This window comes from Sphingomonas sp. Root241 (assembly GCF_001428865.1).
GTDB lineage: Bacteria > Pseudomonadota > Alphaproteobacteria > Sphingomonadales > Sphingomonadaceae > Sphingomonas.
On sequence record NZ_LMIV01000001.1, the window covers coordinates 366,191 to 421,121 of the forward strand.

Sequence of the window (54,931 nt, forward strand, 5' to 3'; positions counted from 1 at the left end):
CAGACCAATCTGCTTGCACTCAACGCCACGATCGAGGCCGCCCGTGCCGGCGATGCCGGCCGCGGCTTCGCCGTCGTCGCGCAGGAAGTGAAGAGCCTCGCCAACCAGACGGCGCGGGCGACCGACGACATCGCCGCCAAGATCGCGTCGATCCAGTCGGCGACGCGCAGCACGGTCGAGACCAATGCCTCGATCCGCGAGACGGTGAGCGAAGTGCAGGAAAGCGCCAACCGCATCCGCACCGCGATGGAAGTGCAGGCGCAGACCGTGACCGCGATCACCGCCGCGGTCGACGAGACCGCGCTCGCGGCCGATTCGATGTCGGCGACGATCGGCGCGATCCGCGAGGATACCGAGGCGGTCGCTTCCGAAATCGATCGGGTGGGCCAGGGCTTTGCTGCCCTCGATAGCCAGCTCGGCAGCCTGAAGGGCAGTGCCAGCGACTTCGTTTCGAAAGTCGCGGCCTAGGAGAGAATCGAATGGTGGGACGGCGCGAACCGGGACGTTGGAGCGGGGGAACCCGCTCGGTCGAGGAGCATCGGCAGGTCTATGACTGGGATGGGGCGGTGCTGCCGGGCTGTGCCGAGATCAGCGAACTGCTCGAGGGACATCACGAGGATATCGCGCGCGCCTTCTGGAAGCATTTTCTCGAAATGCCCGCCAGCACGCCGATGCGCAGCGTCTTCGAGGAGCCACGGGCTTTCGAGGAGCAGGTCCAGCTCGGCGCTCGCTATGCGAAGCTGAAGTTCGGCAGACCCTTCACCGAGGAATGGGTGGAGATGGCGTGCGGCTATGCCGCGCAGACCTATCAGGGCGGCGTGCCGCTTCCGGCCGTGCTCGCCGCCTTCGCTTATGCGCACAGCGCGACGATGGCGGTGCTGCGCGACAAGGTCACTGACGCGGAGCGGCTCGGCCGATTCTGCGACGTGGTCCAGCGCCTCGCAATGGCAGAGGCCGACCTGATGGCAGGCCATCTCGGCGCGACGGATGCCGCCCATGTCAGCGAAGAGCGGCGCGACAGCTCGGCACGATTCCGTGCCAGCATCAGCGAATCGATCGAAGGCGCGACCGCGCTCGGCAACCGCATCCGCATCCAGGCGCAGGGTGCGTCGAACTCGGCGCGCGGCATGCTCGGCAAGGCGAGCGAAGTCGCCGCGGCGGCCGAGCAGTCGGCGGTGGCGATGCGCGAAGCCGCGCAGACCGCCGCGGGCCTGATCCGNTCGGCGCGCGGCATGCTCGGCAAGGCGAGCGAAGTCGCCGCGGCGGCCGAGCAGTCGGCGGTGGCGATGCGCGAAGCCGCGCAGACCGCCGCGGGCCTGATCCGTGCGATCGAGGATGCCCGTATGGAAGTCGAGGCCGCCGCGGACATCGCGACGCGCGCTTCGAGCCAGGCGGGTGCCGCGGTCGGCATGTCCGAGATGCTTTCGGACCACGCCAAGTCGATCGAATCGATCCTGGGTCTCATCCGCGACATCGCGGGTCAGACCAATCTGCTTGCACTCAACGCCACGATCGAGGCCGCCCGTGCCGGCGATGCCGGCCGCGGCTTCGCCGTCGTCGCGCAGGAAGTGAAGAGCCTCGCCANAGACCAATCTGCTTGCACTCAACGCCACGATCGAGGCCGCCCGTGCCGGCGATGCCGGCCGCGGCTTCGCCGTCGTCGCGCAGGAAGTGAAGAGCCTCGCCAGCCAGACCGCGCGCGCCACCGACGACATCGCCGCCAAGATCGCGTCGATCCAGTCGGCGACCAAATCGACCGTGGAGACCAACGCCTCGATCCGATCGACGGTCAACGAGGTTCAGGAAAGCGCCAACCGCATCCGCACCGCGATGGAGGTTCAGGCGCAGACCGTGACGGCGATCACCGCCGCGGTCGACGAGACCGCGCTCGCCGCCGATTCGATGTCGGCGACGATCGGTGTGATCCGCGAGGACACCAAGACGGTGACCAGCGAGATCGACACGCTCCAGCACGATGTCGCTGAAGTCGACGACCGCCTCAACCAGCTCCGCGCCGCCGCGGAGACCTTCTCGAGCTCGGTCGCCGCCTGAGCCTTGGCGCCGCCCGGGCCTTCGGGCTAGGGCGGCGGCATGACCCACATCCTTCTCACCGGCGCCAGCCGCGGGATCGGCGCCGCCATTGCCGACTCGCTGACGGGCGAGGGGCTGCGCCTCGTCGGGCAGAGCACCCGCGGCGACATGCCCGCCGACTTCACCGATCCTGCCGCGCCGCAGGCATTGTGGCAGCAGGCGCTCGACGCACTCGACGGCCGCATCGACGTGCTGATCAACAATGCCGGCATCTTCGAGAGCAACCCGCTCGATCTCGATCACGACGATTGGGTGGCGGGCTGGGAACGGACGATGCGCGTGAACCTGACCGCGTCCGCAGAGCTGTGCCGGCTGGCGGTGCGCCACTGGCAGGCGGAGGGCCGCCCGGGCCGGATCGTCAACGTGGCCAGCCGCGCCGCCTATCGCGGCGACAGCCCGGCGCACTGGCATTATGCCGCGTCCAAGGCCGGCATGGTCGGGATGACCAAGAGCATCGCCCGGGGCTATGCGCGCGACGGCATCCTCGCTCTTGCGATCTGTCCGGGCTTCACCATGACCGGAATGGCCGAGGACTATCTGGCCAGCCGCGGCGGCGACAAACTGCTCGCCGACATTCCGCTCGGCCGCGTCGCCGATCCCGAGGAAGTCGCAAAGCTCGCGCGGTTCTGCGCACTGGAAGCGCCGCCCTCGATGACCGGCGCGGTGCTCGACATCAACGGGGCGAGCTATGTCCGCTGAGCCGGTCGACAGCTGGAAAGTGACCTTGCCATGCACCCGCGCCGAGGCCGAGGCGATCGACGCCGGCGAATTCGCGCTCGATGCGGTGCTGATGACTACCGAAGAGGTCGAGGACGATGTCGAGCGCTGGCGGCTCGACGCCTATATGGAGGACGAACCCGACGCTGCGATGCTCCACGCCTTGCGCGCGCTCGTGCCGAGTGCGGCCCAGGTCGAGCCGGTGATCGAGGCGCTGACCGCCGAGGATTGGGTGGCGATGAGCCAGGAGGGGCTCGAACCGATCCGCGAGGGGCGGTTCGTCGTCCACACCAGCGCGCACCCGGTCGAGGCGCCGGCGGGCGGCCGCGCCTTCCTGATCGATGCCGGCCGCGCCTTCGGCACCGGGCATCATGCGACGACCTCAGGGTGCCTCAGGATGCTCGATGCGATGGCGGACCGGACGTTCGCCAACATCATCGATGTCGGCACGGGCACCGGCCTACTCGCCTTCGCCGCGGCGCATCTCTGGCCGGACGCCAGGGTTGTCGCCACCGACATCGATCCTGCGGCGATCGACGTGACGCGTATCAACGCTGCCGACAATGATATCGCGGGGCTGGAGCTGATCGTCGCCGACGGCGCGCTGAGCGACGCGATCACTGCGCATGCGTCCTATGACCTGCTGATCGCCAACATCCTTGCCGGGCCCTTGGTGTCGATGGCGCCCGAGCTGGCGGCGATCGCCGATGCGCGTGCGACGATCGTGCTCGCGGGGCTGCTCGAGACGCAGCGCGAGCAGGTCGTCGCGGCGTTCGAGGCATGCGGCTGCCGACTGGAGGAGTTCGACCGCCGCGGCGACTGGACGATCCTGCGGCTCACCGCGGGTGCTGCGCGCTACATCCCCGCTTCGCCGCCCGATCCAAAGGGCCGCGACGGCTGGGCGCTGGATATTTAAGCCGAGGGCGTCCATCCAAAGCTCGTCACCCCCGCTTTCGCGGGGGTGACGGACGATTAGCCAGCAGCTTTCGATGTCGCATATTCCTGCGTGCCGCGCGTGATCACGTCATCCTCGGGCAAGATCTCGCCCACCGGAATGTCCGGCAGCGGCAAGATCTCCTCGTAAAGCGGGGCGAAATCGGTCTCGATCGTCACGCGCAGCAGTTCGTCGAAGCTGGGGATGACGAAATAATTCTGCTGGAAATCGTCGATCCGATATTCGGTACGCATCACGCGGCGGAGATCGAAGCCGATGCGATTGGGGCTCGGATCGTCGAGCGCGAAACGGCTCTCCGCCGAGCTCGATACGATTCCCGCGCCGTAGATGCGCAGCCCTTCGGCTTCCTGCACCAGCCCGAATTCGACGGTGTACCAATAGAGCCGGCCGAGCTGCTTGAGTGCGCCCAATTCCATCGCGCGGACGCCGCCGCGGCCATAGGCTGCGAGGTAATCGGCAAAGACGGGATCGGCGAGCATCGGCACATGGCCGAACACGTCGTGGAAGACGTCGGGCTCCTGCAGGTAATCGAGCTGATCGGGACGGCGGATGAAATTGCCCGCGACGAAGCGCCGGTTCGCCATGTGATCGAAGAACACCTCGTCGGGGACGAGTCCCGGCACTGCGACGACCTGCCAGCCGGTGAGCTTCATCAGCCGCTCGGACAGTTCCTCGAAATTGGGGATGCCCGATTCGGAGAGTCGTAGTGCTTCGAGGCCCTTGAGATAGGCTTGGGATGCGCGGCCGGGGAGGAGCTTTGCCTGACGCTCGAACAGCGTGTCCCAGGTGGCGTGCTCCTCGGCAGTGTACGCCCGCCAGTTCTGCGGTATCGTCCAGTCGGACGCGGCGCCTTCGGGGGGGCGCTCCAGCACATGGGTATCCTTTGTCATCGGAACCGGTCTAGCATTGTTGCAAATGATACGAAACGGCCTCGTACGGGCGGCGCACTGGACAAAGAGGGCGTTGCTCGCCTTTGGCGCGGTGGTCCTGTGCTATCTCGCGGCGGCGCTGGTGGGAAGCGCCATCCCCGCCAATCGCGACTGGAAGCCTCCGGCACAGGGCATGACGATCTATGTCGCCGATAACGGCGTGCACACCGATCTGGTGCTGCCGGCGCGGGACTTCGCCGATCTGGTGCACCCCGAGCATTTCGCCGACCCGGCGCAGGCGGCGCAGCCGATGTTGATGTTCGGCTGGGGCGACCGCGATTTCTATCTCAACACGCCGACCTGGTGGGACATGAACCCGTTCCGCGTTGCGCGTGCGCTGGCCGGGATGGGGCCGACGGTAGTGCATGTCTCGGCGGTGCCCGAGCCGCGGTCGGCTGCGAAGACACGCATGCTCGTGCTGCGAGCGGAGGAATATACCCGGCTCGTCACTTATGTCCGCGGCACCTTCGCGGCCGGACCGCCGATAAGGGGCTATGGCGGGCATGACGCTTTCTATGCAGCCCGTGGCGGCTACAGTGCGTTGAGGACCTGCAACGAATGGAGCGCGGCCGGCCTGCGGGTCGCCGGCGTGCGGATGGGGGTATGGACGCCCTTCGCCTTTGGAGTGATGCAATGGCTTTGAAGCTGGCGGTACCGACCTCGAACAGCGTTCCGCCGCCCGCATTGGCGCTGCTTTCCGAAGGACCGCGCGCGGCATGGGGACTGGGCCGGCTGATCCGCGAATGGAAGACGCTGGAAGACGTGCCGCCCGGCGACGGCCGCCCGGTGATAGTGCTCCCCGGGCTGACCAATTCGGACCGCTCGACCTTCGTGATGCGGCGCTATCTCAACCGGCTCGGCTATCGTGCCGAAGGCTGGGATCTCGGCCGCAATCTGGGCGTGCGCGCGATCGGGCCCGAGGGCGAGCGGCTGATGGAGCGGATCGCCGCGGTGCATGCCGAGACCGGCGAAAAGGTGACGTTGGTCGGTATATCGCTCGGCGGGATCATGGCGCGGGTCGCGGCGCAGCGGCATCCCGAGCTGGTGCGCGAAGTGATCACGATCAGCTCGCCCTTCGCCGGCCCGCCGACCTGCACCAATGTCTGGCGCCCCTTCGAGTGGCTGACCGGTGAGAAGATCGACGATCCGGCGCTGAACGCGCGGCTGGAGGAGGCGGCGCGGCCGCTGCCGGTGCCGTCGACTTCGATCTGGAGCCATAGCGACGGGCTGGTGAACGGGCTGATCTGCCGCGAGCCCGAGGGTTCGGGCGGTCGTGCGATTGAAGTCAGCAGCAGCCACTTATGGGTGCAGATGAAGCCCGAAGTGCTGCGCGCGGTGGCCGAAGTGCTGGGTGGTCAGTTGGGGTCCGACGCGCGGTAGCCGTCATAGGCCTGGCAATTGTCGGGGTTCTTCCTGCATTCCTTCTCGCGCTTGCGGCGTTCCTTGCCCTCCCGGGCTTCCTTTTCGCGCATCTTCTTGCCGTAGTTTCGGTCCGATTCTTCCTGGCTGGTCGTGGTCCAGTCGACAGCCTGGCTGCCTGCCTTGACCGGCAGCGTGGCGACGTCCCACGCGGTCTTGGCGATGCAGCCGCCCGAGAGCAGGGGCAGCAGGGCGATGAGCGGAACGAGCAACTTGCGCATGGGTCTTACCTTCGATGGGCGGGCGAAGCGGAAGCGGACGCACGCGCTGACACAGCTATATATGGGTAATCGCTGAATAATCCGTCGACGCCAAGTCCGATGAAATACGCGATTTCCTCGGCAAGCCGACCATGTTCGGCGGGACCGCCCGTCGTCCGATACGCGGGGAGCAGGAAGAAATTCTCGGCGCGGAAGGTCCAGGGATGGACCTTGAGCCCCGCGGCGTGCGCATCGGCGACCAGGCGGGTGGTGGCGCCCGATGGGGACAAGATCATCGTCCGTTCGGGTCCGATCCCCGCAGCATATTTTGCGACGCGGGCAAGCCCCTCGGGCGTCGCCATCGCGGCATAGCTGGGTTCGGCACCGTCGGCAGGACCGCCGCTCGCGCTCATCAGCTGGATGAGCGGCACGCGAGTCATGCCCTTCAATTTCCTGAGATTGGCGACTTCGAACGACTGGATGAAGACCGGCGCGTCGGCGCGATCCCATCCTGCTTCGTGCAGCTTCGCCACCAGCCGTTCCTCGAGCGGGAGGCCGATCGAGGCGAAATAGCTCGGATGCTTGGTTTCGGGATAGATGCCGATCGTGCGGCCGGATTCGCGCGATGCCTTTTTGGCGAGCGCGATGATCTCGTCGAGCGTCGGGATCTCGGCCTGGCCGTCATAGCGCGTGTTGCCGGGACGGAGCTGGGGCAGGCGCTCCTTCGCGCGGAGCGTCTTCAATTCGGCGAGCGTGAAATCCTCGGTGAACCAGCCGGTCACCGGCGCGCCGTCGATCGTCTTGGTCGCCTTGCGTGCCGCGAATTCCGGGTGCGCGGCCACATCCGTCGTGCCCGAAATCTCGTTCTCGTGCCGCGCGACGAGCACCCCGTCCTTGGTGGGCACGAGGTCGGGCTCGATGAAATCGGCACCCTGCTCGATCGCCAACTGGTACGAAAGGAGCGTGTGCTCGGGGCGTTCGCCGCTGGCGCCGCGATGCGCGATGACGATGGGCCGGTTTGCCATGCTGCTTTCCTGCACGCCGACACAGCCCTGCGCCAGCAGCAAGGCCGCGACTGCCAGCGATCTTGCCACGAAACTTTCCACAGGCCAGGCGTTATCGGACGGTTGTGACGGAAGCGAGGCGAAGCGTGGCGGAAAACGACAGCGTGCTGGCAGCCGCACGTGCCTGGGCGGGAAGCCGGATGGCGATCGCCACGGTGGTCTCGACCTGGGGCTCGGCACCGCGGCCGCGCGGGAGCCACATGCTGGTGCGCGACGATGGCCGTTTCGAAGGCTCGGTCTCGGGCGGCTGCGTCGAGAACGACATATTGGCGACCGCCGAGGACGTCCTCGCCGGTGCGCCCGCCACAGTGAAGAGCTACGGCGTCGCCGATCCCGCGGCATGGGAAGTCGGGCTGCCGTGCGGCGGCGAGATTTCGGTGCTCGTCCAGCCGGTATCGGCCGAAGGATTTCATCCGCAGCTGTTCGAGGCGATCGAGAGCGCCCGCGCCAACGGCACCAGTTTCGACGTGGCCACCGATTTCGCCACGGGGCGCAGCATGCCCGGATCGGCGGGCGATTTCGTCAATCGCTACGATCCGCCGCGCCGTCTGGTGATCGTCGGTGCCGTCCAGATCGCGCAGCGGCTGGCGGGGCTGGCGCGCGAACTCGGAATCGTCACCCATGTGATCGATCCGCGCGGGAGATTTCTGACGGCCGAGCGTTTTCCCGGCGTGATCCTCGACGACCGCTGGCCCGACGAGGCCGTGACCGCATTGAAGCCCGATCCCGCCACAGCAGTGGTGACGCTCAGCCATGACCCCAAGATCGACGATCCGGCACTGATCGCCGCGCTCGCCCATCCGACCGGCTATGTCGCCGCGCTCGGCTCGCGCCGGAGCCATGCGGCGCGGCTGGAACGGCTGGCGGCTGCGGGAGTGGTGGAGGCCGATCTCACTCGGATCGACGGCCCCGCCGGGATCGATATCGGCAGCATCGGGCCCGCCGAGATCGCGCTGTCGATCGCCGCCGCGATGGTGAGGAGCTTCCATGCTGACGCCTGAACGAACCGCCCTGGTGCTGCTCGCCGCGGGGCGCTCGCGCCGCTTCGACGGCGACAAGCTCGCCGAGCCGTTCCTCGACAAGCCGCTCGCATATCATGTCGTGACTGCGCTCGAGAATGTGCCCTTCCTGGCGCGGGTCGCAGTGGTCTCCGGCACCAGCCTCGATTTCGCGGCCTTGGGCTATCGCGTGGAGGAGAATCCCGATCCGTCGCTCGGACAGGCGCGCTCGCTGTGCCACGGAGTCATGGTCGCGAAAGCGGCGGGGGCCGACGCGGTGCTGGTGGCGCTGGCGGACATGCCGCGCGTGACCGCGGCGCACATCTACCGGATGTTCGACGCGGCCGACGGGCTCGACACCGTCGTCGCGTCGAGCAACGGGGCGCAACCCTGCCCTCCGGCATTGTTCGGCAGCCATTTGTTCGATGACCTGCTCGATCTGGAAGGGGACGAGGGCGCGCGGGAGCTGATCCGGCGCGGGCACCATGTCGTGACCAGCCCGGCCGAGCTGGTCGACGTCGATACTCGCGCCGATCTCGAGGAGCTGCGCCAGCTCTACGGCCTGGAGACCGACGGCAAATAGCCCGGCTTATTCGTGCCGCAGCGCGTCGATCGGGTTGAGACTCGCGGCGCGGCGTGCGGGGAAATAGCCGAACACCACGCCGATCAGCGCCGATACCAGGAAGGCGATGACGTTGATCTGCGGCTCGAACATCCATTCGACCTGCATCAGCGGCGCGAGGCCGAGCACGACCAATTGGGCGACGACCAGCCCGACCAGCCCGCCGAGGCACGACAGCACCACGGCCTCCATCAGGAATTGCATCAGCACTTCGCTGGCGACGGCGCCGATGGCGAGGCGGATGCCGATCTCGCGGGTGCGCTCAGTGACCGAGACGAGCATGATGTTCATGATGCCGATGCCGCCCACCACGAGGCTGATCGCGGCCACCGCAGTGACGATCTGGGTGAGCAAGGTGGTGATGCCGGTCAGCGTCTGGCTGATCTGCGCGGTGTCGAAGATGTTGAAATCGTCGTCCTTGCCGGCGGTGATGCTGCGGCGTTCGCGCAGCACCTGCTTGATCGATTCCTGGACCTGCGCGCCGTCATAGGCCGGATCGACGCCGACCAGCATCAGCCGGATGTCGCGATTGCCGGTGAAGCGGCGCTGGACCTGCTTGATCGGCATGATGATCACGTCGTCCTGATCGCCGAACCCGCCCTGGCCGCGGGTCGAGAGCACGCCGATCACGTCGCACGAGATGCCGTTGACCCGCAGCCGATCGCCCACCGCCTCGCCGCCGCGGAACAGGTTGGTGCGGATCGTGTTGCCGATGATGCAGACGGCCTTGCCGGCCTGTTCCTCGGCGCGCGTGAAGATACGGCCGGAGACCAGCGGCCAAGGCTGGACCTGGAAGAAGGCGTTGGTGGTGCCGTTGATCGTCGTCGACCAATTGGCGCCCTGATAGATCACCGTCGCAGTCGATTGTGCCTGCGGGGCGACTGCGTTGACGCCGGCGACCTGCCGCGCGACCGCCTCGACATCCTCTTCCTTGAAGTCCGGAGGACGCGGCCCGCCGCCGCCGCGGCCGAAGCCCTGGCCCGGGCGGATCTGGAGGACATTGGTGCCCAGGCTCGCGACCTGCTGCTGCGCGGCCTTGGTGGTCGCCTTGCCGAGCGTGACCATCGCCACCACCGCGGCGACGCCGATGATGATGCCGAGCGTCGTGAGGAACGAGCGGAGCTTGTGACGAAAGATCGAGCGGATCGCGAGGATGAAGGTGGTGCCGAACATCAGGCGGGCTCATGCGCGTGGTTGTCGATGCGCTCGACCAGCCCGTCCTTGAAGTGGATGATCGTGCGGGCGAACGCGGCCATGTCGGGCTCGTGCGTCACCATCAGCACCGTGATCCCGCTGGTCGCGTTCAGTTCGGTGAGCAGCTTCATGATCTCGATCGAGCGCTCCGAATCGAGATTGCCGGTCGGCTCGTCGGCGAGGAGCACGGCGGGATTGGTGACGATCGCGCGGGCGATCGCGACCCGCTGCTGCTGGCCGCCCGAAAGTTCGGCGGGGGTATGGTCCCACCATTGCTTGAGCCCGACCTTGTCGAGCGCCGCCATCGCCGCCTCGCGCCGCTCCTTCTTGGGATCGCCGCGATAGAGCAAGGGGAGTTCGACATTCTCGAGCGCCGAAGTCCGCGCGAGCAGATTGAAGCCCTGGAAGACGAAGCCGAGATATTTCCGGCGCAGCAACGCGCGCTGATCGCGGCCGAGCCGCTCGACATGCACGCCCTTGAACAGGAATTGCCCGGCACTCGGCACGTCGAGGCAGCCGAGGATGTTCATCGTCGTCGACTTGCCCGATCCCGACGGGCCCATCACCGCGACGAAGTCGCCGCTCGTGATGTCGATGTCGATGCCCTTCAGCGCCTGGAACGCCGTCGGCCCCTCGCCATAGACCTTGGTGACGCCGCGGAGCTGGATGATCGGCGCGTCACTGGCCGCCACTTTGGCCTCCCGCGCCACCGCCTTGCCCGCCGCTGCGCCCGCCCTGGCGCCGCTGGCCGGATCCCTGGCGCCGCTGGCTGGCACCGCCTTCGGCGAGCTGGCCGGTGATCACCTTCATCCCCGGCTTCAACTCGCCGCCAGTCACTTCGGTGACGGTGCCGTCGGTGTCGCCGGTGGTAACTTGCACCGGCTGGGGCTGGTCGTCCGCGCCGAGGATATAGACGGTCTGCTGCGCCCCGCGGCTCATCGTCGCGGATTTCTGCGCGCCGCCGGCACCCCCGCGGCGGCCGCGCGGCACGAGCGCACCGGCGATACCGCCCTGTCCGCCGCTCGCGCCCTGACCGCCGCCCGCGCCCGGCCGGAAGCGCAGTGCCGCATTGGGAACGAGCAGCACGTTGGGCCTGGCCTTGGTGATGATCTCGGCGGTAGCGGTCATGCCGGGGCGAAGCTGCTGGTCGGCATTGGCCACGCTCAGCGTCGCGGCATAGGAGACGACCTGCGACTGGGTAGTCGAGCTGCTCGTGCTCGAGCTCGTCGCCGCCTGGGCCGAGAGGTTCGAGCCGAGATCGACGCGGGTGATCGTCGCGGGGAAGGTCTTGCCCGGAAAGGCATCGACCGTGAAGCTCGCCAGCTGGCCCTGCTTGACCGAGCCGACATCGGCCTCGTCGATCGCTACCTGTAATTCCATTGCCGAGAGATCCTCGGCGATCACGAACAGGGTCGGCGTGTTGAACGAGGCGGCGACGGTCTGGCCCGCGTCGATCTGGCGGGCGAGCACGACGCCATTCACCGGCGAGCGGATCACCGCCTTGAAGCGCTGCGTCTGGTTCGACGACAGCGCCGCGCGGGCGGAGACGACATTGGCCTGGGCTACCTTGAGCGCGGCCACTGCGCGGGCGGCGGCGGCGCGCGCCTGCTCCATCTCGACCTTGGCGGGAACGCGCCCGCCCGAAAGGCGGCTGACCTCCTCGAGCCGCTGGAGCTGCGCGCGCGATTCGGCGACGGTGGCCTGCGCCTGCGCCACTTGCGCGACATTGGCATTCAGCGCCGCCTGGCTCTGGGCGATCGAATCGTCGAGGCGCGACGTGTCGAGCACGGCGAGCGGCTGGCCCTTGATGACGCGATCGTTGACGTCGACGCTGACCGTTTCGACCAGGCCCGAAAGCTCGGAGCCGACTTGAACCTGATTGGTCGGGGCGAGCTTGCCGGTAGCGGAGACGGTGACGGTCAGATTGCCGCGCGCCGCCTCCTCGGTCGAGTATTGGGTGGCGGTCGCACCACCGAAGAAGAAGCGCGACAGCGCCAGCACGGCGAGGAGGACGACGGCGCCCACGATGATCCATTTGAGCCAGCGCCGCCACCACGGCTGGGCGGGCGTGCCGAGGAACTCGTCGAGATTCTTGTTGGGATCAGTTGCCATCCGCGGTGCCGCCTGTGGTCGTCGAGGTCCGCGCCGGAGCCTCGGGTGTGACATTGCTGTCCCAGCCGCCGCCGAGCGACAGATAGAGCTGGATCAGCGCCGTCGATTGATCGGATTGCGCGCCCACCAGGCCGTTCTGCGCCGATAGCAAAGATGCCTCGGCCTGGTTGAGCGTCGTGAAATCGGTGAGGCCCGAGCGATATTGCATCCGTGCGAGGATCGCCTGGTTGTTCGCGGCCTCGAGCGCGATGCGGAACTCGGCCTCGCGCCGCTGCGCCGCCTGCAGCGCGACGATCGAATTCTCGATGTCCTCGAGCGCCGTGAGCACGGTCTGCTTGTACGAAAGGAATGCGCCATCCGCGGCCGCCTGCGCCGATCGCACTTGGCTGCGCGTGCGGCCCGCATCGAAGATCGTCTGGGCGATATTGGCGAAGAGCCGGCCGGTGATCACGTCGAAGATCGAGCTGAGTGCGCTCGATCCGGCATCGATGCTGCCGCCGATGCCGAGCGAGGGATAAAGCTGCGCCGTCGCCACGCCGATCTGCGCCGTCGCCGAGGCGAGGTTGCGCTCGGCCGAGCGCACATCGGGGCGTTGGCGCAGCGTCTCGGCAGGGATTCCGGCGGCGACGCTCGCGGGGCCGTGCGGGATCGGCTTCACGGCTTCGAGCTCGGCCTTTAGTGCGCCCGGCGCCTGGCCGGTGAGCACGCCGAGGCGCGAGACGAAGCCGTTATAGCTGGCTTCGAGATTGGGGATCGACGCGGCGGTCTGGGCACGCGACGCGCGCGCCTGTTCCTGATCGATCGTCGAGACAAGCCCGGCCTGCACGCGCCACTGCGCGATCTGGAGATTGTCTTCCTGCAGCGCGAGCGACTGGCGCGCATTGGCCAGCTGCGCCTGTGCGGCGCGCGCAAGGACATAGTTGCGCGCGGTCTCCGCCTCGATCGAGATCAGGACGGTCGCATAATCGAAGCCCGCCGCTTCATAGCCGGCACGCGCCGATTCGACGCCGCGGCGCACGCCGCCGAACAGATCGACCTGATAGTTGGCGTCCGCGCCCAGCGAGAAGCTGTTGCGCCCGCCGGTCGAGAAGGAGGTGACGCTGCCGTCGGGCAGCGTGGTGGTCGTCGTGCCGCCGCGGAGCGATTCGCTGCGCGACGCGCCGGCCGAGGCGCTGACGCTCGGGAACAGCGAGGCACGCTGCTGGATCAGCGATTCGCGTGCCTGACGAAGCCTGGTCACCGACTGGGCGATGTCGAGGTTCGCGGCTTGCGCGCGCTGAACGATCGCGGCGAGCTGCGGATCGTCGAACTTTTCCCACCAGCGGACCAGATCCTCGCGGGCGCGCTGGTCGGCGGGCACGGAGTAGGCGTCGGGCACGCCGAGCTCGGGCGCCGTGCGCGGGCGATAATCGGGGCCCACCGCGCATGCGGCGAGCGGAAGCGCGAAGGCGAGCGTCAAGGCGATTGGGCGTCGTGCCATTCGGGCAAGATGGCTGGCGGCGGCAATCGGTTCCACCGAAATTATGTCGCAGTTTGTCGCAGCCCGGTCAAAACTGCGGCTCGGAGCGGTGTCGTAACGGAATCTGCGGCTTGCGCGGCGGGGTTGCTTGGGGACAAGGAGAGCCGGACATATCAGCCAGGAGCGGCCCCTTGACGAGCGACAGCCTGTACCCCGTATCCGAAGAATGGGCGCGCAAGGCGCGGGTCGATGCCGAGGGATATGCGAAGCTGTACGGCCGCAGTCTCGCCGATCCGGGGAGCTTCTGGCTCGAGCAGGCGAAGCGGCTCGATTGGGTGAAGCGCCCGGAGATCGCCGGCGACTGGTCGTTCGACGAAGAGGACTTCCACATCAGCTGGTTTGCCGACGGCAAGTTGAACGTCGCGGCGAATTGCGTCGACCGGCACCTCGCCAGCCGCGGCGATGCAGTGGCGATCCTGTGGGAACCCGACGATCCCACTGAGGAGCCGCGGCGCTACACCTATCGCCAGCTCCACGAAGAGGTGTGCAGGTTCGCGAACGTGCTGAAGGCCGAGGGAGTCCGCAAGGGCGACCGCGTCACCATCTATATGCCGATGATCCCCGAAGCGGCGTTCGCATTGCTCGCCTGCGCGCGGATAGGCGCGGTGCATTCGGTGGTGTTCGGCGGCTTCTCGCCCGAGGCGCTGGCGGGCCGGATCACCGATTGCGACAGCAAGCTCGTGATCACCGCCGACGAGGGCCGCCGCGGCGGCAAGCGCGTGCCGCTCAAGGCCAATGTCGATGCGGCACAGGCGCATGCCCGGTCGATGGAAAAAGTGATCGTCGTCAAGGCCACGGGCGGCGACGTGGCGATGCAGCCGGGCCGCGACGTCTGGTATCACGAGGCGGCGGCGAAGGTTTCCGCCGAATGCCCGGCCGAGCCGATGGGCGCCGAGGATCCCCTGTTCATCCTCTACACCTCGGGCTCGACCGGCAAGCCCAAGGGCGTGCTGCACACCAGCGCGGGTTACCTGCTCTGGGCGAGCTACACGCACGAGCTGGTGTTCGATTACCGGCCGGGGCAGGTCTATTGGTGCGCTGCCGATATCGGCTGGGTCACCGGGCACAGCTATATCGTCTATGGCCCGCTCGCCAACGGCGGGACGACGTTGATGTTCGAAGGCGTGCCCAACTGGCCCGACGCCTCGCGCATCTGGCAGGTCGTGGACCGCCACCAGGTCGAGATCCTCTACACCGCGCCGACCGCGCTGCGCGCGCTGATGCGCGAGGGCGACGCGTTCGTCGCGAAGACTTCGCGCAAATCGCTCAAGCTGCTCGGCACGGTGGGCGAGCCGATCAATCCCGAGGCGTGGCGCTGGTATCACGAAGTGGTCGGCGAAGGGCGCTGCCCGATCGTCGATACCTGGTGGCAGACCGAGACCGGCGGCCAGATGATCACGCCGCTGCCCGGCGCCACTGCGCTCAAGCCGGGTTCGGCGACCTTGCCGCTGCCGGGTGTCGATCCGCAGATCGTCGATGCCGAGGGCAATGTGCTGCACGGCGCGACCGAAGGGAATCTGTGCATCGCGCGCAGCTGGCCGGGGCAGATGCGCAGCGTGTGGGGCGATCACGAGCGCTTCTTCCAGACCTATTTCACGACCTATCGCGGCAAGTATTTCACCGGCGACGGCTGCCGCCGCGACGAGGACGGCTATTACTGGATCACCGGCCGGGTCGACGACGTGATCAACGTCTCGGGGCACCGCATGGGCACCGCCGAGGTCGAGTCCGCGCTGGTGCTGCACCCCAAGGTCGCCGAGGCCGCGGTCGTCGGCATGCCGCACGACATCAAGGGGCAGGGCATCTATGCCTATGTGACGCTCAACGTGGGCGAGACCGCCTCCGACGCGCTGCGCGACGAACTCTGCAAATGGGTACGGACCGAGATCGGCCCGATCGCCACGCCCGACGCCCTCCAGTTCGCCCCGGGACTGCCCAAGACGCGCTCGGGCAAGATCATGCGGCGGATTCTCCGGAAAATCGCCGAGGGCGACGTGTCGAGCCTGGGCGACACGAGCACGCTCGCGGACCCGTCGGTAGTCGACGATCTCGTGGCGAACCGGGTGCGTTGATGAGGCTCCCCTCCCTTGCAGCGAGGGGAACGGATCGATTGCAATTTCTGCAACTCACTGCCGGAAACATTGCATTTGCGGAAAAGTCCATCGGGATCCAGATGCGTCTATGTTGCATTGCAACACAAATTTCCAAAGGATCACCCGATGTTCTCGTTGATCGCGCTCTTCATTGCGCAGCGCCGCAACGCTGCCTGAAAACGGCATTTGATTGCGTACAGAAAAGGGGGAGCGGCAACGCTCCCCCCTTTCGTATCTAGCCCGCGCCGGTCCGCGGAAAATGCGGGACTTCCGGGTTCGAGCGGATCCAGGACAGCCGCTCGCCCGTCCAGATCTCCTTCTGCGGCGGGAAAAGCTCCGGATCGTCGAGCGTGGCGGTGGTCACGTCGAACAGACCTGGCCGGCTTGCCCGGCGATAGGTGAGCGTGGAGCCGCAGCGCGCGCAGAATCCCCATTCGACGCCCGGCGACGTCTCGTGCGCCGCTAACACTCCCGCGACGATCTCCACCTTGTCCTCGGGGAAGATCGCCCAGGCGAGCGTCGGCGCGCCGGTCATGCGGCGGCAGTCGCTGCAATGGCAGTGCGAGGTCGCGGCGGGTTCGCCGGTGACGCGGTATCGCACCGCGCCGCACCGGCAGCCGCCCCCGGCGATGCGCTCCGCCGTCATGCGATCCAGCGCCAGATGCCGGCGGCGAAAGTGCCGCCGAGCGGCGCGTGCGCCCAGGTCGCGGCGAGCCACAGCAATGTGCCGAGCAGCAGCGCCCGCCCGTCGAAGCTCCACCGCGCCCGCTCGGAAAGGATCGCGGCAAAGGGCCAATAGGAGGTCCGCGCCTGCCAGTCGGCCCAGTTGGGCATGGTGGCCGCCTTCTTCGCGTCCTGCAGCGCCGCGCCCACCAGTGCGAGGATCAGGATCGCGGCGGTGAGCACGGCGTTCGACGCCATCGGATAGACCGCGAAATGAACGAACGCCCAGAGCGCGAAGCCCCACATCATGGGATGGCGCGTGACGGTATAGACGCCCGTGGCCTTTCCGATCGCCGCATGCCCGCCGGTGCCGGTCGGGTCGGGAAAAGCGGGATTGCCGAACAAGGATCCGGTGAACAGGATCGCGCCGACCAGCATCACCGCGCTCGCCACTGCCCAGCCGGCGTCCCCGACGTCCCACCACAGGGGCTCGGGCGGGAGGGCGCGGAAGGCGAGCGCCATCCACGCGAAGGTCGCCAGCGCCGAGAGCACATAGACGCCGAAGAAACCGCGCAGGCTGATCGCGCCGGTCAGGGGCCGGCGCAAGGGATGCGACAGCAGGAAATGGAGCCCAACGAACGTCACGCTTGCGGCGATCAGCGTCTCCATTGCCCCGTCTCCCTATTTGACCCCGTGCATCCACTTCTTGAGCGGCCAGCTGAGCAGCAGCAGGAGCACGCCCAGCCCGATAGCCCAATAAGAGATCAGCGTGAACACGCCGACATAGGTGTCGAGGCTCACCTTTAGGTTGGTCACCTGGCCGCCGACGGTATCGACGCTGGCTATCTGTGCGATCATCCCGGCGAAATATTGCGCCACCGAGATCGACAGGAACCACACGCCCATCATCAGCCCGACCACGCGCGCGATCGACAGCTTGGTGACCATCGAGAGGCCTACCGGCGAGATGCAGAGCTCGGCGAAGCTGTGGACGAAATAGAGGCCCGCGAGCCACCAGATCCCGACGCGGAAACCCGCATCTGCATAAGTGGCGCCCCAAACGAGCAACAGGAAGCCCGCCGCCACGCTGATCAGCGCGATCCCGAACTTGACCGGGATCGAGGGCTCGAGCCCGCGCCTCGCCAGTGCGGTCCACATAATCGACATGAACGGTGCGAGCAGCACGATGAAAGCGGCGTTGAAGAATTGGGTCTGGCCCGCGGTGATGCTGAACAATCCGAATACCGACAGGTCGGTGTTGCGATCGGCGAACAAAGTGAGCGACGAGCCGGCCTGCTCGAACAAGGTCCAGAAGACGACGTTGAAGACGATCAGCGTCATCGCCGCGAGCATCATCTGGAATTCCTGGCGGCTGCCCGCGACGAAGGACCAGATCAGGATGCCGGGGACCGAGAGCAGGAAGGTGCCGAACAGGAATTTTCCCATCAGCGGCAGCGAGGCGACATAGCCGATGATGCCCGATCCCGGCGCCGGCTCGGGCGAGTTCATCAGATTGACGTAGAGGAAGTAGAAGAGCGGCACGATCAGCAGCGCGCCGGCATAGATGAACCATTGTTGCCGCTCGACCTCCGGGCGGGCGGGCGGCTCGCCATAGCCGGCCAGCGTATTCCCGTTGAACTGGATCAGCGCCCAGGAGATCATCATGCCGATCGCGGCGAGGCCGAAGCCCGCCCACCAGTCGAACGCCACGGCGAGCCACGGACACAGGATCTGCGAGAAGAGCGAGCCGATGTTGATGCCCATGTAGAAGATCGTGAAGCCGGCATCGCGTCGTCGGTCGCCGACTTCGTAGAGCTCGCCGACCATCGTCGAGATGTTGGGCTTGAAGAAGCCGTTGCCGGTCGAGACCATCGACAGCCCGATCAGCATGATCATCACGTAGAACGGGCTGCGATCGGCGTCGGATTCGAAGCCATCCTTGGCGATCTTGCGCACCGACGCGCCGTTCTCGAGCAGGTCGACCGAGCCGTCGTCATTGCCCTTGATCTCGAGTTTCCGGGTGCCGTCGACGACGTAGCGGACCTCGCGGTCGCCCGATTTCTCGATCGAGACTTCGTAGCGCTGGCCGTCGATCTTGGCATGCGGCTGCGCGGTGGGGCCGCCGAAGCACAGGATCAGATAGCCGAGCGACATGACGATCGCACCGAACTTCACTGCGCGCTTCGATCCGAGGAACTGGTCGGCGAGATAGCCGCCGACCAGCGGCGTCAGATAGACCAAGGCCGTGAAGCCGCCATAGATGCCGGTCGCCTCGCGGTCGCCGAACATGAAATGCTGGGTGAGGTAGAGCGTCAGCAGCGCGCGCATGCCGTAGAAGCCGAAGCGCTCCCACATCTCGGTGCTGAACATGCGCGCCAGCTGGCGCGGGTGCCCGAACCACGTCTTCTCCGCGGCGGGATTTACGTGGCTGATATCGGGCTCTGCCGGACTATCGGCGGTTGGGGTTTCGACCATGCGGGAATTCGACCTTTTTATTTCGGTTTCCGGGACTTGCCCGGCGCATGGGCGGCCAGACTAGAGCGAATGGCGCGGGTGTAAAGCGCGGCGCTCCGCGCGCCGTCCCGCTGTCGAAAGCCGGAGCGCTTGCCCGAGGCGCTTGCAATGTAGGATTTCGTCTGCTTGCCTCGCCGGGCCGCTAACCCGGCCGCTCTTTGACTCGGTGGATGCCCCCACGCAGATCTGCGGTTTACACGAAAGAAAGTTGCGTGATGAATCGCGTTTCGGCCAACTGAGTCAAGTTAAGCCTCGGAGCGAGGGCTCATTTACAATGGCGTCATCCCCGCGAAAGCGGGGACCCATCTCCCGAGCGAGCAGTAAGATGCACCGGCGCGCTCGTGGATGATGTCGGAGATGGGTCCCCGCTTTCGCGGGGATGACGAAGGGAGGTTCGGCCCATCTTCCGTTCGGAAACGATGCGATCCCGAATCACCGTTGGCGCGCGGCGGATCGATGCCTAGATCGCCGACATGATTTTCAACGACCGCTCCACGCCGTTCCGCCTTCTCCAGACCCGCCGTTCGGGCAAGCCGCGCGACATGGTCGCGCCGGGGCCGAGCCCGGAGCAGCTCCGCGAAATGGTGGCGGTCGCGGCGCGGACGCCCGATCATGGCAAGCTGGCGCCGTGGCGGTTCGTGATCGTGCCCGACGATGCCCGGCAGGCGCTGGCGGAACGGCTGATCGAGATCCAGCGCGCCGAGAAGCCCGATTGCACCGTGCGCGACGAGGAGGCGACGGCGCAGTTCGTGATGCAGGCGCCGGCACTGGTCGTCGTGCTGTCCGCGCCGGTGCACGGACACAAGATCCCCTTATGGGAGCAGGAATTGTCGGCGGGGGCGGCGTGCATGAACCTGCTCCACGCGGCGCATGCTTGTGGGTTCGTCGGCGGGTGGCTGACCGGCTGGGCGGCCTATTCGGACAAGGTGCGCGATCTGTTCGGCGAAGCGCCGCAGCGTATCGCCGGATTCGTCTTCATCGGCACGCCAGGGCGCGATCTCGACGAACGGCCGCGCGGCGAACTGTCCGAAATCGTACACCAGTGGAATCCCGGGTATGGACCCGATCGCTAATTAGTGTATTATGGCAGCATGACAGCGCTCGAGCACGACGACTCACCCGTTTACCTCAAACTTCGCGCCACTATCGCTGCGGCCATCCTGCGCGGCGAGTATCGCGCCGGGGACCAGCTTCCTTCGGTACGCGCTCTCGCCGCCGAGCACGGCGCCAATCCGCTGACCGTCGCCAAGGCCTATCAGAGCTTCCAGGACGACGATTATGTCGAGGTCCGCCGCGGCGTGGGCATGTTCGTGCTGCCCGGCGCGGTCGAGCGGCTGCGCGTCGCCGAGCGCGAGCGCTTCCTGACCGGCCACTGGCCGCGGGTGCGCGATCACATCGCTTTGCTCGGCCTCGACGTGCGCGAGCTGCTGGACAGCGAGCTGGCTTAACCGCCCCTCTATTTCGTCATCCCGGCCTTGTGCCGGGATCCACTCGGCCGCACGCGAAAAGCTGGAGGCTCCAGCTTCTCGCCAAGTTGCATAGTGGACCCCGGCACAAGGCCGGGGTGAAAGGGAAGGGGTTCAGCCCGCCTTCACGCTCGGCGTGTTGACGCCCATCGACTGCAGGTACTTCCGCACGTTGCGCGCCGCCTGACGCAGACGCTGCTCGTTCTCGACCATGGCGATGCGCACGAACCCTTCGCCATTCTCGCCGTAACCGACCCCGGGTGCGACCGCGACCTTGGCGTGGCTGAGCAATTGCTTCGAGAATTCGAGACTACCGAGATGCGCGAGCGCCGGCGGCAGCGGTGCCCAGGCGAACATCGATGCGCGGGGGCTGGGAATGTCCCAGCCGGCGCGGCCGAAGCTCTCGACCAGCACGTCGCGGCGCTTGTGATAGAGCTGGCGGTTCTTCTCGACGATGTCCTGCGGGCCGTTGAGCGCAGCGCACGCCGCGGCCTGGACCGGGGTGAAGGCGCCGTAATCGAGATACGATTTCACCCGCGTCATCGCGGCGATCAGCTCGCGGTTGCCGACTGCGAAGCCGATCCGCCAGCCTGCCATCGAATAGGTCTTGCTGAGCGACGTGAACTCGATCGCGATGTCCTTGGCGCCCTTGACCTGCAGGATCGAGACGGTCGGATTGCCGTCATAATAGAGCTCGGAATAAGCAAGGTCGGAGATGATCCAGACCTTGTTCTCCTTCGCCCATGCGACCAGCCGTTCGTAGAAGGCGAGGTCGACCGTCTCCGCGGTCGGGTTCGACGGATAATTGACGACGAGGATCGAGGGCCGCGGGACGGTGAAGTTCATCGCCCGCTCGAGGCTCTCGAAATAATGCTCGTCCGGCGTGGTGGGCACTGCGCGGATCGTCGCGCCGGCGATGATGAAGCCGAAAGTGTGGATCGGGTAGGAAGGATTGGGCGCGAGGATCACGTCGCCCGGCGCGGTGATCGCCGTGGCGAGGCTTGCGAGCCCTTCCTTCGATCCCATCGTGACGACCACCTCGGTCTCGGGATCGACTTCGACCCCGAAGCGGCGGCCGTAATAGTTCGCCTGGGCGCGGCGCAGGCCGGGAATGCCCTTGGACTGCGAATAGCCGTGCGCGTCGGGTTTCCGCGCTACTTCGCAGAGCTTCTCGATGACATGGTCGGGCGGCGGCAGATCGGGGTTGCCCATGCCGAGATCGATGATGTCCTCGCCCGCCGCCCGCGCCGCTGCCCGCATGCCGTTGACCTCGGCGATGACGTAGGGCGGCAGCCGCTTGATGCGGTAGAACTCTTCGGACATTTCCACTTCTCTCTCGAATTTGGGCGCTGCATTGCGCCGTGAAGCGTTCCTACGCCATTCCTGCGTGTCCGGGAATGACGTCTTGGCTTGTCGGCGCTAAAGGGGCCGTACTCGCCGCTGGAGAGGAACGCATGGCCGATACCACGACCCCACTTCCAAGCCTCGAGGACCTCCAGCATTGGACCTGGGTGCTGGGCAAGGCGCAGCAGATGATGCTCGAGCACGGCTTCGACATGATGGAGCATATCCCGGCGGCACCCGCGATGGATCCGACCAGTGCGCTGCGGGCGGGCGCAAGCTTCTGGGCCGACACCATGCAACTATGGCAGCGCTTTCTCGATCCGGCGCATGCGACGCCGTTCGAGGAGACGCCGGAGCAGGCGAGGGACAAGCGCTTCAAGGCACCGCAATGGCGCGAGGAGCCGGTATTCGACTTCCTCCGGCAGAGCTATTTCGTAATCGCCGACAATCTGCTGAAGGGCGTCGATGCGCTGGAGAATGTGGATCCGAAGCAGAAGGAGCAGATCCGCTTCGCGACCAAGGGCTTCATCGACGCAGTGAGTCCGACCAACTTCCCGGCGACCAATCCGCAGGTGCTCGAGAAGATCGTCGAGACCAAGGGCGAGAGCCTGCTCAAGGGCCTGCAGAACATGCTGTCGGATATCGCCAAGGGGCAGATGACGCAGACCGCCGAGGGCGCGTTCGAGCTGGGCAAGAACCTGGCGATGACCCCGGGCAAGGTCGTCAAGCGCACGCCCTTGTACGAGCTGATCCAATATTCGCCGGTGACCAAGCAGGTCTACGAGACGCCGCTGATCATCTTCCCGCCCTGGATCAACCGCTTCTACATCCTCGATCTGACGCCCGAGAAAAGTTTCATCCGCTGGGCGGTCGAGCAGGGGCTCACCGTCTTCGTCGTCTCGTGGAAGTCCGCCGACGCGACGATGAAGGACGTCGTCTGGGACGATTATGTCGAGCGCGGCCAGATCGACGCGATCGACACGGTGCGCGAGCTGCTCGGCGTCGAGAGCGTGCACGCCATCGGCTATTGCGTGGCGGGGACGACATTGGCGGCGACGCTCGCGGTGCTGGCGGCACGCGGGCAGAGCGAGAAGGTCAGGAGCGCAACCTTCTTCACGGCCCAGGTCGATTTCTCCGAAGCCGGCGATCTGACCATGTTCGTCGACGACGACCAGCTTGCGCTGATCAAGAGCCTCGGTGCCGAGGGATTCCTGGATGGACGCTATATGGCGGCGACCTTCAACCTGCTGCGCGGACGCGACCTGATCTGGAACTATGTCACCAACAATTACCTGATGGGGCAGGATTATGTGCCGTTCGACCTGCTCCATTGGAACTCCGACGTCACCAATCTGCCCGCGACCTGGCATCTGAGCTATCTCACGGATCTGTACCGCGACAACAAACTGGCGGTACCGGGCCTTCTCTCGATCGAAGGCACGCCGGTCGATCTGACGAAGATCACGACCCCGACCTATGTCCAAGCCGGTCGCGAAGATCATATCGCGCCCGCAGCAAGCGTCTGGAAGATCACCCATCATTTCAAGGGGCCATTGAAGTTCGTGCTGGCGGGATCGGGCCATATCGCCGGAGTGGTGAACCCGCCGGCGGCAGGCAAATACCAATATTGGGTCAACGACCAGAAGGTCGAGACGCTCGCCGAATTCATGGCGGGTGCCCGGGAAACCAAGGGGAGTTGGTGGCCCGATTGGGTGGGATGGATCGAAAGCGTCGATGCCGCCAAGGTGGATGCAAAAGGTGCACGCGTGCCCGGAAAGGGCAAGTTCAAGGCACTTGAAGATGCGCCGGGGAGCTATGTACGCACCCGCTAAAGCCTTCATTCCGTGACGTAAACGTCTTTATTGTGCAGTGCACAAAAATGCTCTTGCAACGCGCGCAACAACCCCCTACATGCTGCATTGCAGCAATAGTCAGGGGACGATTCGCATGGCCACCAAGGGACCGAAAGCGCCGGCAAAAACCGTCGCTCCGAAGCCTGCGGCGCGCGCCAGGAAGCCGGCCGCGCCCAAGGCTGAGGCTGTTGTTTCCAAGGCTGAAAAGTCCGCGCCGGTCGTTGTTGCCGAGGCTGTTGCCCCGGTGATTGCTCCCGAGCCGGCACCGGTCGTGGAGGCAGCGTCGCAGGAAGTAGTCGAGACCGTCGAAATCGCGGCAGAGCAGGCCCAAGCCGCCGCCGCGGAAACCGTCAACGTAGCCGAGGCCGTCGTCGAGACCGCCCCGGAAACCATCGTCAAGGAAACCATCAGCATGGCTACCAATTTCGAAACCAATACCGCCAAGGCCCAGGCTCTGTTCGCGGACTTCAACGATCGCACCAAGGCCGCCGTCGAGAAGTCGACCAAGCTCGTCGAAGAGGCCAATGAGTTCGCCAAGGGCAACCTCGAGGCCGTCGTCGAGTCGGGCCGTATCGCCGCCAAGGGCTTCGAGACCCTCGGTCAGGACGCCGCCGAATATGGCCGCAAGTCGTTCGAGAGCGCGACTGCCGCGCTGAAGTCGTTCGCGACCGTCAAGTCGCCGACCGAATTCTTCAAGCTGCAGAGCGACTTCGTCCGTGGCGCGTTCGACTCGTATGTCGCCGAAGCCTCGAAGAACACCGAAGCCGTGCTCAAGCTCGCCGGCGACGCCGCGCAGCCGATTTCGAGCCGCTTCGCGGTCGCCGCCGAGAAGGTGAAGACTGCTGCCTGAGCGCATCGCGCTCCAGTAAACGCGTAAATAGGGCGGCTGCCGAAAGGCGGCCGCCCTTTTCTTTTTGACGATGCGTGCTTTTTTTGGAGCCGTGCGGCATTGTTGCGGCCTTGCCTCCGATCCGGCGAACCCATATTTTCAACGCGACATGGCCGAACCCACCAAATTCATGATCCAGATGGCCGAGAACGGCGACGACGACGACACGGGCACCCGCGACCCGTCGGTCGGGCTCGCGACGCGCACGCGCACGCGGACCAAGAAGCCGACGCCGTACCGCGTGCTGATGCTCAACGACGATTACACACCGATGGAGTTCGTCGTCCTGTGCCTCCAGCGCTTCTTCCGGATGAACATGGAGGAAGCGACACGGGTAATGCTCCACGTCCATCAGCGCGGCGTGGGGGTGTGCGGGGTGTTCAGCTACGAAGTCGCCGAGACCAAGGTGAGCCAGGTGATCGACTTCGCCCGGCAGAACCAGCACCCGCTCCAGTGCACGCTGGAGAAGGCGTGAACCGCTAGCTCCGCGGTTGCGGCAGCCAACTCAGGTCCAGGCCCTGGAAGCGGTTGACGTAATTGGCCGCGCTGGCGAGTGCGCGTTCGTCGATCAGCGTGACCCGGCCCGCTTCGCGGCGGATCAGGCCGTCCTCCTCCAATTGGCGCAGCATGCGGTTGACGTGGACCGCGGTGAGCCCGGTGGCGTCGCCGATCTCCTCCTGCGTCAGGCCGAGCACGAAGGCATTGGCGATGCTCCTGTCGGTCGCGCGCAGGCGGTTGCGCAGCTCGATCAGCAATGCGGCGACCCGCGCCTTGGCGCTGGTGCGGCCGAGGGCGGCGAGCCGGTCGGTCAGCGCCACGCGCTCGATCTGGCAATAAACGAGGATCAGCGCCGAGAGCCGCGGATGATCGCGTATGATCTCCGACAAAGCGGCACGGTCGAACGGGGAGACCACGCAATCGGAAAGCGCCGCCAGGGTCTCGGGCGCTTCCTGATAGACTGCGCTCGACACGCCGAGCATATCGCCGGGGAACAGGAAGCGCAGGATCTGCCGGCTGCCGTCGTCGAGCAGCACATAGCTCATCATCAGCCCCTTGCGGAGGATGAAGAGCTCGTTGCACGCCTCATTCTCACGCTGCAGCACCGCTCCGCGGCGCACGCGCCGCTTGCGTTCCTCCAGTTTTTCGAGCGCGCCCCGTTCGCCTTTGGTCAGGTCGACGAGTTCACCCAGCACATCCGCGAAACAACTACCCGACACGCTTTTGAATTCCCCCCACCCGACGTGCAAAGCAGTGCCGTGGAATCAATGCATTAAAGTCGATCAATCGGTTTCACGGACTGCCGCGCTTGCGCACGCGCCATGAGCGGCTAGAAGCTCGGCCATGGACCGCATCCTCATCCGTGGCGGAAATCGCCTTTCCGGGAAAATCGCCGTTTCGGGGGCGAAAAACGCCGCGCTCACGCTGATGCCCTGCGCATTGCTGACCGACGAGCCCCTCACACTCCGGAACCTGCCACGCCTCGCGGATGTCGACAGCTTCGGACATCTACTGAACGAACTCGGCGCCTCGACGGCGATCGAAGGCACGCGGCCCAATGATTTCGGCCGGGTGATGACCACGCGCGCCGGCAAGCTGACCTCGACCGTCGCGCCCTATGACATCGTCCGGAAGATGCGCGCCTCGATCCTCGTGCTGGGGCCGCTGCTCGGCCGCGCAGGCGAGGCGACGGTGTCGTTGCCCGGCGGCTGCGCGATCGGCAACCGGCCGATCGACCTGCACCTCAAGGCATTGCAGGCGATGGGTGCGGAGATCGAAGTCGCCGCAGGCTATGTGAAGGCCAGCGCGCCGGGCGGGCGCCTCAAGGGCGGGCGCTTCAGTTTCCCGGTGGTGTCGGTCGGGGCGACCGAGAATGCGCTGATGGCGGCGGTGACCTGCAAGGGTACGACCGTGCTCGACAATGCGGCACGCGAGCCCGAGATCGTCGATCTCTGCAATCTGCTCGTCGCGATGGGGGCGCAGATCAACGGCATCGGCACCGAGCAGCTGGAGATCGAAGGCAAGGACCGCCTGCACGGCGCGACCTACGCCGTGATGCCTGACCGGATCGAGGCGGGCAGCTATGCCTGCGCCGCGGCGATCACCGGCGGCGATGTCGAACTGGTCGGTGCCGAGGCGAACGACATGCGCGCAACCCTCGACGCGCTCATCCAGGCCGGCGTGACGGTCGAGGAAAAGAAGAGCGGCATCCGCATCGCGGCAGAGGGCAAGCTCAAGCCGCTGACGCTGTCTACCGCGCCTTTCCCGGGCTTCGCAACCGACATGCAGGCGCAGTTCATGGCGATGCAACTGGTCGCCGAGGGGGCCAGCGTGTTCACCGAGACGATCTTCGAGAACCGCTACATGCACGTGCCCGAGCTGGCGCGCATGGGCGCGCATATCGATGTACGCGGGCGCACCGCCGTCGTGCACGGGCCGACCAAGCTGGTCGGCGCGCCGGTGATGGCGACCGACCTGCGCGCATCGATGAGCCTGATCATTGCCGGCCTCGTTGCCGAGGGCGAGACGCAGGTCAATCGCGTCTATCATCTCGACCGCGGCTACGAACGGCTCGAGGAGAAGCTCCAGGGCGTTGGCGCCGATATCGAGCGCGTCGGCGACGGCTGACGCTCGCCGCTAAATTGACTCTTTTGTCGGAAACGCGATTCATCTCGCAACATTCTTTCGCGAGGAAGAGGCAAGTTGCTGACGAGTCAAAGAGCGGCGGCGCAGTGGCCGACACCGCGAGCCAAGCAGGTGAAATCCTACATTGCAAGCAGGCGGTTGCAGGGTCTGCAATCGATCAATATCAGCCCTTCAGCGCTCCTGCTTTCGCCGGAGCACGAGCTGCTGCGACCGCTAATCACAGTGGCGAACAATGGAACAATGATGAACTCCGGTCAGGCGATTGCCCCACGCGCTTGTTAGCGATACCATCGCAAGAAACAGGAGGGGCTGAATGCGCACGCTTGAACTGGCAGCTATGGCTGCCGCGCTGACCCTTGCGGGTGCAGCGCATGCCCAGGTGTCTGGCAATCCCGCCCCGTCGGCGCCTCCGCCGCCACCCGAAATTCGCAGCCCCGACACGCGCGATTTCGACTTCAACCGGATGCGGGACGAGGTCGCCGGCCGCGCCGCGGGCCCGACCAGATCGCTACGCCCGGTCCCCGTGACTCCGGAAGATGTCACGCCGGGCAGCGACGTGCGGGATTCGAAGGGCGTCGTGATCGGCTCGATCGAGAGGGTGGGCATGGGGTACGCGGTGATCGTCAGCCCGGGCGGCAAGATCGAAGTGGAATTCGCCTCGCTCGCAAAGAACAACAAGGGGCTGCTGATCAACATGCCCAAGGCCAAATTCGACGCGATAGTAGCGGGCAGCCACAAGCCGGCGAACTGAGGCTGACCGCCCTAGCGAAGCCATCAGAAGCGGACCTGCAGCGACCATCTCCGTCTGCAGTCGCGGAGACCGCCTTGCCCCGAAGAACGGAATCGAGGGCTGGTCAGTCCGGCTCAGGGCCCCGGAGCCGGCCCTGTTTCAGGAGCGCGGGGAAGGAATGCAAACCTCAGCCCGCGCGTATAGGATTCGAATGGAGCTCCGCCATGACGCTCGCCTTCTACTATGCGGAAATCATAGTCGAAGCCGGCATGGCGCCGCGAGGCCAGCCGTTGATTGAAGCGAATCACGCCGTTTAAATAGGCAGGTGACTCGTTGCTTCCGACGGACATGTAGAGGCGCCCCTTCAGCGTGGCGCCGGATTGAGCGAAACGCTCTTCATATCGAAAGAGCCAATCATCGCTCACGGTTACGGCAGGCGTCGCGGCGATATATGCCTGGAACAGTTCGGGCCTGCTGAACATGGCGTAAAGTGTGAATAGCCCTCCGAGAGAGGCTCCTGCCAGCACCCGGTAGGACGGGTCAGTGTGATACTCCGCGTCCACCAGCGGAATTATCCTGCTTCGCAGCGTTTCCAGAAAATCTGCCGCGTGTCCGGATTTTTCGCCATTATCGCCAAAGGGGGCTGGCGAAAGTTCCCATCGGCGCAGATCACCGAAATCGAGGCCGGAGCCAGCATATCCCAATCCTATCGTGATGAATTCCGGCACGACCCGATCATAGGCAAGACCCCCTCCCATGTTCGTGATCTTGGGGAAATCCCAATAACCGTCAGTTACATAGACGACCGGATAGCGTCGGGCGGGATCTTTCCCGTAGCTTGCCGGTAAACCCACGTACAACGCATAGTGCCGACCGTTGCTGGTGACCGGCAAAGTCAGTATTCTCGAATTCGGGATCGTATATCCAGGTGCGGCCTCTTGAGCATTTACGGGCCCCAATCCGACAAAAGCCAGGCTGAAAAGCGAAAGAGCGCCGTAGAACATTTGATCGATGCCCCTTGCCAAACGGATATGCGCGCCCGTCGAAACGATGGCTATCAATTTCGGCTATTGCCCTCAAGCCAGGTGGCGGGTTGTGGGAACCTATTACGGCCCGTTTACGGCCGAGATCGGGAGCGTAGCCGCCGCTCGACCTGATCGGCCGGTTCTTGCCGCCTGACGGATTTCAGCGAAATCGTCCGGAAAGCCGGCACCGGGACAGTTCATCCGGAAGCGCGCAGTCATTCTGACACACAAGTTTGCCATGGGCCCCGGATACGCAAAGTCCGGGGGCAAGTCAGATGATCCGCAAGACCATCCGAACCAGTTTGACTGCGCTTTTCCTGGTGTTGCCGAGTCTGTCGGTGTCCGCGGCTCCGGACCAGTTCGACGGAACGATCGAGCATGCCCGCCTGTTGGACACCCTCCAGCTCGAAGGGGAGCTGTTTCATGTCCAGGGGCTCGAGCTCGATAGCCGGCGCATCTGGGTCACGTCGGTCGATCAGGAGAACCGCAAGGGCTATATCCACGAGTTCGATCGGCGCACCGGCAAGCTCCGGCGGCGGCTGGAGCTGACGGACGGAGCAAAATATCATCCGGGCGGGATATCGATTTCCGGCCGTTCGATTTGGGTTCCGGTTGCGGAGATGAAGCCGAAGAGTGCGGCAATACTCGTCGAAATCGATGCGGACAGTCTGCAGATTCGCCGGAAAATCCATGTCGCGGACCATCTGGGGTGCGTGGCGGCATCTGGCCGCAATCTCGTGGCGGGCAATTGGGACAGCGAACTGCTCTACATATTCGATCTGGGCGACAATGCGCGGATGCGCATCGTGCCGAACCCTTCCCCGACGCACTATCAGGACATGAAGTTCGTCGACGGACAGCTTGTGGCGGGCGGATCGCTGACCTTGTGGAGCGGCGCCGTCGACTGGATCGACTGGCCGTCGATGAAGCTCAGGCGAACATTGCGCGCCGGAGCGATCGGACCGGTCAGGCCCTTGGGCCGTGGCGGGCCCTATACCGGCGAGGGAATGGCGATCGAGGGCCGCGAACTGTACGTCGTGCCGGAAGACGGTCCCAGCCGCCTGTTCCGTTTCAAGCTCGATGATCCACATGAAAGCCGGTCGATATAGGCTACCTCGCTTCCGGCCTAACCCCTCGTGCTCCTCGAGAACGGGCGTGCTGCGCGGGAAGTGGCCCAGCTCGTGTTGGGCTTTGCCTGCATCGTGAAGCGCAGCTCGCCGCCGGCGGTGAGTTCCTCATGGGTGATGTAGCTGCGCGTCAGCGGCTTCCCGTTGAGCGTGGCCTGGCCGACATAGGTGTTCGACGCCGACAGTCCGTCCGCGAGCACCGTGAAGCGCTTGCCGTTCGGCAGGTTGAGCGTCGCGCGGTTCACGAAGGGGCGGCCGAGCACGTACTGGTTCGACCCCGGCGCGACCGGATAGAAACCGAGCGAGGTGAAGACCAGCCAGGACGACATCTGGCCGAGATCGTCATTGCCCGACAGGCCTTCGGGGCCGGTCTTGTACTGGCTCTCGACGATCTGCTTGAGCCGCTCCTGCGTCCGCCAGGGCTGGCCGGCGAAATTGTAGAGATAGGCGACGTGGTGGCTGGGCTCGTTGCCGTGGATATATTGGCCGATCAGCCCGGCAATGTCCTCGGCATGGCTGTAGTCGAGCTTCGAATTGTCGAAGTCGAACATCGCGTCGAGTTTCTTCACCGCCGCCTGGTCGCCGCCGAGCAGGGCGAACATCGCGGCCTGATCGTGGGGCACGAACCACGAATATTGCCAGGCGTTGCCCTCTGTATAATCCGATCCGTAGTTGATCGCAGTGGGGTCGAAGGGGGTGCGGAAGCTGCCGTCGGCCTTGCGCGCGCGCAGGAAGCCGGTCTTGGCGTCGAAGCTGCCCCGCCAGTTGCCGGCGCGCTTATCGAAGGTGGCAGCGACATCGTCCTTGCCGAGTGCGCGGGCCATGCGGGCGATGGTCCAGTCGTCATAGGCATATTCGACGGTCTTCGAAGCGGCTTCAGGCTCCTTGTCGATGGGGACGTAGCCGAGCTTCATATAGTGATCGAGCCCGCCATAGGGGCCGTAGCTCGCGCTCTTGACCATCGCATCGAGCGCGGCATTCGCGTCGAAGCCGCGCACGCCCTTCAGATACGCGTCGGCGATGACGGGGACGGCGTGATAGCCGATCATCGTCCATGTCTCGCGGCCGTGGAATTGCCAGACCGGCAGGATGCCGAACGGGCTCTCCTTCTGGCTCGCGAGCAGCGACTGGATGAAGTCGGCATTGCGGCGTTCGGGCTGGACGAGCAGCAATAACGGATGCTCGGCGCGGAACGTATCCCAGAGCGAGAAGGTCGAGTGGAAGGTGAAGCCCTCGGCCTTGTGGACCTGATCGTCGGGACCGCGATAGCGGCCGTCGGCGTCGGAGAAGACGCTCGGCGCCATCAGCGCGTGGTAGAGCGCGGTGGAAACCATCGTCTTGGTCGCGGCGGGCGCCTCGATCTCGATCGCGCCGAGGGCCTGTTCCCAGGCGGCCCGGGTCTTCGCGCGGACGGCGTCGAAATTGCCGCGCTCGGTGTCGAGGTTGGCGATCGCATTGTCCTCGTCGACGCTCGACAGCGCGACCTTGAGTTCGAGCGGCTTGTCGAGCTTGCCGAAATCGAGCCGGGCGACGATCGCGCGGCCCGCTAGCTGGTCGACATCGTCGCGGTTGCGGCCGGGGCCCTGGAAGCCCTTATACTCCACCTTCTCCTCGCGGTTGAGGAAGGCGTGGGACGTCAGGGGGGCCGAGGGGCGCATCGCGAAGAAGAGTTTCCGCGCCGGCGCCCAGCCGCGCGTCTCGCGCATGCCCGTGATCGTGCCGTCGGGGCGGACGCGGATCGACGACCAGAGCGTCTTGCCCGGATAATTGTAGAGCGCGCTGCGCAGATCGACGATCAGATGCGCGGGCGCGCCGGCGGGGAAGGCATAGCGATGCACGCCGACGCGGATTCCGGCGGTCATCTCGGCGCGGATGCCCGAATCGGCGAGGGTGACGCCGTAATAGCCGGGCTGCGCGGTCTCGGTGTCGTGGCTGAAGCGCGAGCGATAGCCCGAGCGGGGAGTCTTCGGGTCGCCGGGCTCGAGCAGGACATTCTCGCCGGTGGCGGGCATGACGAGGAAGTCGCCGAGGTCCGAATGGCCGGCGCCCGAGAAATGGGTGTGCGAGAAGCCCTGGATCGTCGGATCGTCATGGCGGTAGCCGGCGGCGTGGCCATAGCATTCGCGGATCACGCAGCCGGTGTCGGTGTCGGGGCTCAGCTGGACCATGCCGAACGGAGCGACGGCGCCCGGGAAGGTGTGGCCCTCGCCGCCGGTGCCGATGAACGGGTCGACGCTTTCGTACGTGGTCTGGGCGGCAAGCGGTGCGGCGGTGAGCGACAAAGCGGCGAGCGCGGCGAGGGCGCGGCTAAAGCTACTGGGCATGGCGGCGGGTTAAAGCATAGGCGGATGCGGCATCCAACCCGGTTCGACACGCTTCGACCCGTCACCCCGGTTTTGCCCTTCCCCTCGCTCTCCTCTATGCCCGGCTTTGCCCCCGCGCTTGCAGAAGTTGGCGCCAATAGAAGCAAATGGGGCGGGGGAAGTCTTCGGGGGTCGGGTCGTGCAATTGAGCAGTGTTCTATCGGATCGGCGCGGCGCCTGGATCTTCGTGCTCGGCTGCGCGGCGGTCACCGCGGGCGTGCTGATGCACGTGCCCATGTTCATGATGGGCAAGAGCATGCACTTCATGCTGGCCGGCATGCCGATGGGCTGGGACATGGTCGCCGGCATGGGGCTGATCATCATCGGCTGCCTGATCGCCGCATATGGCCTACTCCCGCGCGATGTCGCGGCGCACCGGGCGGCGAGCGAGAGCTTCGAGATCGCCGCGCCCGAGGACGCGCATCTGGGACCGGCGCATTGGGGGCTGATGGCGGTGCTGGTCGTCGCCCTGATCATCGACATCATGAAGCCCGCGGCACTGGGGTTCACCGTGCCGGGCATGATCATGGAATATGGCGTGCCCAAAGCTACCGTGTCGCTCGTGCCCTTCTTCGCGTTGCTGGGCACGGTGACCGGGTCGGTGGTGTGGGGCATCCTTGCCGACATTTACGGCCGCAAGGCATCGATCCTGCTCTCGGCGGTGATGTTCGTCGGCACCTCGATCTGCGGCGCGATGCCCAGCCTGGCCTGGAATATCGGCATGTGCTTCATGATGGGCGCGGCGGCGGGCGGCATGCTGCCGGTCACTTACGCGCTGCTCGCCGAGATGATGCCGAGCAGGCATCGCGGCTGGAGCCTAGTGCTGGTCGGCGGGCTCGGCGCCGTCGGCGGCTATTTCGCGGCGAGCGGCGCATCGGCATTGCTCCAGCCGATCTTCGGGTGGCGGATCCTGTGGCTGCTCAACCTGCCGACCGGGCTGCTGCTCGTGCTGCTCGGCGTGTTCATCCCCGAATCGGCCAAGTTCCTGCTCGCGCGCGGACGGCGCGCCGAGGCCGCGGCGGTGATGGCGCGGTTCGGATCGACCATGAAGAAGGTAGCGGCGCCCAGGGCGGCGGAGTCGGGCGCGAAGGCGCATGTGCCGCTCACCGGCGCCAAGCTGATCGGCAAGCTGGCGGCGCTGTCGATCGCCGCGATCGCCTGGGGATTGATCAATTTCGGGCTGCTGCTGTGGCTCCCCGCCGATCTGGTGAGCAAGGGCTATTCGGTCGCGGTGTCGAGCAAGCTGCTCGCGGCATCGGCGCTGATCGCCTTCCCGACGGTGTTCGTCTGCGCCTTCATCTACAGCCGGTGGAGCACCAAATGGTCGCTCGTCACGGTGATCGGCATCACCTTGCTCGGGTTGGTGGGGGTGATGTGGCTCGAATTGAGCGGCAGCGGATCGCCGGTGCTGCCGGTGGCGCTGCTGATCGTCGGATCGAACGGGATCATCGCGATCCTGCTGCCCTATACCGCGGAGAGCTTCCCGCTGCGGGTGCGCGGCCGCGCGACCGGCTGGGTGGCGGCATGCACCAAGGGAGGCGGCGTGTTCGCGCAATTGCTGTCGATCACCGCGCTGGTGCCGGCGATGGGCTGGGCCGCGATCGCGATCATGGTGCCGACGCTGGTGGCGCTGGGACTGGTGGCGTGGTTCGGGCGCGAGACGCGCGGCGCCGATCTGCGGCGGCTGGACGAGGCGATGGACGCGCCGCTCGTCGCCTGATTGATTTGGGTTAAATTCCAGCATGTTGCGCGCCTGAAAAGCGCCGCGCCGGGAACAATCCGCACTGCCTGCCGGTTGGAACGCCGGCAGGAGAATATAGCAACATGGCAACACGTCTGAGCGGCTTCGCAAATGATGCGGGCTCGCAATTCCTAACCGACAGCTTTCAACGTGGCCTCGCGCACTGGAATCGCGAGCGGCTCGAGCCTGGCTTCCCGAGCGAAGACTGGAGCCGTACTTTCGAACGCGACATCAGGATGCAGCGGCTGGAAGGCGGCTTCGTCGAAGAGCTGCGCGCCGAGGTGATCGACGAAGCGGCGCGGGCGCCGACGGATGTCGAAGGCTTTATCGCGTGGTTCGAGGAGCTGAAGAATTCGGGGCCGGGACAGGGCGACCCGCTGTTCCCGTGGCTGGCCGAAGAAGCGAGCATCGACGAGTTCCGCTGGTTCTTCGAGCAGGAAGCGGCGGGCGAGGCCGGGTTCGACGACCTGGTCGCGATGACGCAGGTCAAGCTTCCCGTGCGGCCCAAGCTCGAGCTCGCGCGCAATTATTGGGACGAGATGGGGCACGGCACGTTCAAGGGCATGCACGGCCCGATGCTCGATGCGCTGGTCGAGACGCTCAAGGTGAACCCCGTCATCGAGAACACCGTGTGGGAGAGCCTCGCACTCGCCAACGCGATGACGGCGATGGCGACCAACCGCCGTTATGCCTGGCATTCGGTGGGTGCGCTGGGCGCGATCGAGCTGACTGCACCGGGACGTTCGGCGCTGGTGGCGGACGGGCTCGAGCGGCTCGGCTTCAACGCCAAGGAGCGGCGCTATTTCTCGGTCCATGCGGTGCTCGACATCAAGCACAGCATCGAGTGGAACAAGGAAGCGATCCGGCCCGCGGTCGAGGAGGATCCGGCGCGGGCGACGGCGATGGCCGAGGGCGCGCTGATCCGGCTGAAGTGCGGGGCGCGCTGCTTCGAGGCGTATCGCGCGCGGCTGTGGGGCTAGGCGAACCCGCCTCCGGCTCATAGGCTGGGGGAATGAAAGCCCTGTTGCTCGCGCCGCTCCTGCTCGTCGTCCAGCAGGCAGCGCCGCTTCCCGTCCATGTCGGTGGCCGCGTCGTGACGGGCGTCCGCGCGACGAGCTTCGGCTGGCCGGGCGTGTATTTCGAAAGTCGTTTCCGCGGTCCGACGCTCAGGGTGATCACGCTTCCGCGCGCGGATCATCTGCGCCTGCTGATCGACGGGAAGCCGCGGCACGTCCTCAAGGGCGAGGGCGTCGTCGCCGTCACTCTGACCGGGCTGGGGCCGGGGGAGCATGTCGCGCGGCTCGAAAAGCTGACCGAGAGCCAGTCCGGTTCGGCGCGTTTCGGCGGCTTCTTCGCCGATGGCGGCGATGCGCTGCCGGCGGTCCCGCGCAAACGACAGATCGAATTCGTCGGGGACTCGCACAGCGTCGGCTATGGCGATACCTCGCCGAAGCGCGAGTGCACGGCGGCGGAGATTCACGACACCACCGATACGCAACAGGCCTTCGGGCCGATTCTCGCCAAACGGCTAGGCGCCGATTATCGCGTGATCGCCTATTCGGGCTATGGGATCGTGCGCAACTATGCCGGCAACAAGCCGGGCGAGAACCTGCCGTTTCTCTATGACCGCGCGATCCCCGGCGATCCGGCGCCTGCCGCCGACGATCCCGCGTGGCGGCCGCAGACCATCGTGATCAATCTCGGTACCAACGATTTCTCGACGCCGCTCAAGTCCGGCGAGGCCTGGGCCGACGCGGCGGCGCTGCGTGCGGATTATCGCACCAGCTATGTGGCCTTTGTCCGCCGGCTTCGTGCGGCCCAGCCCCAGGCACGCTTCGTGCTGATGGCGGCGGACGCCTTTCGCGCCGAGGTCGAGCAGGTGGCTGCGGCGACCGGCGCCACCGTGGTCGACGCCGGCCCGCTCGAACTGACCGGATGCGACTGGCACCCGTCGCTCAAGGATCAGCGCGCGATGGCCGATCGCCTGCAGGCCGCGCTGGCGCGCTAGGTTGAGGATTCATATTTAGCGCGTCACCCCCGCGAAGGCGGGGGCCCATCTCCCGAGCGAGCGGCAAAATACACCGGCGCGTTTGTGGATGGTGCCGGAGATGGGTCCCCGCTTTCGCGGGGATGACGAAGAGGGGGCCAGCCTGTTAGTCAAATCATCAGGTTGAACGGGGTTCCCAGTCTAGACCGCCTTCAGCGCTTCCTCGAAGTCCGAGATCAGGTCGTCGGCATCCTCGACGCCGATCGAGATGCGGACGAGATTGTCGGTGATCCCCAGCGCCTGTTTCCGCGCCTCGGGCACGGACAGGTGCGTCATGCCCGCGGGGTGGCTGGCGAGCGTCTCGGTGCCGCCGAGGCTGACGGCGAGCTTGGCGATCTTGAGCGCGTCGAGAAAGGCGAACGCTTCCTTCTCGCCGCCCTTCAGATAGAGCGAGAAGGTCGAGCCCGCGCCCGTGCAGTGGCGATTGTAGATATCGGCCTGGCGGGAGCCTTCCTCGAGGAAGCCCAGATAGCCGACATGCTCGACCTTGGGATGCGTGCGGAGGAATTCGCAGACCTTCACGGCGTTCTCGCCGGCGCGGCTCATGCGGAGCTCGAGCGTCTCCAGCGACCGCAGCAGCATCCACGCGGTGTTGGGGTCGCAGATCGTGCCGATCGTGTTGCGCATCAGCCGGATCGTGTTGATGTGCTCCTTCGATCCGAGCACGCCGCCGGCGACGAGGTCCGAATGGCCGCCGGCATATTTGGTCAGCGAATAGACGACGATGTCGGCGCCCTGCTTGAGCGGCTGGGCCCAGAGCGGCCCGAGAAAGGTGTTGTCGATTGCGATCGGCGGCCTGGCGCCCTTGAAGATCGCGTCGCGGCTGGCGGCAACGGCCTCGACATCGACCAAGGCGTTGGTCGGGTTGGCGGGCGATTCGAGATAGATCAGGGCGACGTTGCCCGACGCGGCCTTCGACAGCACTGCGTCGATCTCCTCGCGCGTCGCGCCGGCAGGGAAATCGAGCCAATGGACGCCGAAGCGGCCGAGGATGCGCGCGATCAGCGTTTCGGTGGCGGCGTAGAGCGGGCCCGAATGGACGATCGTGTCGCCGGGCTTGACCATCGACAGGAACAAAGTGGCGATCGCCGACATGCCGCTGGAGAAAGCAAGCGCGTCCTCGGCGCCTTCCCAAATGCCGAGGCGATCTTCGAGGATCTCCTGATTGGGGCCGTTGAACCGTGAATAGACGAGTCCGTCGGCGCCGCCCGGGCGCTTGCCGGTGACGCCCTCGAAATGGCGCTTGCCCGCGGCGGCATTGGGGAAGACGAAGGTCGAGGTCAGGAAGATCGGTGGCTTGAGCGACCCTTCCGACAGCACCGGATCATAGCCATGGCCCATCATCATCGTCGACGGCTTGAGTTTCCGCCCGCCGATCTTGTCGACATTCGCCCTGGGGCGGCGGCGCGGCGTGGCGCCGGTCAGCTCGGCTTCGGTTTCGTCGGTCATTCAGGCTCTCCGGTTCGATATCTGTTTGATCGTTCCCTAGCCGAAGAGCCGTTTCAATTGATACCAATTATCGCGATCTGCCGGCCGTAATCGGGTTCGCCGCGGTGGGTCGCGCGGCGAAAGCTGTAGAAACGGTCCTCGTCGGAATAAGTGTCGAGCCCGAGTGTCTCGACGGTGCGGATTCCCGCCGCGGCGAGGCGGTGCGCGACATAGGCTTCGAGGTCGAACTGGTGGTGGCTGGGCCTGCCATCGGCGAAGAAGCGTTCGTTGGCGGGATCGGATTCGGCGAAGCGGCGGAAGAAGCCGTCATCGACTTCGTAGCTGGCGCGGGCGATGCACGGGCCGACCGCGGCGGCGATGCGCTCGCGCTTCGCCCCCAGCGTCTCCATCAAGGCGATCGTCGAATCCGTGACGCCGCCGATCGCGCCCTTCCAGCCGGCATGCGCGGCACCGACCACGCCGGCCTCGCGATCGGCGAGGAGAACGGGGGCGCAGTCCGCCGTCAGGATGCCCAGCGCGAGCCCGGGACGGTCGGTGACGAGTGCGTCGGCGCGCGGGCGCAGGCGATCCTCGAACGGCTCGATCACCGCGACGGCATCGGGCGAGTGGACTTGGTAGACCGTGACCAGTCGGCCTCCTGGGAGCACTGTTTCGCTGGCGCGGCGGCGGTTCTCGGCGATCGCCTGTGGGTCGTCAGCCGAGCCGGTGCCCACGTTGAGTCCGGCCACGACGCCGGTCGAGACGCCACCGCGCCGGCCGAGAAAGCCGTGCGGGATCCCGTCGAGCGCGCGGGCGCGGGTGGCTTCGATCTCGCTCATAGGTCTGGGCTCACAGATCGAGGCTCATCAGTCGATCCTCGTCCTCATGTTCGCCGACCATGAACACATAGCGGCCGCGATCGACGAAGCCGTAGCGCTCGTAGAACCGCTTGGCCCGGTAATTCTCGATATAGACCGACAGCCACAGGGTCGCGGCACCGCGGGCCCGCGCCGTCTGAAGCGCCCAGTCCATCAGCGCCTGCGCCGCGCCGGTGCCCTTGCCGCGCTCGCGCAGATAGAGCTGGCGTAATTCGATCGGCGCGGGGCCGGGTTCCACGGGGAGGGTGATCGGACCGAGCTTGCAATAGCCGATCAGCCCTTCGGCGTCCTCGGCGAGGCGGAGGGCGAGCCCGGGGGTGGCGAATTCCTCCGTCCACGCTTCGGGCGTGAATTTGGCGAGGAAAGTCGCGAGATTTTCCGGGCTGTAGAGATGGCCGAAGGTCGCGATAAAGCTTTCGCGGAACAGCGCGTCGATCGCGGGGAGGTCGTCCGGGGTGGCGTCGCGGTAGGATATCGGGTGATCAGGCATCTTGTCGGTCATGCAAACCCCGCAGGAATGGGCCAGCCCGGGGCAGTGAGGGCGAGGACCTTGAACAACTCGCCCATCGCCTCTTCGCCGATCAGCCGATCGCGGTCGATTGCCAGCGATTCGGCACGGTTGGGGGAGGCCTTGGCGAGCGCTTCGGTGCGCGCCTCTATGCCGAGCGTCTTGAGGAACGCTCCCTGCGTCACCGGGCCGTGGACGATCAGGCCTTCGGCCTCGGCGGCTTCCTTGAGCGTCGCGAAATCGACATGCGCGGTGAGATCGGCCTCGCCGGGCTCCTCGAACGGATTGGCGTAAGCGTGTCCGCGCACCGCCTGGAGCGTGTCGCCGATTGCCGGGCCTTCATAGCCATAGTCGATGATCAGCGCGGCGCCGCCCTGCGCGGTCAGCCGGGTGGCGAGTCCGCGCAGCACTGCGACGCCGGCGGGCGAGGTCTCGAGGATCGACCCTGGCGCGGCCCCGCGCAGGTCGGGCGGGATGATCATGTCGAAGCTGCGGTCGCCGGCGATCGGCAGGAACAAAATGTCCTGACACGCGACCAATCGCTCGCGCCAGCCGTCCTCGGTCGCGACGAGCTGGCGGATCGGCAGCGCGTCGAAGAATTCATTGGCGACGATGAGGAGCGGGCCTTCCTCAGCGATGCCGGTGAAGCCGAGATGCCATTCGGCGCCCGGCACCCGCTCGGCCTGCGCGGCGCGCAGGGTCGGGCTGGTCTCGATGAAGTCGACCGGCGGTTTAAGTCCCGTCTTGGCCATTGCGCGCAGCGCATCGGCGGCGAGCGTGCCGCGGCCGGGGCCCAGTTCGACATAACGCGCCGACGGGCGTCCGGCGCGGTCCCACAGGTCGGCGAGCCACAGTCCGATCAGTTCGCCGAACATCTGGCTGATCTCGGGCGCGGTAGTGAAGTCGCCGCGCGCGCCCAGCGGATCGCGCGTCGCATAATAATGCGCGTTCGCCGCGCCCATGAATTGCGACAGCGGGATGGGCCCGGCCATCGTGATCGCGCGGGCGAGGCGTTCGGGAAGGAGCGGTTCGGAGTTCGTCATATCCATTCGGGACGGCAGGATTACGCCACGCTCTCCGACCCCGCGATCGGCTCGACGCGCTTGCGGCGGCCATTGGCGGTGGCGATCAGATAGATGCCGCCCACGATCATCGGGATGCACAGCCACTGGCCCATGTGCAGGCCGGTCGCGTCGACCAGCCAGACGAGCTGGGCATCGGGCTCGCGGAAGAACTCGACGAAGAAGCGGCACAGGCCGTAGCCGAGCACGAAGATGCCGACGAGCTTGCCGGGCTGGTAGCGCGAATCGGTGCGCCAGAAGAAGAACCACAGGACGACGAAGAGCAGGATGCCCTCCAGCCCCGCCTCGTAGAGCTGGCTCGGGTGCCGCGCGGGCTCGGGCAGGCCAGTCTGCACGGTGTTGCGGAAGACGATCGCCCAGGGAACATCGGTGGGTTTGCCCCAGAGTTCGCCGTTCACGAAATTGGCGAGGCGGCCGAAGAACAATCCGAACGGCGCGACGCAGGCGACGTAATCGTGGATGCGCAGCCAATCGAGCCCCTGGCGCCGCGCAAGCAGGATGATCGCGACCGTCGTCCCGATCACGCCGCCGTGGAACGACATGCCGCCATCCCAGAGCCGAATGATCTGCGACGGATTCTCCAGGATCATGTCGGGCGCATAGAACAGCACATAGCCGATCCGCCCGCCGAGGATGATACCGAGCGTCGCGTAGAAGACGAGGTCGTCGGCATGGCGGCGGGCCATCGGCGCGCCGGGCTGGGCGAGCAATTTGAGCAGGTACCACCAGCCGACCAGGATGCCGGCGATGTACGCCAGCGAATACCATTTGATCTGGAAGAAGCCGAGATTGACCGCGACCGGGTCGAGCCCGAGGTCCTTGAAGTGGAGATGGTCGCCCGCGGCGGCGAGAAGGTGGAGCAGCACGGTCTTGTCGTTCCCCGGCAATCGATCTTGCCGCAGCGATAGAGCAGCCGGGCGGCAAACCCAACGCCTTTCACGCGGCTGGCGTCGAGCGAAGCCGCGCGATACAGCGTCGCGATGGCGGTGGACACCAGCACGCGCAGCAAGCTCGATCGGCGGACGCTGCTGATCGGCGGCGGCGTCGGGATCGGGCTCGTCGTCGCCTGGGCGGCGTGGCCGCGCACCTATCTCCCCAATCTCACTCCGGCGCCGGGCGAGAGCCTGTTCGGCGCGTGGCTCAAGATCGGCACCGACGGCCATGTCACGGTCGCCGTCCCGCAATGCGAAGAGGGGCAGGGGGTCTATACCGCCCTGCCGCAGATCATCGCGGACGAGCTCGGCGCGGACTGGAAGATGGTGGGTGTCGAGCCTGCGCCGCTCAATCCGCTCTACGCCAATCCGCTTGCCGCGGAGGAATTGTTCGCGGCCGCATTGGGGCCGCTTCCGGAGGCGCTGCGCCGCGCGCACATCCGGCGGTCGGGACTGATGCTCACCGGCGCCTCGACTTCGATCCGCAATTTCGAAGGCGAGCTCCGGCACGCCGGCGCGGCGGCGCGGGTGCTGCTGGCCAAGGCAGCGGCGAAGCGCTGGGGCGTCGACTGGAAGGCCGTCGGCACCTTCAACGGGCTCGTCTATCAGGGCAGCCAGAAGCTCGGTTTCGGCGCGCTCGCGGCGGAGGCGGCGGATCAGAGCCTGCCCGACGACGTGCCGCTCAGGACGGGCGAGGGGCCGGGACTCTTCGGCCAGCCGCTGCCGCGGCTCGATGCGCCGCCCAAGATCGACGGCAGCGCCAACTTCGCCGCCGATATCCGGCTGCCCGACATGGTCTATGCCTCGATCCGGCAGGGGCCCGCCGGCGAGACCGGGCTGGTCAAGGTCGATCGTGCCGCCGCCAACCGCATTCGGGGCATGCTCGCGGTGGTCACCACCGACGATTGGGTTGCCGCGGTCGCCGACAATTGGTGGGCGGCGGACCGCGCGATCGATGCGATGCGGCCGCGCTTCAAGACGCCCGAGCCAGTGATCAACAGCGATTCGATCGAGCAGGCGTTGAGCGCGGCGTTCGATGCCGAGGGTAGGCGGATGGCGGAGGCGGGGGATCTCTCGGCGCAGTTCCGCGGCGCGCAATTGGTCGCGGCCGAATATCGCGTCGGCCTCGCGCTCCACGCCCCGCTCGAGCCGATGACCGCGACCGCGGTCCATCGCGACGGGCGGCTGACCTTGTGGTTGCCCACGCAGGCGCCCGGACTCGCGCGGGCGGCCGCCGCGCGCGCCGCGGGGCTCGGCGAAGGGTCGGTGATCCTCCATCCGACGATGGCGGGCGGCTCGTTCGGTGCCAAGCTCGAAACCGACGCCGCGGCACAGGCCGCCTTGCTCGCGATGCGGATCGGCCGGCCGGTGCAGCTCACCTGGTCGCGCGGCGAGGATTTCCGGCGCGATCGCTTCCGTCCCGCCGCCGCCGGGCGGATGGCTGCGCGGCTCGATCCGCAGAAGCAGCTCACCGGCTGGCTCGCCAAGATCGCCGCGCCGTCCACCGGCCGCGAGCTTGCCGGGCGCCTGCTGCGCGGTGCCGCGATCCCGGGCATCGGACTGGCGCTGAGCGGCAGCGATCCCGGTGCCGTGGCGGGCGCGGTGCCGCCTTATGCGATTCCGAATCTCGCGGTGGACCATCATCCTGCCGAGATCGGAGTGCCGACCGGCTATTGGCGCTCGGGCGCCCATAGCTACACCTGCTTCTTCACCGAGAGCTTCCTCGACGAACTCGCGCATGTCGCCGAGCAGGACGCATTGTCGTTCCGCATGGCGATGCTTGGGGGACAGCCACGGCTGGCGCGCTGCCTCCAGACCGTGGCACAACTCGGCGGCTGGCAGGGCGGGCAGCCGGGCAGCGGGCAGGGCATCGCGTGCCACAGCTTCCGCGGCTCGCATATCGCTGTGCTCGCCGAGGCGCAGCTGACCGGCGATCGCCGCGTCAAGGTCGAGCGGCTGGTGGCGGCGGTCGATTGCGGGCGAATGGTCAATCCCGATCTCGTCATGCAGCAGATCGAGGGCGGGCTGCTGTTCGGGCTGGCCGGCGCCGTGGGCAGTTCGACCGGCTTCACCGAGAATGTCGCCGATGTCCGCGACATCACCGAGCTTCGCCTGCCGACGCTCGCCGACTGCCCCGACATTACCGTCGAATTGATCCGCAACAACGAGGAGCCCGGGGGCGCGAGCGAGCTCGCGGTGCCGCCGGTCGCCCCGGCGATCGCCAATGCGCTGCAGGCGGCGACGGGCGTGCGCTTTCGCCGATTGCCCTTGCTATCGGACATGGAATGATCCCGCCGCCCGATCATCCGAAGATCCCGCCGGCCAGAGTGGGGGTGCTGCTCGTCAATCTCGGCACGCCCGACGCGCCCGAGGCCAAGGCGGTGCGGCGCTACCTCGCCGAATTCCTTTCCGACCGGCGCGTGATCGAGATCCCGAAGCTGGTCTGGAAGCCGATCCTCCACGGGATCATCCTGCGCACGCGGCCGGCCAAATCGGCGCATGCCTATCGGCAGGTGTGGCAGGAGGGCGGCTCGCCGCTCGCCGCGATCACCCGTGCGCAGGCCGAGGCGCTGCAGGGCGCGTTCGGGCCCGATGTGATCGTCGATCATGCGATGCGCTATGGCCGGCCCGCGCTTGGCGAGCGGCTGCGCGCACTCAAGGAAGCGGGCTGCGAGCGCATCCTGATCGCGCCGCTCTATCCGCAATATTGCGCGGCGACGACCGCGACTGCCAACGACGCGGCCTTTGCCGAGCTGGCGAAGATGCGCTGGCAGCCGGCGCTCCGCACGCTGCCGCCTTATTTCGACGATCCGGCGCATATCGCGGCGCTGAAGCAATCGGTCGAGGCATCGCTCGCGGCGCTCGATTTCGAGCCCCAGGCCGTGCTCGCCAGTTTCCACGGCATGCCGGAGCGGACGCTGCATCTCGGCGATCCCTATCATTGCCACTGCCGGAAGACCGCGCGGCTGCTCAGCGCGGCGCTGGGACGCGAGCTCACGGTCACTTTCCAGTCGCGCTTCGGCCGCGCCAAATGGCTCGAGCCGGCGACGGAGACGGTGCTGGCGGGGCTTCCGGCCAAGGGCATCACCCGGATCGCATTGGTCGCGCCCGGCTTCTCCGCCGATTGCGTCGAGACGCTCGAGGAGCTGGCGATCCGCGGCCACGAGACCTTCATCGCGGCGGGAGGCACGCATTTCGCAGTGCTGCCTTGCCTCAATGCAAGCAATCCCGGAATCCTTATGCTCAAGAAGATATTGGAACGGGAACTTGCGGGCTGGGCAGACGCTCCCTAGCGTTACGTAACGACAACGGAGAGGATGGCGAAAAATGGCACGCGTAGCGATCGTGACGGGTGGAACGCGCGGTATCGGCGAGGCGATCAGCCTTGCGCTCAAGGACGCGGGCATGACGGTCGCTGCCAATTATGCCGGCAATGACGAGAAGGCCAAGGCCTTTACCGAGCGCACGGGCATCAAGGCCTATAAATGGGATGTCGGCGATTTCGATGCGTGCGCCGCGGGCGTGGCGCAGGTCGAGGCCGAATTGGGCCCGGTCGATGTCGTCGTCAACAATGCCGGCGTCACGCGCGACGGCACGATCCTCAAGATGAGTCGCGACATGTGGGAGGACGTGATCCGCATCAATCTGGGCGGCTGCTTCAACATGGCGCACGCCACTTTCCCGGGCATGCGCAGCCGCAAATGGGGGCGGATCGTCAATATCGGCTCGATCAACGGACAGGCGGGGCAATATGGCCAGGTCAACTATGCCGCCGCCAAATCGGGCATCCACGGCTTCACCAAGGCACTGGCGCAGGAAGGCGCGCGGGCAGGGGTGACGGTCAACGCGATCGCGCCGGGCTATATCGACACCGACATGGTCGCGGCGGTTCCGCCCGACGTGCTCGAGAAGATCGTCGCCAAGATTCCGGTGGGCCGGCTCGGCCAGGCGAGCGAGATCGCGCGCGGCGTAGCGTTTCTGGTGTCGGAAGAGGGTGGGTTCGTCACCGGATCGACGCTGTCGATCAACGGCGGACAGCATATGTACTGACGGGCGCAGGCGCGGCAACGTCCGCGCCGATGCGCGAAGCGCAGCGCCCGGCACGGCCGGCGGGTCGGCAAGGCCGAACCCGTCCGACGGCGGCTTTGCCGTCGTCGTGCCCGCAGATCTCAGACGCCTGAACGAAATGGGCCGGCCCCCTAGGGAGCCGGCCCACAGCCCTCGATACGCTACGCGAGGGCGTCGATACGCAAACTACGATGCCCGCTATAGCCTGGATCTCTTTGCGCCAGCTGAACGGCCCGGTCATCTGGCGTTCATCTTTTCTCCGCTGGTTCTGCCATCGCGAGCGGCTATGACCGCGGCCAATGCGTCTCGCTCTCCCGCTTTCCGTACTCCTGATGCTGACTCCCACCGCCTCGGGCGTCGAGCCGCGGCCGGTGCTGGGCGATCGGCCCGAGATCCGGGCGGAGCCGGTGCTGCTCGACGCCTCGAACCCAAGCCGGCGACAGGTGGGTGCGCTCACCTATCTGGGCGGCCTCGCGCTGACGAGCCCGGATCCCGCGTTTGGCGGCTTCTCGGCGATGCGCGTGATCCGCGATCGCTTCACCTTGCTCAGCGATGGCGGCAACATCGTCGATTTCCGCATGGGGCCGGACTTGCAGCCGCGCGACGTGCGCTTCGCCGATCTGCCGGGGCCAGGCACCGGCGCGATCAAGCGCCATCGCGATTCCGAATCGCTGACTTGGGATCCCCGGACGGGCCGGGTGTGGGTCGGCTTCGAGAACCGCAATGCGATCTGGCGCTACGACGCCACGCTTGCGCATGCGGAGCGCAACGTGAAGCCGGCCGCGATGGCCGATTGGTCGATCGCCGGCGGCGCGGAAGCGATGGTGCGGCTGCGGAGCGGCCAGTTCATCGTGTTCAGCGAGACCGCGCGGCCCACGGGATTGCGCGATGCGCGCATCGTGCTGCGCTTCGCGGGCGATCCGACCGAGACCAAAAGCGCTCCCCTGCGCTTCGCGTACGTGCCTCCGGCGGGATATGATCCTACCGACGCCGCCGAACTGCCCGACGGGCGGCTGATGGTGCTCAATCGTCGCCTGTCGCTGTCCGGGCTGTTCACCGCAAAGCTCAGCCTGATCGATATCCGCGGCGTCCGGCCCGGCGGCGTGGTCCGGGGCGCCGAGATCGCCAGCTTCGAGCGGCCGTTGCTGCACGATAATTTCGAGGCGCTGGCGATCACGCAGGAAGGCGCGGACACGATCGTCTGGATCGCGTCGGACGATAACGGCCAATTCTGGGAGCAGTCTTTGCTCCTCAAATTCAAGTTCGACGGGCAAGCGAAAAGCCCGCTCCCCGTGAAGGGAACGGGCTGACAACCAATTCGTCGAAGAATGGTTAGGCGGCGGCCTTTTCGGCCGGCGCGGCCGCCTTGCGCACTTCGCGCTTCAGGCGGCGTGCGCGCAGCGACAGATCGTCGTCGCTGGCCTTGAGCAGCCAGTTGTCGAGACCGCCGACATGCTCGACCGAACGCAGGCCGTGCGTCGAGACGCGCAGGCGGATGCTGCGGCCGAGCGTATCCGACATCAGCGTCACGTTCTGCAAATTGGGCAGGAACGTACGCTTGGTCTTGTTGTTGGCGTGGGAGACGTTGTGTCCCACCTGCCGGCCCTTGCCGGTCAGCTCGCAAATGCGCGACATCGCTTCAAATCCTGGTTTTGGGCATAAGCCGGAAAGGCCGCGCCGATAGCGGGAATGGGGGGGTGCGTCAACCGATTCGCCGATCAAACCGCTCGACGGCACGCAACCCACATGGCCGGTCGGGCGTTATTACGCAAACGATTCGATCCGGGAGATGAAGACGATGCGCGCAATTCTGGTCCTGCTGGGGCTCATCGCCCTCGGAGTCGTGGTGCTGATGTCGCTCGGCATGCTGCGGATCAATCAGCGGCAGGGCGCGAGCCTGCCCACCGTCACGCTCCAGGCAGAGGGCGGCCAATTGCCCAAGTACAGCGCCGAGACGGGCAGCGTCGGGATCGGCAACACCGCCAGGACCGTCGAAGTGCCGACGGTGGAAATGAAGAACGCGACGGTGGTCCTGCCGACGATCGAAGTGAAGCAGGCTCCGGGCGCCTCGCCCACGCCGGCGGCGAAAAAATAATGCATGTCGGGCGCATCGTCGCGGCGGTGCTGCTGCCGCCGCTCGGCACCTATCTCGCGCGCGGACCCGGTCGGGATTTCCTGATCACGTGCGGGCTTACCGTGCTGGGCTTCCTGCCGGGCGTCGCTTTTGCGCTTTGGACGGTGCTGCGGGACGAGCAGCGGGAGCCGGCCGCGGCATAGGGCTTTCGCCGAAAGGGACGGGGCACTAGTCACGTGCCTGTGTTCCCGCTCCCCGAACAGATGCGCACAGCGCTGGATGCAGCCGCGAAGGCCGGTGCGGCAGGCGAAGTGCCGGTGGGGGCGGTGGTCGTGCACGACGGCAGGATCGTCGCCGTCGCTGCCAATGCGCCGCGCACCCTCCACGATCCGACCGCGCATGCCGAGATGCTGGCGATCCGCGAGGCGGCGCGTCTGCTCGGCCGCGAGCGGCTCGAGGATTGCGACCTGTGGGTGACGCTCGAGCCCTGCGCGATGTGCGCGGGGGCGATCGCCCATGCCCGCATCGCGCGGCTCTATTACGGCGCGAGCGACCCCAAGGGCGGCGCGGTGGAGCATGGCCCGCGCTTCTTCGCGCAACCCACCTGCCACCACCGCCCCGAAGTCTATGCGGGCATCGGCGAGGTCGAGGCAGGCGCGCTGCTCAGGGATTTCTTCCGCGAGCGGCGCGCCTGACTTCCCGTCTCAGCCCAGGTCCTGCTGGGTGACCGGAACCAGCTTGATCTCGACCCGGCGGTTGGCCGCCTTGCCTTCCTCGGTGTCGTTGCTCGCGATCGGCTGGCTCTCGCCGAAGCCGCGCGTGCCGAGCCGGGCGCTCTGCACGCCGCGCATCGTCAGATAATCGGCGACGGCGCTCGCCCGGCGCTGCGACAGGTCCAGATTGTACGAGTCGCTGCCGGTCGAGTCGGTATGGCCGTACACGTCGACATAGGTCTGGTTGTATTGCCGGAGCACGTCGGCGACCTGGTCCAGCGTCGCACGGAACTGCGGCTGGATGCTCGACTGGTTGGTCGCGAAGGTGATGCCCGAAGGCATGTTGAGCACCAGATCGTCGCCCTGGCGGATCACGCGGACATCGGTGCCTGCGGTGCGGCGGCGCAGTTCCTGTTCCTGTCGGTCCATATATGCGCCGATGCCGGCGCCGGCGAGGCCGCCGATGCCGGCGCCGATGATCTTCTCGGTGCGATCATTGCGCCCGCCGACGAGATCGCCGAGCAGATAGCCACCCACCGCCCCGCCGACGCCGCCGATCGCGGCTTTCGACACGCGGCGCTCCCCGGTCACCGGATCGGTGACGCAGGCGGCGGTCAGCGTGGTTGCGGCGAGTGCGGTCGCGATCAGGACCTTGTTTGCAGTGCCCATCATTTTCCTCCCAAGTGGAACGGCTTGAGCCAGCAAAACCCATGGTCCCGGCAGGTTGTTCCGCCTGCGCATCGACATGCGCCGCAGCTAGCGGTTGTGAAGCAAGGTCGAGTGCGGATATGGAGGGCGCGCACCATGCCAGCCCCCTTCCCCTGGATCGACGTCGCGATCATCCTCGTGCTGATCGCCGTGAACGGCGTCTTCTCGATGTCCGAACTCGCGATCGTCTCCGCTCGCCCTGCCCGGCTCGAGGCGATGGCGCGGACCAATCGCGGCGCCGCGACGGCCATTCTGCTTGCCGCCGATCCGGGCAAGTTCCTCTCGACCGTGCAGATCGGCATCACCCTGATCGGCATCGTCGCCGGCGCCTATTCGGGCGCGAGTCTCGGCACCCCGGTGGCGGAGCGCATCCAGGGCCTTGGGCTCTCGGCTGAGACCGCGCATACCCTGGGCATCGCGCTGGTGATCGCGATCACCACTTATGCCTCGCTGGTGGTCGGCGAGCTGGTTCCCAAGCAATTCGCATTGCGCTCGCCCGAGCCGATCGCCGCGATCATGGCGATCCCGATGCTGTGGCTCAGCCGGATCACCGCGCCGATAGTGTGGCTGCTCGACAAATCGAGCGCGCTGATCTTCCGCGTGATCGGGCTCAAACGCGAATCGGAGAACCGCGTCACCGCCGAGGAGCTTCACCTGATCGTCGCCGAGGCGAGCAAGTCGGGCGTGATCGAGGAGCATGAGCGCTCGATCATCTCGGGCGTGGTTCGCCTCGCCGATCGCCCGGTGCGCGAAGTGATGACGCCGCGCACCGATGTCGACTGGCTCGATGTCGATCTCGACGCGGACGGGATCCGCGACGCGCTGCTGGCGACGCCGCATACCCGGTTGCCGGTGGCCGAGGGATCGGTCGATGCGGTGATCGGCGTGGTGCAGGCGCGCGATATCGCCGCGGCGCTGTTCCGCGGCGAGCCGCTGGAGCTGCGCCGGCTGATGCGTCCGGCGCCGGTGCTTCCCGATCAGGTCGATGCGATGGATGCGCTGGGCGCGCTGCGCCGTGCCGAAGTGCCGATGGGGCTCGTCCATGACGAATACGGCCATTTCGAAGGCATCGTGACGCCGGCCAACCTGCTTGCCGCGATCGCCGGCGATTTCGCTTCGGACGCCGAGCCGGGTGACAGCCCCAGCCTGATCGTGCGCGAGGACGGATCGCTGCTCGTCTCGGGCCAGATGCCTGCCGATGCGCTTGCCGAGCGGCTGGGGATCGAATTGCCCGAGGACCGCGACTACGCCACCGTCGCCGGCCTCGCGCTGGCGGTGCTCAAGCACCTCCCCGACGAAGGCGAAGTGTTCGCCGAACAGGGCTGGCGCTTCGAGATCGTCGATATGGACGGTCGCAAGATCGACAAGTTGCTGGTGCGCGAGGCGCGCAAGAGCGCCTGAGCCTCAGGCCGATTCAGAGCTTCCCGAACACCGCTTCATAGCCGGCGGTATCGCCGCGGGCGAGGAAACCGGCTTGTTCGATCCAGCGATCGCGGTGGATGCGGCCCTGGAAGGTGCCGAGCTCGGCGTCGAGCGCGGCGGCCTGTTCGGGCGTCAGCGCGGCGATCTGCGCGAAGCTGGTGACGCCGAGCGCGTTGAGGCGTTCGGCCAGCTTGGACCCCACACCCTTCATGCGGGTGAAATCGTCTGCACCCGCCGGTTCGGATTCGGGCTCTGAGGCCGCGAGCGACGCCGGCGAGGCGTCGAGCGGTGCTGCCGCGGCGATCGGCTCGTCGGCCAGCGGCACGGGTTCCGGCGCAGGCGGCGGCGGTGCCGCGATCACCGGCGTGTCGGCGATCGGCGGCGGCGCAGGCGCTAGCGGCGGTGCGATCGGTTGCGCCGCCGGAGTCTTCGGATCGCCCGCATCATGGAGTTCGCCGCGGTCCTCCAGCTGTTCGCGTGCCTGCTGCCGACGCCTGGCGAGCCGTGTACCCCAGGCGAGGATGAACAACGCGAACAGCACGCCGAGGCCGATCAGCACGAAAGATGCCGTGAGCCATGCCGGGCCGCCGTCGATGATCGGTCCCCCGGTCTGCCAAGCCGTATCGTTCATTCAACTCGCTCCCGACGTCATGCAGTCACGCATATCCCAATTGCATAACGCCGGATTCCACGGCGTCCAACGGGGCTGTCATCAGGCAACCTAACGAAAAGGGCCGGAGGATCGCTCCTCCGGCCCAATTCCAGCGTTTTTGCAAAGCTCAATGCGTGCCGGGCACTTCGGGCTTGAGCTCCTCATAAGCCTCATGCTCGGCGACCTCGATGATGCCGCGGCCGACATGGCTGCGGGAGCGGCTATAGGCGAAATAGACGATCAGGCCGACTACCGCCCAGCCCACGAAGAGCATGATGGTCGTCGGCGACAGGCTGAAGAACAGGTAGATGCAGCCGATGATCGCTACCGGCGCCGTCAGCATGATCGCCGGCGTGCGGAACGGCCGCACGCGTGTCGGATCCGTACGGCGCAGCACCAGCACTGCGATCGAGACCGCGGCGAACGCGAACAGCGTTCCCGAATTCGAGACATCCGCGAGCAGTCCGACCGGGAAGAAAGCGGCGAACAAGGTGACGAAGATGCCGGTGATGATGGTGATGACGTGCGGCGTGTGGAACCTCGGATGGACCCTGGAGAAGAATTCCGGGAGCAGGCCGTCGCGGCTCATCACGAAGAACACGCGGGTCTGGCCGAACATCATCATCAGGATGACCGAAGGCAGCGCGATGATCGCCGCAGCGCCGACCAGCCAGCCGATAAAGGGGTAGCCGATCGACTTGAGCGTCCAGGCCAGCGCTTCCTTCGAGCAGACCACGGCATTGTCATGAACCGCCGCACAGGCCTGAGACAGAGCAGGGGTGCCCGGCGAGAGCACTTCGCCGGCCGGGCCGAACATCGGCTGCGCGCCGACGGTGCCGATGACGCCGGCGGCCACGAGCAGATAGAAGATCGTGCAGACCGCGAGGCTGCCAATCAGGCCGATCGGCATGTTGCGCTGCGGGTTCTTGGTTTCCTCGGCCGCGGTCGAGACTGCGTCGAAGCCGACATAGGCGAAGAAGATCGACGCGGCCGCGCCCGAAATGCCGGCAAAGCCGAGCGGCGCGAAGGGCGTGAACTGGCCGGTCTTGATCACAGGAATGGTCAGGAGGACGAACATCGCCAGCGCCAGGATCTTGACCCCGACCAGCACGGCATTGACCGTCGCGCTCTCCTTGGTGCCCTTGACCAGCAGCGCCGTGACCAGCGCCGCGATGACCATCGCGGGCACGTTGATCATCCCGCCGTCAAAGGGTCCGCGGACCAGATCGAGCGGCACGGATATGTTGAAACTGGTATTGAGCCAGCCGATGAAATAGCCCGACCAGCCGACCGAGACCGCACCCGCGGCGATCGCATATTCGAGGATCAGCGCCCAGCCGACCATCCACGCCACCAGCTCGCCCATCACGGCGTAGCTATAGGTGTAGGCGGAGCCCGAGACCGGCACCATCGCCGCCATTTCCGCGTAGCAGAGAGCAGCTACGGCGCAGACCGCGCCGGCGATCACGAACGAGAGCATCATGCCGGGCCCGGCCTTCTGCGTGGCTTCGGCGGTGAGAACGAAGATGCCGGTGCCGATCACCGCGCCGATGCCGAGCATCGTGAGCTGGAAGGCGCCGAGCGATCGGTGAAGCGATTTCTTCTCGGCCGTCGCCAGAATGGCGTCGAGTGGTTTTACGCGCCCGAATATCATTGAGTGGTCCCCTTTGCGGCGCAACCCGTGCGCCGCCCCGAATATGAAAGGCGCGAGCCTAGCCGCAAAACCCGCCCGCGCAATCCCTTAGTGCAGCCTCAGCGCGCCAGCATCGGCCCCAGCGGGCGGCCGGCGAAGACATGGACGTGGAGGTGCGGGACCTCCTGGTGCGCGTCCTGCCCGATATTGGCGAGCAACCGGTAACCCGGCGCGACCATCCCTGCCTCGCGCGCGACATGCCCGACCGCGCGGACGAATCCCGCGATCTCGGCATCCGTGGCCTTGGCCGCGAAATCGTCCCAGCTGACATAGGGGCCCTTGGGGATCACGAGGATGTGCTGCGGCGCCTGCGGGTTGATGTCGTAGAAGGCGAGCGCGTGATCGTCCTCATACACCTTGTTCGACGGAATCTCGCCGCGCAGGATCTTCGCGAAGATGTTCTGGTCGTCATAGGGCAGGGTGGCGTCAATCGGCATTTCGGCTAGCCTTTTCATCGATGCCCGACACGCCTTCGCGGCGGGCGAGTTCGGCGCGGACGTCGTCGAGGTTCAGGCCGGCATCGGCGAGCAGCACCGCGAGGTGGAATATCAGGTCGGCGGCCTCGCTGACGATCCCGGCCTTGTCGTCCTCGATCGCGGCGATCACCGTCTCGACGGCTTCCTCACCCAGTTTCTGTGCGATCTTGGCGCGGCCCTTTGCGGTCAGCCGGGCGACATAGGAGCTGTCCGGATCGCCGCCCCGGCGTTCGCGGATCACGGCTTCGAGCGCGTCGAGAGTATCTGCCATGTCGCTCCGGCTGCGGGAGCGACGCGCGCCTGTCAATCCTTGGGCGCTTTGCCGCGGAAGCGCGCGCGCAGGCGGTTGCGCACGAACCAGACGCCGAAGGCGGCGCAGGCGAACAAGGCGATGTCGGAGATCTCGGGCATCGAGCGCGTGCCCGCGACGCCGGTGTGCGGTGGCTCCTCGGCCCATGCGGGGGTAGCGATCAGCAGGGCGAGGGCGATGCGGAGCATGACTCGATTGTAGGGCCGGGGAGTTGGAGAAGGGTTAAACGACTGTCAGCTCCGCACCGGAATCCCCGCCGCCGCCAGCGCGGCATGCGCTTCGGCGATGGTCGCCTCGCCGAAATGAAAGATCGATGCTGCGAGGACCGCCGAAGCGTGACCATCGCGGATGCCCTGGACGAGGTGCTGGAGGTTGCCGACACCACCGCTCGCCACCACCGGTACCGTGACCTGATCGGCGATCGTACGGATCAGCTCGAGGTCATAGCCGTCGCGCGTGCCGTCGCGGTCCATCGACGTGACGAGCAATTCGCCCGCGCCCAGCTCGGCGAGCCGCAGGGCGTGTTCGACTGCGTCGATCCCGGTCTTGCGGCGTCCGCCATGGGTGAAGACTTCCCAGCGCTCGCCGACGCGCCGGGCATCGACCGAGACGACGACGCATTGGCTGCCCATCCGGTCGGCGATCTCTGCGACCACCTCCGGGCGCGAAACCGCGGCGGAATTGACCGCGACCTTGTCGGCGCCCGCGAGCAGCAGCGCGCGCGCATCCTCGACACTGCGGACGCCGCCGCCGACGGTGAGCGGCATGAAGCACACTTCGGCAGTGCGGCGGACGACATCGACCATCGTGCCGCGGCCCTCATGGCTCGCGCCGATGTCGAGGAAGCAGAGCTCGTCGGCGCCCGCCGCATCATAAGCGCGCGCCTGCTCGACCGGATCGCCGGCGTCGATCAGGTCGACGAAGTTGACGCCCTTCACGACGCGGCCATTCGCCACGTCGAGGCAGGGGATCACGCGGGCACGGACGGTCATGACTTAAGCCCCTCCCCTTCAGGGGAGGGGTTGGGGTGGGGCAGTGCCCCAAGCTTAAGTCTCGGTGAGACGGACAGGCCCCACCCCCAACCCCTCCCCTGAAGGGGAGGGGCTAGTTCTCGTTGCGCCCTCACCGCGCCACCTCGATCGCCCAGGCGAGATCGAGCCGACCGTCATACAGCGCCCGCCCCGTGATCACCCCTTCGACACCGTCGTCGACATGGCGTTTCAGCGCGTGGATGTCGCCGATATCGGTCACCCCGCCGCTGGCGATCACCGGGATCGTCACTGCCCGGGCGAGCGCCACCGTCGCCTCGACATTGCACCCCTTGAGCAGCCCGTCGCGGCCGACATCGGTGAACAGCAACGCTGCGACGCCGGCATCCTCGAACCGGCGGGCGAGATCGACCACCGACACGTCGGACACGTCGGCCCAGCCGCGTGTCGCGACCAGCCCGTCGCGCGCATCGACTGCGACGACGATCCGGCCGGGATTGTCGCGCGCGGCTTCGCGGACGAGATCGGGATTCTCCAGCGCGGCGGTGCCGATCACGACGCGTTCGACGCCCAGATCGAGCCAGCGCTCGATCGATCCGCGGTTGCGGATGCCGCCGCCCAACTGGACCTTGCCGCCGAAGCGCTCGAGGATCGACGCGACCGCCGCGCCGTTGACCGAT

56 protein-coding genes and 1 pseudogene (1 of these 57 only partly in view) are annotated in these 54,931 nt (G+C 66.5%); 29 read left to right on the forward strand and 28 right to left on the reverse strand.

Translation table 11 applies throughout. The features are described 5' to 3' along the window. From ASE13_RS19630 to ASE13_RS01855, 5 genes and pseudogenes are all read left to right on the forward strand, one after another. On the forward strand, window positions 1–468 hold a 468-nt coding region (locus ASE13_RS19630), incomplete at its 5' end, for a methyl-accepting chemotaxis protein (protein WP_235536810.1). Window positions 469–1,220: 752 nt separating this feature from the next. Beyond that, window positions 1,221–1,584, forward strand: a pseudogene (locus ASE13_RS20210) (methyl-accepting chemotaxis protein); the annotation flags it as partial. 9 nt (window positions 1,585–1,593) lie between these two features. Continuing rightward, window positions 1,594–2,052 carry a methyl-accepting chemotaxis protein gene (locus tag ASE13_RS19105; protein WP_082596322.1) on the forward strand — a complete coding sequence of 153 codons (459 nt, stop codon included), beginning with the start codon at window positions 1,594–1,596 and terminating at the stop codon, window positions 2,050–2,052. 39 nt (window positions 2,053–2,091) lie between these two features. Beyond that, a complete protein-coding gene (locus ASE13_RS01850; RefSeq protein WP_056610629.1) occupies window positions 2,092–2,790 on the forward strand; it encodes an SDR family NAD(P)-dependent oxidoreductase in 699 nt (232 codons plus the stop codon). Continuing rightward, window positions 2,780–3,724 carry a 50S ribosomal protein L11 methyltransferase gene (locus tag ASE13_RS01855; protein WP_056610632.1) on the forward strand — a complete coding sequence of 315 codons (945 nt, stop codon included), beginning with the start codon at window positions 2,780–2,782 and terminating at the stop codon, window positions 3,722–3,724. Before ASE13_RS01850 ends, ASE13_RS01855 begins: the two co-directional genes overlap by 11 nt. A 56-nt stretch (window positions 3,725–3,780) precedes the next feature. Here the strand turns inward: ASE13_RS01855 and phhA are convergent, their stop codons facing one another. Beyond that, on the reverse strand, window positions 3,781–4,653 hold the full coding sequence (phhA, locus tag ASE13_RS01860) for a phenylalanine 4-monooxygenase (RefSeq protein ID WP_056610635.1): 873 nt from the start codon (window positions 4,651–4,653) through the stop codon (window positions 3,781–3,783). 25 nt (window positions 4,654–4,678) lie between these two features. On the opposite strand from phhA, the gene ASE13_RS01865 reads away from it, so the two are divergent. Continuing rightward, on the forward strand, window positions 4,679–5,335 hold the full coding sequence (locus ASE13_RS01865) for a TIGR02117 family protein (RefSeq protein ID WP_056610638.1): 657 nt from the start codon (window positions 4,679–4,681) through the stop codon (window positions 5,333–5,335). Continuing rightward, window positions 5,326–6,072, forward strand: a complete 747-nt coding sequence (locus ASE13_RS01870) for a lipase family alpha/beta hydrolase (protein WP_156404684.1) — start codon at window positions 5,326–5,328, stop codon at window positions 6,070–6,072. Before ASE13_RS01865 ends, ASE13_RS01870 begins: the two co-directional genes overlap by 10 nt. Here ASE13_RS01870 and ASE13_RS01875 read toward each other — a convergent pair. Then, window positions 6,048–6,332 carry a hypothetical protein gene (locus tag ASE13_RS01875; protein ID WP_056610641.1) on the reverse strand — a complete coding sequence of 95 codons (285 nt, stop codon included), beginning with the start codon at window positions 6,330–6,332 and terminating at the stop codon, window positions 6,048–6,050. The two genes, ASE13_RS01870 and ASE13_RS01875, sit on opposite strands and share 25 nt — an antisense overlap. Window positions 6,333–6,337: 5 nt before the next feature. Further along, on the reverse strand, window positions 6,338–7,336 hold the full coding sequence (locus ASE13_RS01880; protein ID WP_056614556.1) for a glycerophosphodiester phosphodiesterase: 999 nt from the start codon (window positions 7,334–7,336) through the stop codon (window positions 6,338–6,340). 125 nt (window positions 7,337–7,461) lie between these two features. Here ASE13_RS01880 and ASE13_RS01885 point away from each other — a divergent pair, with 125 nt between their 5' ends. Beyond that, window positions 7,462–8,376 carry an XdhC family protein gene (locus ASE13_RS01885; RefSeq protein ID WP_056610644.1) on the forward strand — a complete coding sequence of 305 codons (915 nt, stop codon included), beginning with the start codon at window positions 7,462–7,464 and terminating at the stop codon, window positions 8,374–8,376. Continuing rightward, a complete protein-coding gene (locus ASE13_RS01890) occupies window positions 8,363–8,956 on the forward strand; it encodes an NTP transferase domain-containing protein (RefSeq protein WP_156404685.1) in 594 nt (197 codons plus the stop codon). Before ASE13_RS01885 ends, ASE13_RS01890 begins: the two co-directional genes overlap by 14 nt. 6 nt (window positions 8,957–8,962) lie before the next feature. On the opposite strand, the gene ASE13_RS01895 is transcribed toward ASE13_RS01890, so the two are convergent. The 4 genes from ASE13_RS01895 to ASE13_RS01910 are packed head-to-tail and all read right to left on the reverse strand — an operon-like array spanning window position 8,963 to window position 13,781. Then, window positions 8,963–10,168 (reverse strand): ABC transporter permease, encoded by a 1,206-nt coding sequence (locus ASE13_RS01895; RefSeq protein ID WP_056610647.1) that lies wholly within the window; start codon window positions 10,166–10,168, stop codon window positions 8,963–8,965. Then, on the reverse strand, window positions 10,168–10,881 hold the full coding sequence (locus ASE13_RS01900; RefSeq protein ID WP_056614559.1) for an ABC transporter ATP-binding protein: 714 nt from the start codon (window positions 10,879–10,881) through the stop codon (window positions 10,168–10,170). Before ASE13_RS01900 ends, ASE13_RS01895 begins: the two co-directional genes overlap by 1 nt. Continuing rightward, window positions 10,868–12,301, reverse strand: coding sequence for an efflux RND transporter periplasmic adaptor subunit (locus ASE13_RS01905; protein ID WP_056610651.1), 1,434 nt, complete (start codon window positions 12,299–12,301; stop codon window positions 10,868–10,870). Before ASE13_RS01905 ends, ASE13_RS01900 begins: the two co-directional genes overlap by 14 nt. Then, entirely contained in the window at window positions 12,291–13,781 is a 1,491-nt protein-coding gene (locus tag ASE13_RS01910; RefSeq protein WP_056610656.1) for an efflux transporter outer membrane subunit, read from the reverse strand. Before ASE13_RS01910 ends, ASE13_RS01905 begins: the two co-directional genes overlap by 11 nt. A 170-nt stretch (window positions 13,782–13,951) precedes the next feature. Between ASE13_RS01910 and acs the strand changes: the two genes are divergently transcribed. Beyond that, complete coding sequence (acs, locus tag ASE13_RS01915) at window positions 13,952–15,892, forward strand: acetate--CoA ligase (RefSeq protein WP_056610658.1); 1,941 nt, start codon at window positions 13,952–13,954, stop codon at window positions 15,890–15,892. Between the two features lie 256 nt (window positions 15,893–16,148). On the opposite strand, the gene ASE13_RS01920 is transcribed toward acs, so the two are convergent. Genes ASE13_RS01920 through ASE13_RS01930 form a run of 3 tightly spaced genes read right to left on the reverse strand, consistent with a single transcriptional unit; the run spans window position 16,149 to window position 19,051 of the window. After that, window positions 16,149–16,559, reverse strand: coding sequence for a GFA family protein (locus tag ASE13_RS01920; RefSeq protein ID WP_056610661.1), 411 nt, complete (start codon window positions 16,557–16,559; stop codon window positions 16,149–16,151). Next, window positions 16,556–17,245, reverse strand: a complete 690-nt coding sequence (locus ASE13_RS01925; RefSeq protein WP_056610664.1) for an NnrU family protein — start codon at window positions 17,243–17,245, stop codon at window positions 16,556–16,558. The genes ASE13_RS01920 and ASE13_RS01925 overlap by 4 nt, the downstream gene beginning before the upstream one ends. A 12-nt stretch (window positions 17,246–17,257) precedes the next feature. Beyond that, a complete protein-coding gene (locus ASE13_RS01930) occupies window positions 17,258–19,051 on the reverse strand; it encodes a peptide MFS transporter (protein ID WP_056610666.1) in 1,794 nt (597 codons plus the stop codon). 512 nt (window positions 19,052–19,563) lie between these two features. On the opposite strand from ASE13_RS01930, the gene ASE13_RS01935 reads away from it, so the two are divergent. Further along, complete coding sequence (locus ASE13_RS01935; protein WP_200955547.1) at window positions 19,564–20,163, forward strand: nitroreductase; 600 nt, start codon at window positions 19,564–19,566, stop codon at window positions 20,161–20,163. Window positions 20,164–20,181: 18 nt separating this feature from the next. Next, window positions 20,182–20,538 (forward strand): GntR family transcriptional regulator, encoded by a 357-nt coding sequence (locus ASE13_RS01940; RefSeq protein ID WP_056614565.1) that lies wholly within the window; start codon window positions 20,182–20,184, stop codon window positions 20,536–20,538. A 132-nt stretch (window positions 20,539–20,670) separates the two neighbouring features. Here ASE13_RS01940 and ASE13_RS01945 read toward each other — a convergent pair whose 3' ends face one another. Then, complete coding sequence (locus tag ASE13_RS01945) at window positions 20,671–21,879, reverse strand: LL-diaminopimelate aminotransferase (RefSeq protein WP_056610669.1); 1,209 nt, start codon at window positions 21,877–21,879, stop codon at window positions 20,671–20,673. Window positions 21,880–22,010: 131 nt separating this feature from the next. Between ASE13_RS01945 and ASE13_RS01950 the strand changes: the two genes are divergently transcribed. The 3 genes from ASE13_RS01950 to clpS all read left to right on the forward strand — a co-directional run bounded on the left by ASE13_RS01950 (window position 22,011) and on the right by clpS (window position 25,117). Next, window positions 22,011–23,732 (forward strand): PHA/PHB synthase family protein, encoded by a 1,722-nt coding sequence (locus ASE13_RS01950; RefSeq protein ID WP_056610672.1) that lies wholly within the window; start codon window positions 22,011–22,013, stop codon window positions 23,730–23,732. Between the two features lie 115 nt (window positions 23,733–23,847). Then, window positions 23,848–24,603 (forward strand): phasin family protein, encoded by a 756-nt coding sequence (locus ASE13_RS01955; protein ID WP_056610675.1) that lies wholly within the window; start codon window positions 23,848–23,850, stop codon window positions 24,601–24,603. Between the two features lie 178 nt (window positions 24,604–24,781). Next, a complete protein-coding gene (clpS, locus tag ASE13_RS01960; RefSeq protein ID WP_056614568.1) occupies window positions 24,782–25,117 on the forward strand; it encodes an ATP-dependent Clp protease adapter ClpS in 336 nt (111 codons plus the stop codon). Between the two features lie 4 nt (window positions 25,118–25,121). Here clpS and ASE13_RS01965 read toward each other — a convergent pair whose 3' ends face one another. After that, the gene (locus tag ASE13_RS01965) at window positions 25,122–25,832 is read right to left on the reverse strand and encodes a Crp/Fnr family transcriptional regulator (protein ID WP_056614570.1); all 711 of its coding nucleotides are present in this window, start codon (window positions 25,830–25,832) and stop codon (window positions 25,122–25,124) included. 151 nt (window positions 25,833–25,983) lie between these two features. On the opposite strand from ASE13_RS01965, the gene murA reads away from it, so the two are divergent. Next, window positions 25,984–27,267: a UDP-N-acetylglucosamine 1-carboxyvinyltransferase gene (murA, locus tag ASE13_RS01970; protein WP_056610678.1), complete on the forward strand. Its 1,284-nt coding sequence runs from the start codon at window positions 25,984–25,986 to the stop codon at window positions 27,265–27,267. Window positions 27,268–27,598: 331 nt separating this feature from the next. Continuing rightward, window positions 27,599–28,036: a hypothetical protein gene (locus ASE13_RS01975; protein WP_156404686.1), complete on the forward strand. Its 438-nt coding sequence runs from the start codon at window positions 27,599–27,601 to the stop codon at window positions 28,034–28,036. A gap of 113 nt (window positions 28,037–28,149) precedes the next feature. Here ASE13_RS01975 and ASE13_RS19110 read toward each other — a convergent pair whose 3' ends face one another. Next, window positions 28,150–29,019, reverse strand: a complete 870-nt coding sequence (locus ASE13_RS19110; protein ID WP_156404687.1) for an alpha/beta hydrolase — start codon at window positions 29,017–29,019, stop codon at window positions 28,150–28,152. A gap of 359 nt (window positions 29,020–29,378) precedes the next feature. On the opposite strand from ASE13_RS19110, the gene ASE13_RS01980 reads away from it, so the two are divergent. Continuing rightward, window positions 29,379–30,149 carry a DUF6454 family protein gene (locus tag ASE13_RS01980; RefSeq protein ID WP_156404688.1) on the forward strand — a complete coding sequence of 257 codons (771 nt, stop codon included), beginning with the start codon at window positions 29,379–29,381 and terminating at the stop codon, window positions 30,147–30,149. 17 nt (window positions 30,150–30,166) lie between these two features. Here ASE13_RS01980 and ASE13_RS01985 read toward each other — a convergent pair whose 3' ends face one another. Beyond that, window positions 30,167–32,491 (reverse strand): GH92 family glycosyl hydrolase, encoded by a 2,325-nt coding sequence (locus ASE13_RS01985; protein ID WP_056610688.1) that lies wholly within the window; start codon window positions 32,489–32,491, stop codon window positions 30,167–30,169. Between the two features lie 178 nt (window positions 32,492–32,669). Here ASE13_RS01985 and ASE13_RS01990 point away from each other — a divergent pair, with 178 nt between their 5' ends. The 3 genes from ASE13_RS01990 to ASE13_RS02000 all read left to right on the forward strand — a co-directional run bounded on the left by ASE13_RS01990 (window position 32,670) and on the right by ASE13_RS02000 (window position 36,279). After that, a complete protein-coding gene (locus tag ASE13_RS01990; RefSeq protein ID WP_235536811.1) occupies window positions 32,670–34,250 on the forward strand; it encodes an MFS transporter in 1,581 nt (526 codons plus the stop codon). A 104-nt stretch (window positions 34,251–34,354) separates the two neighbouring features. After that, window positions 34,355–35,251: an iron-containing redox enzyme family protein gene (locus tag ASE13_RS01995; protein WP_056610694.1), complete on the forward strand. Its 897-nt coding sequence runs from the start codon at window positions 34,355–34,357 to the stop codon at window positions 35,249–35,251. 32 nt (window positions 35,252–35,283) lie between these two features. Further along, a complete protein-coding gene (locus ASE13_RS02000; RefSeq protein WP_056610696.1) occupies window positions 35,284–36,279 on the forward strand; it encodes an SGNH/GDSL hydrolase family protein in 996 nt (331 codons plus the stop codon). A 180-nt stretch (window positions 36,280–36,459) separates the two neighbouring features. On the opposite strand, the gene ASE13_RS02005 is transcribed toward ASE13_RS02000, so the two are convergent. The 5 genes from ASE13_RS02005 to lgt are packed head-to-tail and all read right to left on the reverse strand — an operon-like array spanning window position 36,460 to window position 41,080. Beyond that, window positions 36,460–37,767, reverse strand: a complete 1,308-nt coding sequence (locus tag ASE13_RS02005; RefSeq protein ID WP_056610699.1) for a cystathionine gamma-synthase family protein — start codon at window positions 37,765–37,767, stop codon at window positions 36,460–36,462. Between the two features lie 53 nt (window positions 37,768–37,820). Further along, window positions 37,821–38,585: a peptidoglycan editing factor PgeF gene (gene pgeF / locus ASE13_RS02010; protein ID WP_056610702.1), complete on the reverse strand. Its 765-nt coding sequence runs from the start codon at window positions 38,583–38,585 to the stop codon at window positions 37,821–37,823. Between the two features lie 10 nt (window positions 38,586–38,595). Beyond that, complete coding sequence (locus tag ASE13_RS02015) at window positions 38,596–39,126, reverse strand: GNAT family N-acetyltransferase (RefSeq protein WP_235536812.1); 531 nt, start codon at window positions 39,124–39,126, stop codon at window positions 38,596–38,598. Next, complete coding sequence (locus ASE13_RS02020) at window positions 39,123–40,175, reverse strand: class I SAM-dependent methyltransferase (protein WP_056614576.1); 1,053 nt, start codon at window positions 40,173–40,175, stop codon at window positions 39,123–39,125. Before ASE13_RS02020 ends, ASE13_RS02015 begins: the two co-directional genes overlap by 4 nt. Window positions 40,176–40,195: 20 nt before the next feature. Then, window positions 40,196–41,080, reverse strand: coding sequence for a prolipoprotein diacylglyceryl transferase (lgt, locus tag ASE13_RS02025; protein ID WP_056614578.1), 885 nt, complete (start codon window positions 41,078–41,080; stop codon window positions 40,196–40,198). Window positions 41,081–41,194: 114 nt separating this feature from the next. On the opposite strand from lgt, the gene ASE13_RS02030 reads away from it, so the two are divergent. The 4 genes from ASE13_RS02030 (at window position 41,195) to ASE13_RS02045 (ending at window position 46,524) form a co-directional block, all read left to right on the forward strand. Beyond that, entirely contained in the window at window positions 41,195–43,435 is a 2,241-nt protein-coding gene (locus tag ASE13_RS02030; RefSeq protein ID WP_056610706.1) for a xanthine dehydrogenase family protein molybdopterin-binding subunit, read from the forward strand. Further along, window positions 43,432–44,439, forward strand: a complete 1,008-nt coding sequence (gene hemH, locus ASE13_RS02035) for a ferrochelatase (RefSeq protein WP_056610709.1) — start codon at window positions 43,432–43,434, stop codon at window positions 44,437–44,439. The genes ASE13_RS02030 and hemH overlap by 4 nt, the downstream gene beginning before the upstream one ends. Window positions 44,440–44,473: 34 nt before the next feature. Then, window positions 44,474–45,196, forward strand: coding sequence for an acetoacetyl-CoA reductase (gene phbB, locus ASE13_RS02040; RefSeq protein ID WP_056610712.1), 723 nt, complete (start codon window positions 44,474–44,476; stop codon window positions 45,194–45,196). Between the two features lie 317 nt (window positions 45,197–45,513). Then, complete coding sequence (locus tag ASE13_RS02045) at window positions 45,514–46,524, forward strand: esterase-like activity of phytase family protein (protein ID WP_056610715.1); 1,011 nt, start codon at window positions 45,514–45,516, stop codon at window positions 46,522–46,524. A 22-nt stretch (window positions 46,525–46,546) separates the two neighbouring features. Here ASE13_RS02045 and rpmB read toward each other — a convergent pair whose 3' ends face one another. Then, on the reverse strand, window positions 46,547–46,849 hold the full coding sequence (gene rpmB, locus ASE13_RS02050; protein WP_056610718.1) for a 50S ribosomal protein L28: 303 nt from the start codon (window positions 46,847–46,849) through the stop codon (window positions 46,547–46,549). 163 nt (window positions 46,850–47,012) lie between these two features. Between rpmB and ASE13_RS02055 the strand changes: the two genes are divergently transcribed. From ASE13_RS02055 to ASE13_RS02065, 3 genes are read left to right on the forward strand one after another with little or no spacing between them, the layout of a single operon-like run. Next, the gene (locus ASE13_RS02055) at window positions 47,013–47,309 is read left to right on the forward strand and encodes a hypothetical protein (RefSeq protein ID WP_082596570.1); all 297 of its coding nucleotides are present in this window, start codon (window positions 47,013–47,015) and stop codon (window positions 47,307–47,309) included. After that, on the forward strand, window positions 47,309–47,491 hold the full coding sequence (locus tag ASE13_RS02060; protein WP_056610725.1) for a YqaE/Pmp3 family membrane protein: 183 nt from the start codon (window positions 47,309–47,311) through the stop codon (window positions 47,489–47,491). The genes ASE13_RS02055 and ASE13_RS02060 overlap by 1 nt, the downstream gene beginning before the upstream one ends. A 60-nt stretch (window positions 47,492–47,551) precedes the next feature. Continuing rightward, a complete protein-coding gene (locus ASE13_RS02065) occupies window positions 47,552–47,983 on the forward strand; it encodes a nucleoside deaminase (RefSeq protein WP_056614582.1) in 432 nt (143 codons plus the stop codon). Between the two features lie 9 nt (window positions 47,984–47,992). On the opposite strand, the gene ASE13_RS02070 is transcribed toward ASE13_RS02065, so the two are convergent. Continuing rightward, the gene (locus ASE13_RS02070) at window positions 47,993–48,670 is read right to left on the reverse strand and encodes an OmpA family protein (RefSeq protein ID WP_056610728.1); all 678 of its coding nucleotides are present in this window, start codon (window positions 48,668–48,670) and stop codon (window positions 47,993–47,995) included. Window positions 48,671–48,805: 135 nt separating this feature from the next. On the opposite strand from ASE13_RS02070, the gene ASE13_RS02075 reads away from it, so the two are divergent. Next, window positions 48,806–50,110: a hemolysin family protein gene (locus ASE13_RS02075; protein ID WP_056610731.1), complete on the forward strand. Its 1,305-nt coding sequence runs from the start codon at window positions 48,806–48,808 to the stop codon at window positions 50,108–50,110. A gap of 13 nt (window positions 50,111–50,123) precedes the next feature. Here ASE13_RS02075 and ASE13_RS02080 read toward each other — a convergent pair whose 3' ends face one another. From ASE13_RS02080 to hisA, 7 genes are all read right to left on the reverse strand, one after another. Further along, window positions 50,124–50,762 (reverse strand): hypothetical protein, encoded by a 639-nt coding sequence (locus ASE13_RS02080; protein ID WP_056610734.1) that lies wholly within the window; start codon window positions 50,760–50,762, stop codon window positions 50,124–50,126. 148 nt (window positions 50,763–50,910) lie between these two features. Continuing rightward, the gene (locus ASE13_RS02085) at window positions 50,911–52,437 is read right to left on the reverse strand and encodes an amino acid permease (protein ID WP_056610737.1); all 1,527 of its coding nucleotides are present in this window, start codon (window positions 52,435–52,437) and stop codon (window positions 50,911–50,913) included. 98 nt (window positions 52,438–52,535) lie between these two features. Then, window positions 52,536–52,913: a histidine triad nucleotide-binding protein gene (locus ASE13_RS02090; RefSeq protein ID WP_056610740.1), complete on the reverse strand. Its 378-nt coding sequence runs from the start codon at window positions 52,911–52,913 to the stop codon at window positions 52,536–52,538. Next, a complete protein-coding gene (locus ASE13_RS02095) occupies window positions 52,903–53,223 on the reverse strand; it encodes a phosphoribosyl-ATP diphosphatase (protein ID WP_056610743.1) in 321 nt (106 codons plus the stop codon). The genes ASE13_RS02090 and ASE13_RS02095 overlap by 11 nt, the downstream gene beginning before the upstream one ends. A 32-nt stretch (window positions 53,224–53,255) precedes the next feature. Continuing rightward, window positions 53,256–53,450 carry a hypothetical protein gene (locus tag ASE13_RS02100; RefSeq protein WP_056610746.1) on the reverse strand — a complete coding sequence of 65 codons (195 nt, stop codon included), beginning with the start codon at window positions 53,448–53,450 and terminating at the stop codon, window positions 53,256–53,258. Window positions 53,451–53,495: 45 nt separating this feature from the next. Beyond that, a complete protein-coding gene (gene hisF / locus ASE13_RS02105; RefSeq protein WP_056610749.1) occupies window positions 53,496–54,254 on the reverse strand; it encodes an imidazole glycerol phosphate synthase subunit HisF in 759 nt (252 codons plus the stop codon). A gap of 130 nt (window positions 54,255–54,384) precedes the next feature. Beyond that, window positions 54,385–54,931, reverse strand: the 3' portion of a protein-coding gene (gene hisA / locus ASE13_RS02110; protein WP_056610752.1) for a 1-(5-phosphoribosyl)-5-[(5-phosphoribosylamino)methylideneamino]imidazole-4-carboxamide isomerase. The gene runs 185 nt beyond the window's last position; 547 of the gene's 732 nt are visible here — the last part of the coding sequence; its start codon lies off the right edge, out of view; its stop codon occupies window positions 54,385–54,387.

Bases quoted from the DNA above. Each gene is read 5' to 3' on its own strand.
- ASE13_RS01850 (WP_056610629.1), top strand. From the start codon at position 2,092: ATGACCCACATCCTTCTCACCGGCGCCAGCCGCGGGATCGGCGCCGCC.
- ASE13_RS01855 (WP_056610632.1), top strand. From the start codon at position 2,780: ATGTCCGCTGAGCCGGTCGACAGCTGGAAAGTGACCTTGCCATGCACC.
- phhA (WP_056610635.1), bottom strand. From the start codon at position 4,653: ATGACAAAGGATACCCATGTGCTGGAGCGCCCCCCCGAAGGCGCCGCG.
- ASE13_RS01865 (WP_056610638.1), top strand. From the start codon at position 4,679: ATGATACGAAACGGCCTCGTACGGGCGGCGCACTGGACAAAGAGGGCG.
- ASE13_RS01870 (WP_156404684.1), top strand. From the start codon at position 5,326: ATGGCTTTGAAGCTGGCGGTACCGACCTCGAACAGCGTTCCGCCGCCC.
- ASE13_RS01875 (WP_056610641.1), bottom strand. From the start codon at position 6,332: ATGCGCAAGTTGCTCGTTCCGCTCATCGCCCTGCTGCCCCTGCTCTCG.
- ASE13_RS01880 (WP_056614556.1), bottom strand. From the start codon at position 7,336: ATGGCAAACCGGCCCATCGTCATCGCGCATCGCGGCGCCAGCGGCGAA.
- ASE13_RS01890 (WP_156404685.1), top strand. From the start codon at position 8,363: ATGCTGACGCCTGAACGAACCGCCCTGGTGCTGCTCGCCGCGGGGCGC.
- ASE13_RS01895 (WP_056610647.1), bottom strand. From the start codon at position 10,168: ATGTTCGGCACCACCTTCATCCTCGCGATCCGCTCGATCTTTCGTCAC.
- ASE13_RS01905 (WP_056610651.1), bottom strand. From the start codon at position 12,301: ATGGCAACTGATCCCAACAAGAATCTCGACGAGTTCCTCGGCACGCCC.
- ASE13_RS01910 (WP_056610656.1), bottom strand. From the start codon at position 13,781: ATGGCACGACGCCCAATCGCCTTGACGCTCGCCTTCGCGCTTCCGCTC.
- ASE13_RS01920 (WP_056610661.1), bottom strand. From the start codon at position 16,559: ATGACGGCGGAGCGCATCGCCGGGGGCGGCTGCCGGTGCGGCGCGGTG.
- ASE13_RS01925 (WP_056610664.1), bottom strand. From the start codon at position 17,245: ATGGAGACGCTGATCGCCGCAAGCGTGACGTTCGTTGGGCTCCATTTC.
- ASE13_RS01930 (WP_056610666.1), bottom strand. From the start codon at position 19,051: ATGGTCGAAACCCCAACCGCCGATAGTCCGGCAGAGCCCGATATCAGC.
- ASE13_RS01935 (WP_200955547.1), top strand. From the start codon at position 19,564: ATGATTTTCAACGACCGCTCCACGCCGTTCCGCCTTCTCCAGACCCGC.
- ASE13_RS01940 (WP_056614565.1), top strand. From the start codon at position 20,182: ATGACAGCGCTCGAGCACGACGACTCACCCGTTTACCTCAAACTTCGC.
- ASE13_RS01945 (WP_056610669.1), bottom strand. From the start codon at position 21,879: ATGTCCGAAGAGTTCTACCGCATCAAGCGGCTGCCGCCCTACGTCATC.
- ASE13_RS01950 (WP_056610672.1), top strand. From the start codon at position 22,011: ATGGCCGATACCACGACCCCACTTCCAAGCCTCGAGGACCTCCAGCAT.
- ASE13_RS01955 (WP_056610675.1), top strand. From the start codon at position 23,848: ATGGCCACCAAGGGACCGAAAGCGCCGGCAAAAACCGTCGCTCCGAAG.
- clpS (WP_056614568.1), top strand. From the start codon at position 24,782: ATGGCCGAGAACGGCGACGACGACGACACGGGCACCCGCGACCCGTCG.
- murA (WP_056610678.1), top strand. From the start codon at position 25,984: ATGGACCGCATCCTCATCCGTGGCGGAAATCGCCTTTCCGGGAAAATC.
- ASE13_RS01975 (WP_156404686.1), top strand. From the start codon at position 27,599: ATGCGCACGCTTGAACTGGCAGCTATGGCTGCCGCGCTGACCCTTGCG.
- ASE13_RS19110 (WP_156404687.1), bottom strand. From the start codon at position 29,019: ATGTTCTACGGCGCTCTTTCGCTTTTCAGCCTGGCTTTTGTCGGATTG.
- ASE13_RS01985 (WP_056610688.1), bottom strand. From the start codon at position 32,491: ATGCCCAGTAGCTTTAGCCGCGCCCTCGCCGCGCTCGCCGCTTTGTCG.
- ASE13_RS01995 (WP_056610694.1), top strand. From the start codon at position 34,355: ATGGCAACACGTCTGAGCGGCTTCGCAAATGATGCGGGCTCGCAATTC.
- ASE13_RS02000 (WP_056610696.1), top strand. From the start codon at position 35,284: ATGAAAGCCCTGTTGCTCGCGCCGCTCCTGCTCGTCGTCCAGCAGGCA.
- ASE13_RS02005 (WP_056610699.1), bottom strand. From the start codon at position 37,767: ATGACCGACGAAACCGAAGCCGAGCTGACCGGCGCCACGCCGCGCCGC.
- pgeF (WP_056610702.1), bottom strand. From the start codon at position 38,585: ATGAGCGAGATCGAAGCCACCCGCGCCCGCGCGCTCGACGGGATCCCG.
- ASE13_RS02015 (WP_235536812.1), bottom strand. From the start codon at position 39,126: ATGACCGACAAGATGCCTGATCACCCGATATCCTACCGCGACGCCACC.
- ASE13_RS02020 (WP_056614576.1), bottom strand. From the start codon at position 40,175: ATGACGAACTCCGAACCGCTCCTTCCCGAACGCCTCGCCCGCGCGATC.
- ASE13_RS02030 (WP_056610706.1), top strand. From the start codon at position 41,195: ATGGCGGTGGACACCAGCACGCGCAGCAAGCTCGATCGGCGGACGCTG.
- hemH (WP_056610709.1), top strand. From the start codon at position 43,432: ATGATCCCGCCGCCCGATCATCCGAAGATCCCGCCGGCCAGAGTGGGG.
- phbB (WP_056610712.1), top strand. From the start codon at position 44,474: ATGGCACGCGTAGCGATCGTGACGGGTGGAACGCGCGGTATCGGCGAG.
- ASE13_RS02045 (WP_056610715.1), top strand. From the start codon at position 45,514: ATGCGTCTCGCTCTCCCGCTTTCCGTACTCCTGATGCTGACTCCCACC.
- rpmB (WP_056610718.1), bottom strand. From the start codon at position 46,849: ATGTCGCGCATTTGCGAGCTGACCGGCAAGGGCCGGCAGGTGGGACAC.
- ASE13_RS02055 (WP_082596570.1), top strand. From the start codon at position 47,013: ATGCGCGCAATTCTGGTCCTGCTGGGGCTCATCGCCCTCGGAGTCGTG.
- ASE13_RS02060 (WP_056610725.1), top strand. From the start codon at position 47,309: ATGCATGTCGGGCGCATCGTCGCGGCGGTGCTGCTGCCGCCGCTCGGC.
- ASE13_RS02065 (WP_056614582.1), top strand. From the start codon at position 47,552: ATGCGCACAGCGCTGGATGCAGCCGCGAAGGCCGGTGCGGCAGGCGAA.
- ASE13_RS02070 (WP_056610728.1), bottom strand. From the start codon at position 48,670: ATGGGCACTGCAAACAAGGTCCTGATCGCGACCGCACTCGCCGCAACC.
- ASE13_RS02075 (WP_056610731.1), top strand. From the start codon at position 48,806: ATGCCAGCCCCCTTCCCCTGGATCGACGTCGCGATCATCCTCGTGCTG.
- ASE13_RS02080 (WP_056610734.1), bottom strand. From the start codon at position 50,762: ATGAACGATACGGCTTGGCAGACCGGGGGACCGATCATCGACGGCGGC.
- ASE13_RS02085 (WP_056610737.1), bottom strand. From the start codon at position 52,437: ATGATATTCGGGCGCGTAAAACCACTCGACGCCATTCTGGCGACGGCC.
- ASE13_RS02090 (WP_056610740.1), bottom strand. From the start codon at position 52,913: ATGCCGATTGACGCCACCCTGCCCTATGACGACCAGAACATCTTCGCG.
- ASE13_RS02095 (WP_056610743.1), bottom strand. From the start codon at position 53,223: ATGGCAGATACTCTCGACGCGCTCGAAGCCGTGATCCGCGAACGCCGG.
- ASE13_RS02100 (WP_056610746.1), bottom strand. From the start codon at position 53,450: ATGCTCCGCATCGCCCTCGCCCTGCTGATCGCTACCCCCGCATGGGCC.
- hisF (WP_056610749.1), bottom strand. From the start codon at position 54,254: ATGACCGTCCGTGCCCGCGTGATCCCCTGCCTCGACGTGGCGAATGGC.